The sequence below is a fragment of the Thiofilum sp. genome (genome assembly GCF_016711335.1).
GTDB lineage: Bacteria > Pseudomonadota > Gammaproteobacteria > Thiotrichales > Thiotrichaceae > Thiofilum.
In genome coordinates, this window is record NZ_JADJTF010000001.1 from 1,780,975 (window position 1) to 1,838,494 (window position 57,520).

General features: G+C 44.6%; 55 protein-coding genes, 2 tRNA genes, 3 rRNA genes and 1 pseudogene (2 of these 61 running past the window's edge). 34 read left to right on the forward strand and 27 right to left on the reverse strand.

Annotated features, from left to right (window positions below):
• The 3 genes from IPL34_RS08495 to rpoS all read left to right on the forward strand — a co-directional run.
• A protein-coding gene (locus IPL34_RS08495) for a hypothetical protein (protein WP_296840604.1) crosses the window boundary here: on the forward strand, window positions 1-391 show its 3' portion. The gene continues 14 nt to the left of window position 1, outside the view; only the last 391 of its 405 coding nucleotides appear in the window; the start codon falls outside the window, past its left edge; its stop codon occupies window positions 389-391.
• 176 nt (window positions 392-567) lie between these two features.
• Window positions 568-1,011, forward strand: a complete 444-nt coding sequence (locus IPL34_RS08500) for a DUF3106 domain-containing protein (protein WP_296840607.1) — start codon at window positions 568-570, stop codon at window positions 1,009-1,011.
• Between the two features lie 607 nt (window positions 1,012-1,618).
• Window positions 1,619-2,656, forward strand: a complete 1,038-nt coding sequence (gene rpoS / locus IPL34_RS08505) for an RNA polymerase sigma factor RpoS (protein WP_296840611.1) — start codon at window positions 1,619-1,621, stop codon at window positions 2,654-2,656.
• Between the two features lie 8 nt (window positions 2,657-2,664).
• Here the strand turns inward: rpoS and IPL34_RS08510 are convergent, their stop codons facing one another.
• On the reverse strand, window positions 2,665-3,036 hold the full coding sequence (locus tag IPL34_RS08510) for an MTH938/NDUFAF3 family protein (RefSeq protein ID WP_296840615.1): 372 nt from the start codon (window positions 3,034-3,036) through the stop codon (window positions 2,665-2,667).
• A gap of 155 nt (window positions 3,037-3,191) precedes the next feature.
• On the opposite strand from IPL34_RS08510, the gene alaC reads away from it, so the two are divergent.
• The 13 genes from alaC (at window position 3,192) to iscX (IPL34_RS08575) (ending at window position 13,921) form a co-directional block, all read left to right on the forward strand.
• Entirely contained in the window at window positions 3,192-4,400 is a 1,209-nt protein-coding gene (gene alaC / locus IPL34_RS08515; RefSeq protein WP_296840618.1) for an alanine transaminase, read from the forward strand.
• Between the two features lie 12 nt (window positions 4,401-4,412).
• On the forward strand, window positions 4,413-5,723 hold the full coding sequence (locus tag IPL34_RS08520; RefSeq protein ID WP_296840622.1) for a homoserine dehydrogenase: 1,311 nt from the start codon (window positions 4,413-4,415) through the stop codon (window positions 5,721-5,723).
• A gap of 4 nt (window positions 5,724-5,727) precedes the next feature.
• Entirely contained in the window at window positions 5,728-7,158 is a 1,431-nt protein-coding gene (thrC, locus tag IPL34_RS08525) for a threonine synthase (protein ID WP_296840625.1), read from the forward strand.
• Between the two features lie 162 nt (window positions 7,159-7,320).
• On the forward strand, window positions 7,321-8,091 hold the full coding sequence (gene cysE, locus IPL34_RS08530) for a serine O-acetyltransferase (protein WP_296840628.1): 771 nt from the start codon (window positions 7,321-7,323) through the stop codon (window positions 8,089-8,091).
• A 77-nt stretch (window positions 8,092-8,168) separates the two neighbouring features.
• Window positions 8,169-8,633: an Rrf2 family transcriptional regulator gene (locus IPL34_RS08535; protein WP_296840631.1), complete on the forward strand. Its 465-nt coding sequence runs from the start codon at window positions 8,169-8,171 to the stop codon at window positions 8,631-8,633.
• A 22-nt stretch (window positions 8,634-8,655) separates the two neighbouring features.
• Entirely contained in the window at window positions 8,656-9,879 is a 1,224-nt protein-coding gene (locus IPL34_RS08540; protein ID WP_296840632.1) for an IscS subfamily cysteine desulfurase, read from the forward strand.
• Window positions 9,880-9,921: 42 nt separating this feature from the next.
• Window positions 9,922-10,314 (forward strand): Fe-S cluster assembly scaffold IscU, encoded by a 393-nt coding sequence (gene iscU / locus IPL34_RS08545; RefSeq protein WP_296840634.1) that lies wholly within the window; start codon window positions 9,922-9,924, stop codon window positions 10,312-10,314.
• The gene (gene iscA / locus IPL34_RS08550; RefSeq protein WP_296840635.1) at window positions 10,314-10,634 is read left to right on the forward strand and encodes an iron-sulfur cluster assembly protein IscA; all 321 of its coding nucleotides are present in this window, start codon (window positions 10,314-10,316) and stop codon (window positions 10,632-10,634) included. The genes iscU and iscA overlap by 1 nt, the downstream gene beginning before the upstream one ends.
• Window positions 10,634-11,176: a Fe-S protein assembly co-chaperone HscB gene (gene hscB / locus IPL34_RS08555; protein ID WP_296840638.1), complete on the forward strand. Its 543-nt coding sequence runs from the start codon at window positions 10,634-10,636 to the stop codon at window positions 11,174-11,176. Before iscA ends, hscB begins: the two co-directional genes overlap by 1 nt.
• Before the next feature lie 27 nt (window positions 11,177-11,203).
• Window positions 11,204-13,066 carry a Fe-S protein assembly chaperone HscA gene (hscA, locus tag IPL34_RS08560; protein WP_296840641.1) on the forward strand — a complete coding sequence of 621 codons (1,863 nt, stop codon included), beginning with the start codon at window positions 11,204-11,206 and terminating at the stop codon, window positions 13,064-13,066.
• A gap of 3 nt (window positions 13,067-13,069) precedes the next feature.
• Window positions 13,070-13,408, forward strand: a complete 339-nt coding sequence (gene fdx / locus IPL34_RS08565; RefSeq protein WP_296840642.1) for an ISC system 2Fe-2S type ferredoxin — start codon at window positions 13,070-13,072, stop codon at window positions 13,406-13,408.
• 12 nt (window positions 13,409-13,420) lie between these two features.
• Window positions 13,421-13,627 carry a Fe-S cluster assembly protein IscX gene (gene iscX / locus IPL34_RS08570; protein WP_296840644.1) on the forward strand — a complete coding sequence of 69 codons (207 nt, stop codon included), beginning with the start codon at window positions 13,421-13,423 and terminating at the stop codon, window positions 13,625-13,627.
• 87 nt (window positions 13,628-13,714) lie between these two features.
• Complete coding sequence (gene iscX, locus IPL34_RS08575; protein ID WP_296840646.1) at window positions 13,715-13,921, forward strand: Fe-S cluster assembly protein IscX; 207 nt, start codon at window positions 13,715-13,717, stop codon at window positions 13,919-13,921.
• A 77-nt stretch (window positions 13,922-13,998) separates the two neighbouring features.
• On the opposite strand, the gene IPL34_RS08580 is transcribed toward iscX (IPL34_RS08575), so the two are convergent.
• On the reverse strand, window positions 13,999-15,120 hold the full coding sequence (locus IPL34_RS08580; RefSeq protein WP_296840648.1) for an anhydro-N-acetylmuramic acid kinase: 1,122 nt from the start codon (window positions 15,118-15,120) through the stop codon (window positions 13,999-14,001).
• Window positions 15,120-16,766, reverse strand: coding sequence for a M23 family metallopeptidase (locus IPL34_RS08585; protein ID WP_296840651.1), 1,647 nt, complete (start codon window positions 16,764-16,766; stop codon window positions 15,120-15,122). Before IPL34_RS08585 ends, IPL34_RS08580 begins: the two co-directional genes overlap by 1 nt.
• Window positions 16,767-17,051: 285 nt before the next feature.
• Here IPL34_RS08585 and tyrS point away from each other — a divergent pair, with 285 nt between their 5' ends.
• From tyrS to rrf, 6 genes are all read left to right on the forward strand, one after another.
• The gene (tyrS, locus tag IPL34_RS08590) at window positions 17,052-18,251 is read left to right on the forward strand and encodes a tyrosine--tRNA ligase (RefSeq protein ID WP_296840653.1); all 1,200 of its coding nucleotides are present in this window, start codon (window positions 17,052-17,054) and stop codon (window positions 18,249-18,251) included.
• Between the two features lie 450 nt (window positions 18,252-18,701).
• Window positions 18,702-19,931 (forward strand): 16S ribosomal RNA (locus IPL34_RS08595).
• Window positions 19,932-19,999: 68 nt separating this feature from the next.
• A tRNA-Ile gene (locus IPL34_RS08600) sits at window positions 20,000-20,076 on the forward strand.
• A gap of 11 nt (window positions 20,077-20,087) precedes the next feature.
• Window positions 20,088-20,163 (forward strand) — tRNA-Ala (locus tag IPL34_RS08605).
• Between the two features lie 434 nt (window positions 20,164-20,597).
• A 23S ribosomal RNA gene (locus IPL34_RS08610) occupies window positions 20,598-23,444 on the forward strand.
• 178 nt (window positions 23,445-23,622) lie between these two features.
• A 5S ribosomal RNA gene (gene rrf / locus IPL34_RS08615) occupies window positions 23,623-23,738 on the forward strand.
• The 16S, 23S and 5S rRNA genes sit together here with 2 tRNA genes alongside, the layout of an rRNA operon.
• 138 nt (window positions 23,739-23,876) lie before the next feature.
• Here the strand turns inward: rrf and IPL34_RS08620 are convergent.
• Both IPL34_RS08620 and IPL34_RS08625 read right to left on the reverse strand, forming a co-directional pair.
• Window positions 23,877-25,025 (reverse strand): DUF1501 domain-containing protein, encoded by a 1,149-nt coding sequence (locus IPL34_RS08620; RefSeq protein WP_296840655.1) that lies wholly within the window; start codon window positions 25,023-25,025, stop codon window positions 23,877-23,879.
• Between the two features lie 70 nt (window positions 25,026-25,095).
• Complete coding sequence (locus IPL34_RS08625; RefSeq protein WP_296840658.1) at window positions 25,096-26,388, reverse strand: DUF1800 domain-containing protein; 1,293 nt, start codon at window positions 26,386-26,388, stop codon at window positions 25,096-25,098.
• A gap of 375 nt (window positions 26,389-26,763) precedes the next feature.
• Here IPL34_RS08625 and IPL34_RS08630 point away from each other — a divergent pair, with 375 nt between their 5' ends.
• The gene (locus IPL34_RS08630; RefSeq protein WP_296840662.1) at window positions 26,764-27,252 is read left to right on the forward strand and encodes a DUF4405 domain-containing protein; all 489 of its coding nucleotides are present in this window, start codon (window positions 26,764-26,766) and stop codon (window positions 27,250-27,252) included.
• A 10-nt stretch (window positions 27,253-27,262) separates the two neighbouring features.
• Here the strand turns inward: IPL34_RS08630 and IPL34_RS08635 are convergent, their stop codons facing one another.
• The 9 genes from IPL34_RS08635 to IPL34_RS08675 all read right to left on the reverse strand — a co-directional run bounded on the left by IPL34_RS08635 (window position 27,263) and on the right by IPL34_RS08675 (window position 34,881).
• Entirely contained in the window at window positions 27,263-27,589 is a 327-nt protein-coding gene (locus tag IPL34_RS08635) for a hypothetical protein (RefSeq protein WP_296840665.1), read from the reverse strand.
• A gap of 71 nt (window positions 27,590-27,660) precedes the next feature.
• Window positions 27,661-28,086, reverse strand: a complete 426-nt coding sequence (locus tag IPL34_RS08640; protein WP_296840668.1) for a DNA polymerase III subunit chi — start codon at window positions 28,084-28,086, stop codon at window positions 27,661-27,663.
• Between the two features lie 18 nt (window positions 28,087-28,104).
• A complete protein-coding gene (locus IPL34_RS08645; protein WP_296840671.1) occupies window positions 28,105-29,589 on the reverse strand; it encodes a leucyl aminopeptidase in 1,485 nt (494 codons plus the stop codon).
• 118 nt (window positions 29,590-29,707) lie between these two features.
• A complete protein-coding gene (locus tag IPL34_RS08650; RefSeq protein WP_296840673.1) occupies window positions 29,708-30,154 on the reverse strand; it encodes an RDD family protein in 447 nt (148 codons plus the stop codon).
• Window positions 30,155-30,323: 169 nt separating this feature from the next.
• On the reverse strand, window positions 30,324-30,908 hold the full coding sequence (locus tag IPL34_RS08655) for an aminodeoxychorismate/anthranilate synthase component II (protein WP_296840676.1): 585 nt from the start codon (window positions 30,906-30,908) through the stop codon (window positions 30,324-30,326).
• Between the two features lie 11 nt (window positions 30,909-30,919).
• Window positions 30,920-32,398 carry an anthranilate synthase component I gene (gene trpE / locus IPL34_RS08660; RefSeq protein ID WP_296843054.1) on the reverse strand — a complete coding sequence of 493 codons (1,479 nt, stop codon included), beginning with the start codon at window positions 32,396-32,398 and terminating at the stop codon, window positions 30,920-30,922.
• A 265-nt stretch (window positions 32,399-32,663) separates the two neighbouring features.
• Entirely contained in the window at window positions 32,664-34,178 is a 1,515-nt protein-coding gene (locus tag IPL34_RS08665; protein WP_296840679.1) for a sodium:alanine symporter family protein, read from the reverse strand.
• Between the two features lie 26 nt (window positions 34,179-34,204).
• The gene (locus IPL34_RS08670; RefSeq protein WP_296840683.1) at window positions 34,205-34,639 is read right to left on the reverse strand and encodes a universal stress protein; all 435 of its coding nucleotides are present in this window, start codon (window positions 34,637-34,639) and stop codon (window positions 34,205-34,207) included.
• 77 nt (window positions 34,640-34,716) lie between these two features.
• Window positions 34,717-34,881, reverse strand: coding sequence for a hypothetical protein (locus IPL34_RS08675; RefSeq protein ID WP_296840686.1), 165 nt, complete (start codon window positions 34,879-34,881; stop codon window positions 34,717-34,719).
• Window positions 34,882-34,910: 29 nt separating this feature from the next.
• Between IPL34_RS08675 and IPL34_RS08680 the strand changes: the two are divergent.
• A pseudogene (locus tag IPL34_RS08680) lies at window positions 34,911-36,206 on the forward strand (D-amino acid dehydrogenase); the annotation flags it as partial.
• 71 nt (window positions 36,207-36,277) lie between these two features.
• Here IPL34_RS08680 and IPL34_RS08685 read toward each other — a convergent pair.
• The 5 genes from IPL34_RS08685 to rpe form a co-directional block, all read right to left on the reverse strand.
• The gene (locus tag IPL34_RS08685; RefSeq protein ID WP_296840690.1) at window positions 36,278-36,838 is read right to left on the reverse strand and encodes an NADAR family protein; all 561 of its coding nucleotides are present in this window, start codon (window positions 36,836-36,838) and stop codon (window positions 36,278-36,280) included.
• A gap of 3 nt (window positions 36,839-36,841) precedes the next feature.
• Complete coding sequence (locus IPL34_RS08690; protein WP_296840693.1) at window positions 36,842-37,651, reverse strand: transglycosylase SLT domain-containing protein; 810 nt, start codon at window positions 37,649-37,651, stop codon at window positions 36,842-36,844.
• A gap of 44 nt (window positions 37,652-37,695) precedes the next feature.
• Window positions 37,696-38,175: an Lrp/AsnC ligand binding domain-containing protein gene (locus IPL34_RS08695; protein ID WP_296840695.1), complete on the reverse strand. Its 480-nt coding sequence runs from the start codon at window positions 38,173-38,175 to the stop codon at window positions 37,696-37,698.
• Window positions 38,176-38,284: 109 nt separating this feature from the next.
• Entirely contained in the window at window positions 38,285-38,962 is a 678-nt protein-coding gene (locus tag IPL34_RS08700; RefSeq protein ID WP_296840699.1) for a phosphoglycolate phosphatase, read from the reverse strand.
• A complete protein-coding gene (gene rpe / locus IPL34_RS08705) occupies window positions 38,962-39,660 on the reverse strand; it encodes a ribulose-phosphate 3-epimerase (RefSeq protein WP_296840700.1) in 699 nt (232 codons plus the stop codon). Before rpe ends, IPL34_RS08700 begins: the two co-directional genes overlap by 1 nt.
• 195 nt (window positions 39,661-39,855) lie before the next feature.
• Here rpe and IPL34_RS08710 point away from each other — a divergent pair, with 195 nt between their 5' ends.
• The 3 genes from IPL34_RS08710 to IPL34_RS08720 all read left to right on the forward strand — a co-directional run bounded on the left by IPL34_RS08710 (window position 39,856) and on the right by IPL34_RS08720 (window position 44,385).
• On the forward strand, window positions 39,856-40,479 hold the full coding sequence (locus tag IPL34_RS08710; protein ID WP_296840702.1) for a DUF302 domain-containing protein: 624 nt from the start codon (window positions 39,856-39,858) through the stop codon (window positions 40,477-40,479).
• 122 nt (window positions 40,480-40,601) lie between these two features.
• On the forward strand, window positions 40,602-43,091 hold the full coding sequence (locus tag IPL34_RS08715) for a tetratricopeptide repeat protein (RefSeq protein ID WP_296840705.1): 2,490 nt from the start codon (window positions 40,602-40,604) through the stop codon (window positions 43,089-43,091).
• Complete coding sequence (locus tag IPL34_RS08720; protein ID WP_296840707.1) at window positions 43,081-44,385, forward strand: HipA domain-containing protein; 1,305 nt, start codon at window positions 43,081-43,083, stop codon at window positions 44,383-44,385. The genes IPL34_RS08715 and IPL34_RS08720 overlap by 11 nt, the downstream gene beginning before the upstream one ends.
• Window positions 44,386-44,419: 34 nt before the next feature.
• Here the strand turns inward: IPL34_RS08720 and lhgO are convergent, their stop codons facing one another.
• Window positions 44,420-45,631 carry an L-2-hydroxyglutarate oxidase gene (lhgO, locus tag IPL34_RS08725; RefSeq protein ID WP_296840710.1) on the reverse strand — a complete coding sequence of 404 codons (1,212 nt, stop codon included), beginning with the start codon at window positions 45,629-45,631 and terminating at the stop codon, window positions 44,420-44,422.
• A gap of 236 nt (window positions 45,632-45,867) precedes the next feature.
• Here lhgO and IPL34_RS08730 point away from each other — a divergent pair, with 236 nt between their 5' ends.
• From IPL34_RS08730 to IPL34_RS08740, 3 genes are all read left to right on the forward strand, one after another.
• Window positions 45,868-46,089: a DUF6364 family protein gene (locus IPL34_RS08730; protein ID WP_296840713.1), complete on the forward strand. Its 222-nt coding sequence runs from the start codon at window positions 45,868-45,870 to the stop codon at window positions 46,087-46,089.
• On the forward strand, window positions 46,076-46,492 hold the full coding sequence (locus IPL34_RS08735; protein ID WP_296840717.1) for a PIN domain-containing protein: 417 nt from the start codon (window positions 46,076-46,078) through the stop codon (window positions 46,490-46,492). Before IPL34_RS08730 ends, IPL34_RS08735 begins: the two co-directional genes overlap by 14 nt.
• A gap of 94 nt (window positions 46,493-46,586) precedes the next feature.
• Window positions 46,587-49,538, forward strand: a complete 2,952-nt coding sequence (locus tag IPL34_RS08740) for an SEFIR domain-containing protein (protein WP_296840720.1) — start codon at window positions 46,587-46,589, stop codon at window positions 49,536-49,538.
• 8 nt (window positions 49,539-49,546) lie between these two features.
• On the opposite strand, the gene IPL34_RS08745 is transcribed toward IPL34_RS08740, so the two are convergent.
• Window positions 49,547-49,999: a flavodoxin family protein gene (locus tag IPL34_RS08745; protein ID WP_296840723.1), complete on the reverse strand. Its 453-nt coding sequence runs from the start codon at window positions 49,997-49,999 to the stop codon at window positions 49,547-49,549.
• 83 nt (window positions 50,000-50,082) lie between these two features.
• Between IPL34_RS08745 and IPL34_RS08750 the strand changes: the two genes are divergently transcribed.
• A complete protein-coding gene (locus IPL34_RS08750) occupies window positions 50,083-50,751 on the forward strand; it encodes a glutathione S-transferase family protein (RefSeq protein WP_296840727.1) in 669 nt (222 codons plus the stop codon).
• Here the strand turns inward: IPL34_RS08750 and IPL34_RS08755 are convergent.
• Window positions 50,748-51,479, reverse strand: coding sequence for an LrgB family protein (locus IPL34_RS08755; RefSeq protein WP_296840730.1), 732 nt, complete (start codon window positions 51,477-51,479; stop codon window positions 50,748-50,750). The two genes, IPL34_RS08750 and IPL34_RS08755, sit on opposite strands and share 4 nt — an antisense overlap.
• Window positions 51,476-51,832, reverse strand: a complete 357-nt coding sequence (locus tag IPL34_RS08760) for a CidA/LrgA family protein (RefSeq protein WP_296840733.1) — start codon at window positions 51,830-51,832, stop codon at window positions 51,476-51,478. The genes IPL34_RS08755 and IPL34_RS08760 overlap by 4 nt, the downstream gene beginning before the upstream one ends.
• 157 nt (window positions 51,833-51,989) lie before the next feature.
• Here IPL34_RS08760 and IPL34_RS08765 point away from each other — a divergent pair, with 157 nt between their 5' ends.
• Window positions 51,990-52,526: a hypothetical protein gene (locus IPL34_RS08765; RefSeq protein ID WP_296840746.1), complete on the forward strand. Its 537-nt coding sequence runs from the start codon at window positions 51,990-51,992 to the stop codon at window positions 52,524-52,526.
• 53 nt (window positions 52,527-52,579) lie between these two features.
• Here the strand turns inward: IPL34_RS08765 and IPL34_RS08770 are convergent, their stop codons facing one another.
• A complete protein-coding gene (locus IPL34_RS08770; protein ID WP_296840748.1) occupies window positions 52,580-54,661 on the reverse strand; it encodes a molybdopterin-dependent oxidoreductase in 2,082 nt (693 codons plus the stop codon).
• Window positions 54,662-54,969: 308 nt separating this feature from the next.
• Between IPL34_RS08770 and IPL34_RS08775 the strand changes: the two genes are divergently transcribed.
• Window positions 54,970-55,590, forward strand: coding sequence for an SCO family protein (locus tag IPL34_RS08775; protein WP_296840750.1), 621 nt, complete (start codon window positions 54,970-54,972; stop codon window positions 55,588-55,590).
• Between the two features lie 59 nt (window positions 55,591-55,649).
• Here the strand turns inward: IPL34_RS08775 and IPL34_RS08780 are convergent, their stop codons facing one another.
• From IPL34_RS08780 to IPL34_RS08790, 3 genes are all read right to left on the reverse strand, one after another.
• Window positions 55,650-55,853, reverse strand: a complete 204-nt coding sequence (locus tag IPL34_RS08780) for a DUF2892 domain-containing protein (protein WP_296840752.1) — start codon at window positions 55,851-55,853, stop codon at window positions 55,650-55,652.
• A 71-nt stretch (window positions 55,854-55,924) separates the two neighbouring features.
• Entirely contained in the window at window positions 55,925-56,812 is an 888-nt protein-coding gene (locus IPL34_RS08785; protein ID WP_296840754.1) for a hypothetical protein, read from the reverse strand.
• 50 nt (window positions 56,813-56,862) lie between these two features.
• A complete protein-coding gene (locus IPL34_RS08790) occupies window positions 56,863-57,009 on the reverse strand; it encodes a hypothetical protein (RefSeq protein ID WP_296840756.1) in 147 nt (48 codons plus the stop codon).
• Window positions 57,010-57,114: 105 nt separating this feature from the next.
• Between IPL34_RS08790 and IPL34_RS08795 the strand changes: the two genes are divergently transcribed.
• Window positions 57,115-57,520: the start of a LysR substrate-binding domain-containing protein gene (locus tag IPL34_RS08795; RefSeq protein WP_296840759.1), read on the forward strand. The gene runs 500 nt beyond the window's last position; the window shows 406 of its 906 coding nt (coding positions 1-406); its start codon is at window positions 57,115-57,117; its stop codon lies off the right edge, out of view.

Here is a 57,520-nt window from a genome sequence, read left to right on the forward strand (position 1 = left end):
ACATAAAACGACCCGATCCAGTGAGCTGTATGCTCATAACCTAAAATTAGAGCTAGATCGAGCGGCCGAAGCTTTGGATATGACCACTCAGTCGCGTCTGAATCAAATTCGTCAGCAGGTATTAGTCAGTTGCGCTCAGCGTGCTCAGGCATGGCGTGCGTGGTGGTTTTCAGGTGCAGTGGTTGCAGGCCTTGCATTTTGGGTTATCACGCAGGCTATACCATTATCACCGGTCATAGTGCCGCCCGCTTCTCATACAGTTGTTAGTGTGACTAGCCCTTTACCCGAAGTCGATTTACCTACTTTGGAATTACTCATGTCAAGCGAAGAGGAGCTAGAAATTCTAGCCGAATGGGATTTTTATACGTGGTTAGTTGCGGAACATAGTTAGTGTTAGTTTTCAGTATCTACCCCTCACACACCAATTAGAGTGCTATTTTTTTAACCTATAGCTCATCTAGTACATTTATAGTAGTATTCGGTCATAGAGTATTTTACCGCTCTTAAAGAGTAGTATCCTGCTCTATCACACTGATTAGCATAGCTTATTTAAAGGATGGCTCCACTATGAAATATAGTATTCTCATAGCCTTATTGGGGAGCAGTTTGTTGAGTAATCTTAGTTGGGCGAATGAAGCTTGGGATGCACTCAACACTCATGAGCAACAGGTTTTAAGTAGCTTTAAAGATCAGTGGGAAAAGCTTTCCGAAGCACAGCAAACACTTTTAAAGCGTTGGGCGCATTTATCCCCCGAACAACGTACCCAGTTCCAAGAGCGTTATCAACGTTGGCAACAATTGACACCAGAACAACGTGAGCACTTGTTAACTCAGCTTAAGCGTTTTAAGGCCTTACCCCCACATAAGCAGCAGCGGATTAAAGCGTGGCGACAATGGCTTAAACGCTTGCCTGCGACCGAACAGCGCCAACTTCAACGGGATTGGCCTCAGTTAAACCCCTCACAACGTCAGCACTATATTCAAGGCTTGCAACAGCGTTTTAATAATTGACGCTTATACTGAATTAGAGCTATGGATTGAATTTAATCGGTAACTATTGAGGTTAAATAACACTTAGTAGTGAAATTACTACCCTCCATCGATTAAACATCCTTTCTTAGTGCTAAAAACGGTACTTGTTACGACACAAGGATAGCTTAATGGGAATGGGCTACCACACAACAATACTAGCCATGCTGCGGATCGTCGGAGTGCTGTTATAAAACGGTCGTTCCTTAATATTTTGCATTAAATTTTATTGCGCTGAGTTGGTGCATAGGTGTTATTAAATACAGCTAATCTACTCATCCATTAAATTTTTATTGAGGTAGTTCACATGAGAACTGACTGAAAAATTTGATTTTTTGACGAATGGTAGCTTCTATTCATTTTTAGTTCAGATTCAATAAAACGGGTAAAGTAAGGGCTAGCATATAATTTATTCATTTTTTGTGAAAAATATCACGGTTAAGTTGGCGTTCAGCTATTTTATGAGGGAAAGATTTGTGTTAGCTTTACAGCACATTAAAACTAAAACGTATTGATTGGGGGAGTAAGCGAATGAAACAGTCCCAGCTGTCTCATTCATATGCGCCTAGGACAACAAAGGAGTTGTACGATGCCTCATGCCATGATGTTCAAAGAAGAAGGTACTCAACCTAGTTATGAGCCGACTCTAGTAGCAGCGGATCTTCCTGAAGAGATAGAACCACTGTTAGAAGAGGATGCTGCATTAGAAACGGATTTATTAGCAGATGATGATCTACTGTTAACGGATGAAGATGAGTTGGCAGTTGAAACAGCACTACAACGCTCTATCACGGATCCTGATGCTACCCAGCTATATTTACGAGAAATTGAAACCTCGCCGCTGTTAAGCCCAGAGGAAGAGGTGTTTTATGGTCGACTAGCCCGTCAAGGTGATGAGCTGGGACGCCAAAAAATGATTGTGTCTAATTTACGCTTAGTGGTTAAGATTGCGCGTCGCTATATGGGGCGTGGCCTAGTACTTTCAGATTTGATTGAAGAAGGTAATCTAGGGCTGATTCATGCCGTAGAGAAATTTGATCCAGAACGAGGCTTTCGTTTTTCGACCTATGCTACGTGGTGGATTCGGCAAAATATTGAGCGTGCCCTCATGAATCAAACCCGCACCATTCGGCTACCGATTCATGTGAATAAAGAGCTCAATGGTTATATGCGTAAATTGCGTGAAATGACCCAGCAATTAGGGCGTGAGCCTAGCATGGTGGAGATGGCAGAAGCTTTAGGACGCTCAGTGGATAGTTTGCGCAAGTTACTCGATTTTAATGAGCGCGTAACTTCACTTGATACCCCAGTGGGTAAAGATGGTGATAGTCCATTGGTAGATTTTATTGCGCCAGAAGAAAGCAACTGTCCAACGGCATCGATGGAGGAAAATGATATTACTCAGTCGGTAGAGAGTTGGTTAGTGCAATTGGATCAAAAGCAACGCGAGGTCATTGTACGCCGTTTTGGTCTGCATGGTTATGAACGTGCCACTCTAGAACAAGTAGGCGCTGCATTGGGCCTTACTCGTGAGCGAGTGCGTCAAATACAAATGGAAGCGCTTAAGCGTCTACGTAGAATATTAGAAAACAAAGGCTTATCGAGTGAGAGTTTATTAGGACTCTAGGGGTATTGCTAATTAATAAATAGAGCAGCAGCTACTGACCGTGCTTCCATTAATAATAAGTTAAATGTTCGACAGGCTGCTGCGGTGTCCATTACTTCAAATCCCTGTTTATGTTCCACAAGGAGCTGATATAGCTCTGGTGCTAGCGGTTGATAGCGGTATCCGCTACCTATCAGTAGGATTTCTACCTTGAGTTGTAGCAAGGGTGTTATATCCGAGACACCCCAATCACGAAACGTTTTAGTTGACCAAGGCTGTTCTAGTGATTGAGCAGTTAATAAAATAGACTGCTCAAATACTTGTCCATTGACCTTGAGCGTTTGTGCATCATACCCTGTGATACGATAAGTACTGTCTAATAATGCCTCACTAAACTTCATTTGCTCCTGACCTCCTAGAAGATAGCTACGTTGAGTGCTTTAAGTCTCAGAGTAGTGACTCGTAATTGACAGTCTAGCAGGTCGATTGTAATGTGACCTATTCCTTTATCAGGCCCCCATTCTGGGGTTAACAGACACACAGATGGAAGATTAACGTGCAAGATGAGTTTTTACGCATAAATCGTTTACCCACTTATGTATTTAAAATAACCGATACCCTAAAACGCGATGCGCGAGCGCGGGGTGAGGATATTATTGATTTTGGTATGGGCAATCCTGATCAGCCTACGCCTGCACATATTGTGGCGAAACTCGTCGAAAGCGCTCAAAACGGTGACACGCATCGTTATTCTATGTCTCGTGGTATTCCAAAGTTACGTAAAGCAATTAGTTCGTGGTACAAGCGCCGTTTTAATGTGGATCTTGATCCCGAAACGGAAGCGATTGCTACTATTGGTTCCAAAGAGGGGCTAGCACATTTAATGCTCGCGACTTTAAGTCGGGGTGATACCGTATTAGTCCCTAATCCTGCTTATCCCATTCATCCCTATGGCAGTATTATTGCGGATGCAGATATTCGCCATGTGCCTTTAGTTGAGGGTAAAGACTTTTTTGCTGAGTTAGAGTCTGCGATTCGTAATTCCTACCCTAAACCTAAAATGCTGATTCTGAATTTCCCCGGCAATCCTACGGGGCAATGTGTCGATTTAGACTTTTTTGAGCGGGTAGTGGCGATTGCTAAAGAGCATCAAGTGTGGGTTGTGCACGATATAGCTTATGGTGAGTTGGGCTTTGAAGGCTATCTGCCCCCCTCTATTTTACAAGTGGAAGGTGCTAAGGAGATTGCTGTTGAAACCTATTCCTTATCCAAAACCTATAATATGCCCGGCTGGAGGGTGGGTTTTGTGTGCGGTAATCCTACTTTAGTGAAAGCCCTAGAACGCATTAAATCTTACCTAGACTATGGCACTTTCACCCCGATTCAAGTGGCTGCAATTGCGGCACTCGATGGTCCACAAGACTGTGTGGCTGAGATTCGTGCTATGTATCAAAATCGCCGCGATGTGTTATGTGATGGCCTAAATGCGGCGGGCTGGATGGTTGATAAGCCTAGAGCGGGTATGTTTGTCTGGGCAAAAATTCCAGCGGAGTATCAACATTTGGGTTCATTAGAGTTTGCTAAGAAGCTCTTAAATGATGCCAAAGTAGCAGTAGCCCCCGGAATTGGATTTGGTGAATACGGCGATGATCATGTACGCTTCGCCCTGATTGAAAATGAGCATCGTACCCGTCAAGCGATACGCGGTATTAAGCAAATGTTTCGCGCTGATAAATTGATAGCAGATAAATTGATAAAAGAGTGAGAGGAAGTATTCATGGAGCCTGTTAAGGTTGGTCTACTCGGTTTGGGCACTGTAGGTGGCGGTACTGCTACTGTTTTAACTCGTAATGCACAAGAAATCGCACGCCGTGCAGGACGCGGTATTGTGATTGATTATGCGGCGGCTCTCGATACCAGTCGGGCGGCTGAATTAGGGTTAACCAATGTGCGCTTAACAAATAATGTGATGGATGTTGTACAAGATCCTAGTATTGACATTATTGTTGAGTTAATCGGTGGCTATACTGTGGCTCGTGATATGGTCATGCGTGCGATTGCCAATGGTAAGCACGTTGTGACCGCTAATAAAGCATTGATTGCATTACACGGCAATGAAATCTTTGCGGCGGCCCAAGAAAAAGGCGTGATGATTGCATTTGAGGCGGCAGTAGCGGGTGGTATTCCGGTTATTAAGGCTTTACGTGAAGGTTTGGCGGCGAATCGTATTGAATGGTTATCTGGCATTATTAATGGTACCAGTAACTTTATTCTGACCGAAATGCGCGACCATGCGCGGAGCTTTGATGATGTATTAGCTGAAGCGCAGCGACGTGGCTATGCTGAAGCCGATCCTACCTTTGATGTGGGCGGGATTGATGCGGCTCACAAACTCACTATTTTATCCTCAATTGCCTTTGGTATTCCGCTGCAATTTAATAAGACTTATATTGAAGGGATTACACGTATCACCGCTGAAGACGTGGCTTATGCGGCAAAGCTGGGCTATCGCATTAAGCATTTAGGGGTGGCACGTCGTACTGATAAAGGTATTGAGCAACGTGTACATCCAACCCTCATTCCAGAGCGGCGTTTAATTGCGAATGTCGATGGCGTCATGAATGCTGTGCTAGTCAAAGGCGATGCGGTAGGGCCTACCTTATTCTATGGTGCGGGTGCTGGGTCTGAGCCAACGGCATCAGCGGTAGTGGCGGATATTATCGATGTAGTGCGTACTATGACGACTGATCCGACTTATCGTGTACCGCATTTAGCCTTCCAAGCCGGACAATTAGTCGATACTCCGATTATGTCTATTGATGAGGTCGAAACCTCATTCTACTTACGCATGCGTGCGGAGGATCGCCCCGGCGTTTTGGCGGAAGTGACTAAGATTTTAGGGGATCGTGAGATTAGTATCGAGGCATTCTTACAGCAAGAACCTAAAGCTAATGAGAGCCAAGTGACTATTATTATGCTCACGCATCGAGTGCGCGAGGGTAATATGAATGAAGCCATTCAAGCGATTGAAAAGCTTGATAGCATTCGTGGTGAAGTCACGCGTATTCGGATGGAAGCCTTAGGTTAAGATCATGCATTATATTTCAACTCGTGGTCAGTCGCCTGCCCAAACCTTTAGCCAGATTTTATTAGGTGGCTTAGCGCCGGATGGTGGTTTGTATTTGCCGGAAAGTTATCCGCAACTCACCGATACTGATTTAACGGCGATGCGCGGTATGAATTATCGTGATCTTGCCTTTGCTGTCTTATCACGTTTTGCGACTGATATTCCAGCGCGGGACTTACGCGATATTATTCATCGTACCTACCGTGCTGAGGTGTATTGCAATACGCGTCCAGATGAAAATGCGGAAGATATTACTCCCCTACGTACTTTAGAACCGAATCTACATATTCTCGGTTTATCCAATGGTCCTACACTCGCCTTTAAAGATATGGCGATGCAGCTTTTGGGTAATCTGTTTGAGTATGTGCTGGCTAAAGCAGGGCAGGGTATTAATATTCTGGGGGCGACTTCAGGTGATACGGGGTCATCTGCTGAATACGCCATGCGTGGCAAACAAGGGGTGAAAGTATTTATGCTTTCCCCGCATCAGAAAATGAGCGCTTTTCAAACGGCACAAATGTTTTCCTTGCAGGATGAAAATATTTTTAATATTGCAGTGCGAGGAGTATTTGACGATTGCCAAGATATGGTGAAGGCGGTATCGAATGACCACGCATTTAAAGCAGCTCATCAAATTGGTGCAGTAAACTCCATCAATTGGGCGCGGGTAGCGGCTCAAGTGGTGTATTACTTCAAAGGCTATTTCGCAGCCACGCAAAGTAATACTGAGCAGGTTAGTTTCTGTGTGCCTTCGGGGAATTTCGGTAATGTATGCGCGGGACATATCGCACGCATGATGGGTTTGCCTATTAAGCACTTAGTGGTCGCCACTAATGAAAATGATGTGCTCGATGAGTTTTTCCGTACAGGTGTTTATCGTCCGCGTGGTTCAGCCAATACCTATCACACCAGCAGCCCTTCCATGGACATTTCTAAAGCCTCGAATTTTGAGCGTTTTATTTATGACCTAATGGGGCGCGATGCCGAGCAAATTCGCCTACTGTGGGGTGAAATCGATAAGGGTGGCGCTTTTGATTTAAGTGCAACGGCGTTATTTACTCAAGTAGCTGAACAGTTTGGCTTCCAATCTGGAGTGAGTACACATCAAAATCGTTTAAACACCATACGCTCTGTTTGGCAAACTTATGGTCTAATGATTGATACCCATACCGCAGATGCGGTCAAAGTGGCATTAGAAGCGCGTGAGGCTGATGTGCCGATGATTGTGTTAGAAACGGCTTTGCCTGCCAAGTTTGCCGAATCGATTCGTGAAGCTTTAGATCAAGACCCGCCGCGTCCTAAAGGTATGGAAAACCTAGAAACTCTGCCTCAACGTTTTGAGGTGATGGATGCTAGTGTGGATGCCATTAAACACTACATTACTCTACATACTTAAACTCAAGTAGTTAAGCAGCACTGACTAATATCAGTGCTGCTATCCCGCAAAGGTAATATCATTTTAATACGACTGTCTTTAACCTTAAAATCTAGTCAGGAATTTGGGTGTTGCGTTTGACTAAGGTAGAAAGCAGTTCCGGCATTGAGTAAGGAAATATTCATGTTTAAACGTCTACGCGAAGATGTGTATTGCATCTTTGATCGTGATCCTGCCGCACGCAATGTATTTGAGATATTAACCACTTATCCGGGGCTGCATGCCTTGATGTTTCATCGGATGAGTCATGCATTGTGGACACACAACTTAAAATGGTTTGCTCGCGTGTTATCGAATGTGGGACGTTTGTTAACAGGTATTGAAATTCATCCGGGGGCGAAGATTGGACAGCGCTTTTTCATCGATCATGGTATGGGGGTAGTGATCGGTGAAACTGTTGAGATTGGTGATGATTGCACGCTTTATCAAGGCGTAACCCTAGGGGGGACAAGTTGGCAACCCGGTAAGCGCCACCCCACTTTAGGTAATAATGTGGTTATAGGTGCAGGTGCGAAAGTTTTAGGCCCTTTTAAGGTACATGATGGCGCAAGGATTGGTTCTAATGCGGTAGTAGTAAAAGAAGTACCAGAGGGTGCAACCATCGTCGGTATTCCGGGGCGGCAAGTGAATAATCGCTCTGAAGATCAAAAACGCCGTGAAGCGATTGCCGAGAAAATGGGATTTGATGCTTATGGCGCAACTCAAGATATGCCCGACCCTATTGCTAATAGCATTAACCGTATGTTGGATCATATTGATTTAATGGATCAACGTATTGAGGGACTGTGTGCTGAATTAAAGCGTTTAGGGGGTAGTTTAGAAGTTGCTCCTTTACCTAAATTAGATGCTGAGCGCATTGATTGTAAGGATCGAGTTCAGAGTCCAAATCAATAACCTTGGAAAACTAATAATACTTGACTGTTTTCGTAGGGTATTGGTACTATGCCCTCAGCTTGAATGGAGAGCCAAACATGAAGCTTACAACAAAAGGGCGCTATGCCGTGACAGCTATGCTGGATTTAGCCTTGCATCACAAAGGTGAACCCGTATCACTAGCTGAGATTTCCGAGCGCCAAGATATTTCACTGTCTTACTTGGAACAATTATTTGCCAAATTACGTAAGGCGGGTCTAGTCGTCAGTATGCGTGGCCCGGGTGGTGGTTATCAGCTTTGCAATGACCCTAAAGAGATTGCTATAGCTGATATTATCGCTGCGGTGGATGAGCACGTTGATGCGACCCGTTGCGGCGGTTTGGGTGATTGCCAAGACAATCGTCGTTGTCTGACCCACGATCTGTGGACTGATTTAAGCAATCAAATTCGAGTGTTTTTATCGGGCATTACCCTAGCCGATATGACTGAACGTGCCGATGTGCGTCAAACCGCAGCACGCCAAGTAAAACGCTTAGAAATAGTGGCAGATTCTGCCCGTTAATTTATTGCAGTTAGGTATGAATATGAGCCAACGAAGCACCCCCATTTATTTGGATTACTCTGCTACAACACCTGTTGATCCCCGCGTCGCCGAAAAAATGATGCAGTATCTGACACCACAAGGCATTTTTGGTAATCCCGCTTCGCGCAGCCATGCATTTGGTTGGCAAGCTGAAGAGGCGGTAGAAGAAGCTCGTACTCATGTAGCTGCCTTAATTAATGCGGATGCTAAAGAAATTGTGTGGACCAGTGGTGCTACGGAATCCAATAACTTAGCTATCAAAGGTGCGGCCCATTTCAATATTCGGCGTGGTAAACACATTATTACGCTTAAGACCGAACATAAGGCCGTATTAGATACTTGCCGCCAATTAGAGCGCGAAGGATTTGAAGTCACCTATTTAGACCCTTTGCCTAATGGCCTACTAGATTTCGACGCGTTTAAAGCTGCTTTACGCCCAGATACGACCGTAGTGTCTATTATGCACGTCAATAATGAAATCGGCGTGATTCAGGATATTGCTGCTATTGGGCAACTCTGCCGTGCTAATAAAACCGTATTTCATGTCGATGCTGCCCAAAGTGCGGGTAAAGTACCTATCGATATGGAAACGCTCGCTGTGGATTTAATGAGTTTTTCAGCACACAAAATTTATGGACCCAAAGGTATTGGTGCGCTTTATGTGCGTCGCAAACCACGGGTACGAATCGAGGCACAAATGCACGGCGGTGGTCATGAGCGGGGTATGCGCTCTGGAACGTTGCCTACTCATCAAATTGTTGGGATGGGGGAAGCGTTTAGAATTGCCAAAGCAGAAATGGCTTTTGATAATGAGCGTATTTTGAATCTGCGTAATCGCCTTTATAACGGTTTAAAGCATATTGATGAAGTTTATGTAAATGGTGATTTAGAGCAGCGGGTAGCGGGTAATCTCAATATTAGTTTTAACTATGTTGAAGGTGAGAGCCTCATGATGTCCTTGAAAAACCTAGCGGTTTCATCAGGTTCAGCTTGTACCAGTGCTAGTCTTGAGCCAAGTTATGTACTACGTGCTTTAGGGCGTAGTGATGAGTTATCACATAGCTCATTGAGAATCTCGATAGGACGTTTTACGACCGCACACGATATTGATGAGGCGATAGTCAGTATTGAAAAAGCAGTGGATAAACTCCGTGAGTTGTCACCCTTGTGGGAAATGCATCAAGAAGGTATTGATTTAAGTAAGGTTGAATGGGTAGCTCATTAAGTCCTAGCGAGGATATGAGTGTCCGATTGAGGAGAAATTAAAATGGCTTACAGCGAAAAAGTAATTGATCACTATGAAAACCCCCGTAATGTGGGCAGTTTTGCCAAGGGTGATAGAAGTGTGGGCACAGGAATGGTAGGTGCTCCTGCTTGCGGCGATGTGATGAAATTACAGATTAAGGTCAATGAACAAGGCGTTATTGAAGATGCTAAGTTTAAAACCTATGGTTGTGGTTCGGCTATTGCCTCTAGTAGTCTCCTAACTGAGTGGGTCAAAGGTAAAACTTTAGATCAAGCACGCGCGATTAAAAATACGGATATTGCTGCGGAATTGGATTTACCTCCTGTAAAAATCCACTGTTCTGTGTTAGCAGAGGATGCTATTCGGGCCGCGATTGAAGATTATCAACACAAACAACAAGAGCAGGATCACTAATGATTACCTTAACTGAGGCAGCCGCAGAGCGTGTGCAACGGTTTCTAGCTAATCGTGGTAAGGGCATGGGTTTACGCCTTGGAGTAAAGACCACTGGGTGTTCAGGTATGGCCTATACCTTGGAGTTCGTAGATCAAGTAGAAGCGACGGATACTGTTTTTGAAGATCGTGGGGTTAAAGTCGTTTTGGACCCTAAAAGCTTAGTCTATTTAGACGGTACTGAGCTGGATTATACCCGTGAGGGTTTAAACGAAGGGTTTAAATTTTCTAACCCCAATGAAAAAGCGCGTTGTGGTTGTGGTGAGAGTTTTAGTGTGTAATGCTAATGATCTCCCCCTCACTCGCTACCCATTGGTTTGAATTATTTGGTCTACCTGTGCAGTTCGAGGTAGACCAAGCGTTGCTCACTCAACGTTTTAGAGCATTACAAACCCAATTTCATCCTGATCGTTTTGCTAACCAGTCGGATGTCGAAAGACGTTTGGCAGTGCAAACTACTTCGTTGATCAATGAAGCCTATACAGGGTTAAAAAATCCTCGTTTACGAGCGCGTTATTTACTAGAGCAAGCGGGTAGTGTCTTAAACGATGAGTTAGATACTATTCAGGATAAGGGCTTTCTCATGCAGCAAATGCAATGGCGTGAAGCTATTGATGAGGCTTTGGAGAGTGTCGAGCCTTTAGAGGCTTTGGATGAGGTAGCCAGCGAGATTCAGAATGCTAATTCGGTACTCTATCATGAGTTTGCTCAAGCATGGGATGCGCAACAGTTAGAAGTCGCTAAGCAAGTCGTATTGAAATTACGTTTTTATGAGCGTTTACAAGAAGAAATTCGCCGCCAACAAGAGCGCTTAGACGTTTAAAATCTACTCATTGCAAAAGGAACAAATATGGCACTGCTGCAAATATCAGAGCCGGGTATGGCTACTGCTCCACACCAACGTCGATTAGCGGCAGGTATTGATTTAGGTACAACCAATTCACTCATTGCCACGGTGCGTAGTGGCGAGGCTGTAACCCTAGCAGATGAACAGGGTAGCCATTTATTGCCTTCTATTGTTTACTATTCAGCCAATGCTTCCCCCTTAGTAGGCGATGCGGCTAAAGCCTATCAACTCACAGATCCACTTAATACTATAGCCTCCGTCAAGCGCTTAATGGGGCGTGGGCAACAAGATATATTGACGCTTGCAGGTCAACTACCTTTTAAATTGGTGACTAATGACAGTTCAGTACCACGCATTCAAACCAGTGCTGGTGCTGTGACAGCGGTAGAAGTGTCAGCTCAAATATTAAAAGCACTTAAAGCGCGAGCCGAGGCTGCATTAGGGGACGAGTTAAGTGGGGTAGTAATAACAGTTCCTGCTTATTTTGATGATGCCCAGCGCCAAGCCACCCGTGATGCAGCCACTTTGGCTGGTTTAAACGTTTATCGTCTCCTGAATGAGCCGACCGCAGCGGCGGTTGCTTACGGCTTAGACCATCAAGCGGAGGGAGTCATTGCAGTTTATGATCTGGGGGGCGGAACTTTTGATATTTCCATTTTACGTTTAGAAAAGGGAGTATTTGAGGTATTAGCTACAGGAGGCGATTCAGCTTTAGGTGGAGATGATTTGGATCATGCACTTGCCGAATACCTACTACAACAAGCGCATTTAAGTGCATCTGATAATCCCAAAATCCTCCGAGAAGCGTTAGTCACGGCGCGTACTGTAAAAGAGCAATTAAGTGCTGAATTAGCAGTATCAGTTCAACTAGGGACGTGGCAAGGGCATATAACCCGTAGTCAGTTGGAGGAGCTAATTAAGCCCTTAGTACAAAAAACTATTCAAGCTTGTCGGCGGGTAGTCCGTGACGCGGGATTGAGTAAAGATGATATTCAATATGTAGTCTTGGTCGGAGGATCGACTCGCGTACCGTTAGTGCGTGCACAAGTCGCTGAATTTTTCCAAACCGAGCCTTTATGCTCACTAGACCCTGATCGCGTGGTGGCATTGGGTGCGGCGTTGCAAGCTGATGTCTTAGCGGGTAATAAGCCTGATGCCGAAATGTTGCTGTTGGACGTGATTCCGCTGTCTCTAGGATTAGAGACTATGGGGGGCTTAGTAGAGCGAGTTATTAATCGCAATACCACTATCCCTGTTACGCGTGCCCAAGAGTTTACTACCTTCAAAGACGGACAAAGCTCAATGTCGATTCATGTGCTACAAGGTGAACGCGATACTGTTGAACATTGTCGCTCGTTAGCACGTTTTGTATTACGTGGTATTCCGCCTATGGTGGCAGGGGCTGCACGCATTCGTGTGACTTTCCAAGTCGATGCTGATGGCTTATTAAATGTGAGTGCTCAAGAGCTAACCAGTGGGGTCAAAGCAAGTATCGAGGTGAAGCCTTCTTACGGTTTAAGTGATGATGAAATAGCTAGCATGTTGCAAGATTCCATGGCAAATGCACATGAGGATTTAGTGGCTAGACGCTTACGCGAGCAACAAGTAGAAGCAGAGCGCGTGCTAGAGGCTATTGATTCTGCATTAAAGCAGGATGGTTCTGAATTACTCAGTAGTGACGAGCAAGCACTCATTGGAGCAGCACGCGAACAACTAGCCTTAGTGCGGCAAAGCCATGAGCCGCAGCTAATTGAAACAGCTATTAAGCAGTTAGAACAAACAGCGGCTTTTTATGTTGAGCGCCGTATGAATCATAGTATTCGTGCCGCTATGGCGGGACATACAGTGGATGAATTTAGAGGTTAACACATGCCAAAACTTATCTTTTTACCCCATGAGGTCATTTGTCCCGAAGGTGCGATGATTGAGGTCGAGGCAGGCATTAGCATTTGCGATGCAGCGCTCCAACATCATATTGAAATTGAACATGCTTGTGAGAAGTCATGTGCTTGCACTACCTGTCATGTCTATGTACGTGAGGGCGGGGACTCATTGGAGCCAGCGAGTGATCTAGAAGAGGATTATTTAGATAAAGCTTGGGGAGTAGATCCCGACTCACGTTTGAGTTGTCAAGCACTGGTCGCCGATGAGGATTTGGTGATTGAGCTACCTAAGTACACGATTAATATGGTTTCTGAACAGCACTAGGAGAGATTGATTATGAGTTTAAAATGGACTGATACCATCGATATTGCTCAGGAATTATATGATACCCATTCCGATGTCGACCCGCGCTATATTCGGTTTACTGATTTACATCGCTGGGTCACTGAACTAGATGGTTTCGATGATTTACCGGATCGCTCTAATGAAAAAATTTTAGAAGCTATTCAAATGGCATGGATTGATGAGGCGGGTCTAGACTAAAATTTCTCATTGGTTCAGCGGCAACTCAGTAAAAATTATACAAGATTATCGCTAGCTTAAATATTTTTATGACGAGGGAGAACAGCGATGGGTCTGAAATGTCGGGATAAACAAGATATTGCGATTGAATTAGACGAAGCACATCCTGATTTAAATCCAGCCAATATTAAAAATGCGCAATTACGGGCATTGATTCTAGAGCTAGATGAGTTTGAGGATGAGCCTGAAAAACTAAGCGATAAAACCTTAGATGCTATTCGTAAGGTTTGGTTAGATGAACGCGGTCTACTGTAAAGTTAAGTCAATAGACTTCAAGATTTAAAAGCCCGAACAGCACTATACTGACGGGCTTTTTTTATAAGCGCATATTACTAGGCTGGATAAATTGCACCTAAAATACGCTCACCTCTAGCTCCGGTAACTGAGGGCATATTACTAGGTTTGCCTTCGAGTGTTTGCTTGGCAAACCACGCAAAAGCCAGAGCCTCTACCCAATCGGGATCAGCCCCTAAATCTGCTGTACTGAGTAATTTAATAGGGTCGCAATGATATTGAATCCGTTCCCATAAATAGCGGTTGTGTACCCCACCCCCACAAATAACCAGTTCTTGCGTTTGAGGTGCCTGTGCTTGTATAGCTTGGCTAATGGTGATAGCAGTAAGCTCGGTTAGCGTGGTTTGTACATCAGCGGGGGCTAGTTCACGGTGACTGCATTTTTGTGCTACCCAACCCAAATTAAAATGCTCGCGTCCGGTACTTTTAGGCGGGGCTAATTTGAAATAGGGGTCTTTGAGCATAGCTTCTAGGACTTCGGGGTGGATATTACCGCTACGTGCCCAGTCGCCATTTTTATCATAGTGTTGCCCTGTATATTTGAAGCACCACTGGTCAATTAAGGTATTACCCGGGCCGGTATCAAATCCATACACCGGCGCATCACGATCCGTGTTAAGAACGGTGAGATTAGCGAGTCCGCCAATATTTAGTACGGTGCGATGAGTCTCAGAGCTAAAGAATACGGCTCGATGAAACGCCGGTACTAGCGGAGCGCCTTGACCTCCGGCTGCCATATCACGCCGCCTAAAGTCAGCTATGGTAGTAATACCGGTACGCTCACTAATTTGATTAGGATCACCTGCTTGCAAAGTAAAAGGTAGACTAGCATTCGGTGCATGACACAAAGTTTGACCATGACTGCCAATAGCTTTTATTTGCTTAGGCTCTAGTTGAGCCTGTTCTAGTAGTGCATTGACTGCTTGCGCAAACTGAATACCTAATAATTGGTCAAGATGACCATAGTCAACTAGGCTACCGTGCCATTCGGGGGATAGCATCTGATTAATGTGTTGACGTAAATCACTGTCTAGTGGATAGCAGAGTGCGTGTTGTAGTTGCACACTTTGGTGTTCAAAACTAGCTAAAACGGTATCAATACCATCTAAGCTAGTGCCAGACATTAGCCCGATATAATAAGAAGGTGTTGACTCACCCATTAATTTGCCTGCTGTGTTAACTTTATGTTATTGATGGCAGGATCATTAGCGAGTTGAAGTTGTGCTAAGCGTTTAACAAAACGTGTTGCCGAGCGATTAAAGGCCAAGCGTTCTTCAGGTGTTAATAACCCTGCTTTTGGTAATGCAACCGTCATAGGATTTAAAGCTTCGTTATTTTGACGGAATTCATAGTGTACATGATTACCCGTTGAACGTCCTGTAGAACCGACATAACCAATCACCTGACCACGCTGTACCGTACTACCTGCTTCAAGCCCTTGTTTGAAAGCAGACATATGACCGTATAAAGTGGTGATATTACCCTCGTGCGCTAGCTCAATAACCTTACCGTAGCCTTTTTGGCGTCCAATAAATTTAACAGTACCATCACCGGTGGCATAAATCGGTGTGCCGCTCGGTGCTGCAAAATCAGTGCCTTTATGTAGCCGCCACTGACCTAGCACCGGATGGGAGCGAAAGCCAAACCCTGAACTCATTCGTCCCCCTTGAATAGGGCGTCGATTAAAAGCAGTACGTTGTAAGACTTCAACGCCACTATTAGGGTCTAGGTAATGAGCTTTACCCTCCGCTAAGCTAAAACGCACACGACGCAGAGTTTTATTATCATGCTGAATTTCAGCCGCTAGCAGGTCTTCGCTATAAATACTTTTGTCCTTATAACGAAAGTCTTCAAAAATGACAGCAATGCGGTCGCCTTGTTTAAAATTGCGAAAATTGATCTCATTTTTAAAGGCTTGAATCAGTTGTTTCGTGATGGTGCTAGGAATGCCTACGTCATGGGCAGACTTAGACAAAGACGTATCAATCTGAAAACCGAGTTCAGTTTGCCGAGCCGTGTAATAGGTAGTGTCCCATTCTCCTTGGTATTGCGAACCAAAGCGCGTTATGACAAAGGCTTTATTCTCATCTTGTGCATAGATGAGTTGGTTTAGCTCCTCACCTTTAGTACGTAAGAATACTCTACGTCCGGCTTTTAGCTCTTTTAAATTAGCACTAATAGTTGGGTTTTCAGCGACTTTAGTAACTATCTGATCCAGCTTTTGTGCCTTAAGAAAGGCTGCTAAGGTTTGATTGTCTGTTAAAACCTTATGCTCCCAACGCCCATACTCCGCTGCTCTAGGTTGCGGTATAGGAGGAATATTGAGGGTTTCAGTAGTGTTCGCCAGAGGGGTAGTGGTTGGTTCAGTAGGACTGTCTTTAGGAGAAGGCATAACAACCTCTCCATTAGAGTTAAAAGGATTATACTGATAGCTTTCTAATTCCAACTCTAGCAAACGTTCGGTTTCTGCCTCGGCATTACTATCTATCAGGTCCAAATTAGCCAACTCTTGCTCTATTTGTAAAGCCGAGTTGATATGCTCATCTAAAGTGCCAGAACTATCGACAGAGAGCCTAGAATAAACAGGGACATTGCCTAAAGCTGCTAAGACTAATGCAGCCATTAGAGTACGTGTAATAAAGTAGCGGAAAGGATGATAGACGTGGGAGGCATTTAAAGTTTGCGCAATTTTATGAGTCGTTAGCGCTTTATCAATGGGAGCAAGATAGGGTGTGCGGGTCGTAATTTTGTGATCATGAGTAATAATAACTTCAATACCCCCGCTAGGGAGATTATAACGCTCCATAGCTTGGCTCCATTTTTTATTCTTATTAGAGGAGGGTCGCCTTTGTCCTGAATTCAGCAAAGTGGATACTCCATGTAATACATCAGTTTGATGGCTAAAGTTAAGATTAACAGCAAGTACTTTAGTTAAGGGTAAGTCCTTAAACCCAATTGCGATGGGGTTAATCACTGATCAATTATAAAATCCTATCCTAGCAAAAAAGTAACACGGATGACGTTTCATGCTAAGCTAAGCCCTGCCTTTTTAGGCTAAAAGTATTTTGTTGTCAAATCATGAGATAGGTATATGGAGCATATTGTCGATCAACTGCAAGAATTAGAGCGTGGCACTGAGGAAGTTCTAGTCAAAACAGAACTTATCGAGAAACTTAAAAAGAACCAGCCATTGCGTGTGAAAGCAGGATTTGATCCTACTGCACCTGATTTGCATTTTGGACATACGGTACTGATTAATAAACTGCGTCAGTTTCAAGAGTTTGGTCATCAGGTGGTTTTCTTGATTGGTGACTTTACAGGCATGATTGGTGATCCCACTGGGAAATCAGCCACTCGTCCGCCGCTCACGCGTGAACAAGTCCTACAAAATGCCGAAACCTATAAAGAGCAAGTGTTTAAAATCCTCGATCCAGAACGTACTGAGATTGCTTTTAACTCGACTTGGATGACTGAACTAGGTTCGGCTGGATTAATTCAATTAGCGGCTAAACATACCGTTGCTCGTATGCTAGAGCGTGATGATTTCAATAAGCGTTATAAATCTAACCAGCCGATTGCTATTCATGAGTTCTTATACCCTTTAGCGCAAGGTTACGATTCAGTGGCTTTGAGAGCGGATGTAGAGTTAGGGGGCACTGATCAGAAGTTCAACTTGTTAGTAGGGCGTGAATTACAAAAGCAATACGGACAAGAATCACAAGTTGTGATGACTGTACCTTTACTAGAAGGCTTAGATGGTGTGAATAAGATGTCTAAGTCTCTAGGTAACTATATCGGTATTACGGATAAACCGGACGATATGTTTGGTAAGATCATGTCTATCTCGGATGAGTTGATGTGGCGTTACTTTGACTTGCTCAGTTTTCGTAAATTGGCTGAGATTAAACAGCTCAAAGACGAGGTTGCAGCAGGTAAAAATCCGCGCGATGTGAAGTTCTTGTTAGCAGAAGAATTAATTGCTCGATTCCATAATCAAGCAGCGGCGGTGGCTGCCCGCGAGAGTTTTATTGCACGTTTCCAAAAGGGTGCTTTACCCGATGATTTGCAGGCAATTGAACTCAGTATAGACGGTGAAGGTATTAAAATTGCGTCTTTACTAAAGCAAGCAGGTCTATGTAGTAGTACGTCAGATGCGTTACGTATGATTGAGCAGGATGCAGTGAAAATTGATAGTGAGCGTGTAGAGGATAAAAACCTATTGATTACTAAAGGTTTTGCGGGTGTGTTCCAAGTAGGCAAGCGTAAGTTTGCTCGTATCACCGTAAAATAATTTAAAAATTCATAAAAAAAGTAGTTGACGGAGAGGAGGAGATGTATATAATGCGCATCTCCGAACGACGCGGCGGACTGAAAAACGAAAGCGAAATCAAGTAGTTAGTAGTGACCAGTAGCTGAGTTTGTTTAGGAAATAAAAGATTCCGGTGCGAATCAGGTAAGTGAAAAACAAGTAGTAGGTTATAGCAAAAAGCGCTTGACAGACTACGAAGCACGAACTAGAATGCGCACCTCTCGTTAAGCAAGACCTTAACGCGTTATTTAAAAAGCAATCAAATAAACTTGTGTGGGTGCTTGAATCATCTGTAGTAACAGAATGTATCAAGTATTCACTTTCGTCAAGAAAGTAATTCACTATTATATATTCTGAGCAAAGAAACACGCTGGTTAGCGGTTATTGAAGGCGTTTAACGTTGTCAGTGACTGGATGAATCAGCACAAGATTAAACTGAAGAGTTTGATCCTGGCTCAGATTGAACGCTGGCGGTATGCTTAAGACATGCAAGTCGAACGGTAAGCCCTTCGTAATTTAGAGTGGCGCACGGGTGAGTAACACGTGGGAATCTACCCAGTAGCGGGGGATAGCCTGGAGAAATCCAGATTAATACCGCATACGCTCTACGGAGGAAAGGCTTTACCACTATTGGATGAGCCTGCGTTGGATTAGCTAGTTGGTGAGGTAAAGGCTCACCAAGGCGACGATCCATAGCTGGTCTGAGAGGATGATCAGCCACATCGGAACTGAGACACGGTCCGGACTCCTACGGGAGGCAGCAGTCGGGAATATTGGACAATGGGCGCAAGCCTGATCCAGCAATACCGCGTGTGTGAAGAAAGCCTTGCGGGTTGTAAAGCACTTTCGCTAGGGACGAAGATGACGGTACCTAGAGAAGAAGCACCGGCTAACTCCGTGCCAGCAGCCGCGGTAATACGGAGGGTGCAAGCGTTAATCGGAATTACTGGGCGTAAAGCGCACGTAGGTGGTTTATTAAGTCAGATGTGAAATCCCTGAGACCAACCTAGGCAGGTCATCTGATACTGGTAGACTAGAATGTGGGAGAGGCCCGCACAAGCGGTGGAGCATGTGGTTTAATTCGATGCAACGCGAAGAACCTTACCAGCCCTTGACATGGCAGGAATCCCTGAGAGATTGGGGAGTGCCGCAAGGAACCTGTACACAGGTGCTGCATGGCTGTCGTCAGCTCGTGTCGTGAGATGTTGGGTTAAGTCCCGCAACGAGCGCAACCCCTGTCCCTAGTTGCCAGCACGTCATGGTGGGAACTCTAGGGAGACTGCCGGTGACAAACCGGAGGAAGGTGGGGATGACGTCAAGTCATCATGGCCCTTACGGGCTGGGCTACACACGTGCTACAATGGCCGGTACAGAGGGACGCGAGACCGCGAGGTGGAGCAAATCCCAGAAAGCCGGTCGTAGTCCGGATTGGAGTCTGCAACTCGACTCCATGAAGTCGGAATCGCTAGTAATCGCGAATCAGAACGTCGCGGTGAATACGTTCCAGACTTTGTACACACCGCCCGTCACACCATGGGAGTTTGTTGCACCAGAAGCAGGTAGCTTAACCGAAAGGAGGGCGCTTGCCACGGTGTAGTGATGACTGGGGTGAAGTCGTAACAAGGTAGCCGTAGGGGAACCTGCGGCTGGATCACCTCCTTTAAGAGCAAGGATGATTCGAGCACCCCCACAAGTTTATTTGAAAGTACCCGAGCCTAACTGGGACGCGAGGGTCTGTAGCTCAGTTGGTTAGAGCACACGCTTGATAAGCGTGGGGTCACAAGTTCAAGTCTTGTCAGACCCACCACTCGGTTAAAAGGGGCTATAGCTCAGCTGGGAGAGCGCCTGCTTTGCACGCAGGAGGTCGTCGGTTCGATCCCGTCTAGCTCCACCATCTTAGCGTTGACGACGGTCAGGTCTAGGTACTTAAGCGACTAATGCGATATAAGAGCATTCGACACCTTCAGTGAGACTGAACAGGGGTTGAGTGTTATTATATGGCATTAGCCAAATCAGCTATAAAAAGATTATAGCTGAGTTCTTTAACAAAATAGGAAAGCATCAAGCGAGAGTAAACTAAGCTTAAGTGGTAACGCACTTAAGAACAAAACAATCTCAAGCAAAATCGTTCAAGTTATAGTTGTACTATAACCTGGCTATTGTGCGGCATGAAGCCTACTGACAGTATCCATCATGAAGATAGGGCAACCTTACGACATGAAGGAAGTGATTAAAAAGCCTTAGCAATAATCCTTTTTAACCCGACTCTAGACACTGATACAGTATCATGCAACAGCAAAAGGAACAATAGACCGTTAAGGGTTATAGAATCAAGCGACTAAGCGTACACGGTGGATGCCTAGGCGGTCAGAGGCGACGAAGGACGTTGTAGCATGCGAAAAGCCATGGGGAGCTTGCAAACGAGCATTGATCCATGGATGTCCGAATGGGGAAACCCACTCTACATGTAGAGTATCCTGAACAGGAAGCGAACGCAGGGAACTGAAACATCTAAGTACCTGTAGGAACAGAAATCAACCGAGATTCCCTCAGTAGTGGCGAGCGAACGGGGAACAGCCGAATCTTTATGGGGTAGTGGAACATTCTGGAAAGGATGGCCATAGCGGGTGATAGCCCCGTACACGAAACGTCATAGAGGACATATTAAGTAGGGCGGGACACGAGAAATCCTGTCTGAAGATGGGGGGACCATCCTCCAAGGCTAAATACTACTGACCGACCGATAGTGAACCAGTACCGTGAGGGAAAGGCGAAAAGAACCGCGGAGAGCGGAGTGAAATAGACCCTGAAACCGTGTACGTACAAGCAGTGGGAGCCCTACGGGGTGACTGCGTACCTTTTGTATAATGGGTCAGCGACTTACATTCAGTGGCAAGCTTAACCGATAGGGGAGGCGTAGCGAAAGCGAGTCTGAACAGGGCGTTCAGTCGCTGGGTGTAGACCCGAAACCGGGCGATCTATCCATGACCAGGATGAAGGTGCCGTAACAGGTACTGGAGGTCCGAACCCACTGTCGTTGAAAAGCCAGGGGATGAGTTGTGGATCGGAGTGAAAGGCTAATCAAGCTCGGAGATAGCTGGTTCTCCTCGAAATCTATTTAGGTAGAGCCTCATGTATCACTCTCCGGGGTAGAGCACTGTTATGGCTAGGGGGCCCTGACCGGCTTACCAACCCATTGCAAACTCCGAATACCGAGAAGTGCGAGCATGGGAGACACACGACGGGTGCTAACGTCCGCCGTGAAAAGGGAAACAACCCAGACCCTCAGCTAAGGTCCCAAAATTATGGCTCAGTGGGAAACGATGTGGGAAAGGCCCAGACAACCAGGAGGTTGGCTTAGAAGCAGCCATCCTTTAAAGAAAGCGTAATAGCTCACTGGTCGAGTTACCTGCGCGGAAGATTCAACGGGGCTTAAGCCATATACCGAAGCTAGGGATTTGCCGTAAGGCAAGTGGTAGAGGAGCGTTCTGTAGGCCTGTGAAGGTGAACTGGAAGGTTTGCTGGAGGTATCAGAAGTGCGAATGCTGACATAAGTAACGATAAGACGGGTGAAAAACCCGTCCGCCGAAAGCTCAAGGTTTCCTGCGCAACGTTAATCGGCGCAGGGTTAGTCGGCTCCTAAGGCGAGGCAGACATGCGTAGTCGATGGGAAACGGGTTAATATTCCCGTACTTAGTTATACTGCGATGGGGGGACGGAGAAGGCTAGGCTAGAACACTATTGGATGTGTATCTAAGCGTTTAGGTAGAGATCTTAGGCAAATCCGGGATCTTAATACTGAGGCGTGATGGCGAGTGTCCTACGGGACATGAGTAGTCGATGCCCCGCTTCCAAGAAAAGCCTCTAAGCTTCAGGTATAACTGAACCGTACTGCAAACGGACACACGTGAGCTGGATGAGAATTCCAAGGCGCTTGAGAGAACTCGGGTGAAGGAACTAGGCAAAATGGTACCGTAACTTCGGGAGAAGGTACGCCTCTGGTGGTGAATAGCTACTGGAGGCCGCAGAGACCAGACAGCTGCGACTGTTTATCAAAAACACAGCACTCTGCAAACACGAAAGTGGACGTATAGGGTGTGACGCCTGCCCGGTGCCGGAAGGTTAATTGATGGGGTTAGCTGCAAGGCGAAGCTCTTGATCGAAGCCCCGGTAAACGGCGGCCGTAACTATAACGGTCCTAAGGTAGCGAAATTCCTTGTCGGGTAAGTTCCGACCTGCACGAATGGCGTAACGATGGCTGTACTGTCTCCACCCGAGACTCAGTGAAATTGAAATCGCTGTGAAGATGCAGTGTACCCGCGGCTAGACGGAAAGACCCCGTGAACCTTCACTACAGCTTTGCACTGAACGCTGAACCTGCCTGTGTAGGATAGGTGGGAGGCTTAGAAGCTCGGACGCTAGTTCGAGTGGAGCCACCGTTGAAATACCACCCTGGTATGTTCGGCGTTCTAACTAAGATATAACCGTATCTAGGACAGTGCATGGTGGGTAGTTTGACTGGGGCGGTCTCCTCCCAAAGAGTAACGGAGGAGCGCGAAGGTGTGCTAATCTCGGTCGGAAATCGAGAGGATAGTGTAAAGGCATAAGCACGCTTGACTGCGAGACTCACACGTCGAGCAGGTACGAAAGTAGGTCTTAGTGATCCGGTGGCTCTGCATGGAAGGGCCATCGCTCAACGGATAAAAGGTACTCCGGGGATAACAGGCTGATACCGCCCAAGAGTCCATATCGACGGCGGTGTTTGGCACCTCGATGTCGGCTCATCACATCCTGGGGCTGAAGCAGGTCCCAAGGGTATGGCTGTTCGCCATTTAAAGTGGTACGCGAGCTGGGTTCAGAACGTCGTGAGACAGTTCGGTCCCTATCTGCCGTGGGCGTTAGAGTTTTGAGGGAAGCTGCTCCTAGTACGAGAGGACCGGAGTGGACGCACCTCTGGTGTACCAGTTGTCACGCCAGTGGCATTGCTGGGTAGCTATGTGCGGACGGGATAACCGCTGAAAGCATCTAAGCGGGAAGCCCCTCCCAAGATGAGAACTCTCTGAGAGCTAGACTCTCCTAAAGGGCCGTTGGAGACGACGACGTTGATAGGTGGGATGTGGAAGTGCAGTAATGTATGAAGCTAACCCATACTAATTGCCCGTGAGGCTTGATTCTATAACCCGTAGCGGTTTGCGCGGTTGAGATTGAGGGTACTGGGGTGCGGGTAGCATCTACGGTACTCAGTAGATAAGTACACACGTTTGATGACTTTCCTAGATTGGGTGATGAAGCCCTGTTGGTGAAATAGACCAACCTAAATAAGCACATGCTTCATCGATACCCTTAAAGTTTGCTTGGTACCTATAGAGCTGTGGAACCACCTGATCCCATCCCGAACTCAGAAGTGAAACGCAGTATCGCCGATGGTAGTGTGGGGTTTCCCCATGTGAGAGTAGGTCAGTGCCAAGCTATATTTCTAGCCCTGACTATCTATTGATACTCAGGGCTTTTTTATTTTACGATAACCTAGATTCAATCTAAAAGGTGTGAGTAAAAAAGTGCATTAGATCTAATACACTTTTTCATGCTTCTGATGGTTTCTGGTGATTAACTTATAATAGGTAGAACGCCTAGACCTGCCCAAGGATTATTCTGCCGCCACCAGTTTTGGGTAATAGTGCCGTATAGTTTGCGAAAGTCCATATGGCTAGGTAAATTCATATTATGATCTAATTCAGTTAGTCGTGGATTATCCCCATACAAACCACCTCTTACACGCCCTCCCATAACTATATGAGTTGAGCCTGATCCATGATCAGTACCACGTCCATGATTTTCTTGTACTCTGCGTCCAAATTCTGAGTAAGTAACTACGATAACATTATCCCATTTACCGGCTCTTTTCATAGCATTGGCAAACGAGGCTAAACCTACGGCTAAATGCTGTAGCAAATTACTTTGCACATCCACTTGATTCACATGAGTATCGAAACCGTCTAACTCAACTTTATAAGCAGCGGCATCAATACCATTAACAATCATTTTGGCTACTGATTCTAAACGTCTACCAAATACGCTAGTAGAAAAAGGTACATTTAACCCTTGTGGACGAGACATTTTAGTACGTAATTGATTACCTGCTGCATATAATTGATGTTGTACTTGGGTAATATGTTTAAGCGCAGGATTATAGGTATTAGGTCTTATATCATCTACTAAACTGACCTGACTTAAGAATACCTCAGGGCTTTGCATAGCAATTGCATTACAATCTTTACCACAAAATGGACCTGCTTCTTCATCCAAAACAATACCATGCAAGCCCGGCTTAAAACGAGGCAATACATCATTAAGCCAACCCTCTGTTTTATACTCATTAACTGAGCTGGCTGTTTCCCAAATGTCTAAAGAACGGAAATGAGATAGATCAGTATTCTGATAGCCTATACCCTGTAGCCAAGCAATTTCACCCGCTTTCCATAAAGGCATTAGCGCCTTCATATACGGATTGAGTGCCATGTTTTGTTCTAAAGGTAAGGCTAAATGTCTGGGTACTGCAACGGTAGGACGTAGTTTGTAATATTGAGGATCTTGATAGGGTACTACCATATTCAATCCATCATTACCACCTGCTAATTTAACAAATACTACAATCCTATCTGGGCTAGTATTAGTTCGTGCGGCTTCGCTGGTAATAGGTAGGATACTAAAAGTAGGTAAAGTTGCTGCTACTTTTAAAAAATCACGCCGTTTCATAAGGCTTCGTTACTCGCGCTACACACTGTCGAATTAGGTAAAGTAATTCGATAATGATTCATTAATATTACTAGACTAATTGAAAAGCGGGGTCTAATAATAACCCACGCACTAAACGTCTATCCCCCGGTATCTCCGGTAATGGATTTACCGCCGGTATGGCAAGCATCCACTCTTGTATTTGTTCATTACTGGTTTTGGGTAGATTTAATCCGGTATTAACTCGTCTATTTAAATTACCCCGCGATAATTTAGTTAAGTAAGAAGTGCGTACTAATAAGGTTTGACTGTTAATCCAATGCTGATTCCCTGCCCAACCTTTTACATTAGGAGGATCAAATAATTCTTGCCCTAATAGTCTGCATAAATTAACCATTTCAGTAATAGTTTCGGGCGGATAGGGAATCATTCGTATAGTGCCCACTAAAATCTCAATAGGTGATTTAATAATAGTGCCACGATTATGCTTAGCCCAAAAAGCTTCATGATTCAGTAAAGCTCGCATAAGGGTTTTAATATCATAATTGCTTTGTCTAAATACCTGAGCCAATTGACGAATACTGCCAGTATCTAAACGATCTGGATTAATGAATTCACGCCATAACTGTATAACAATAGATTCAGCAGTACGCGGCTGTTGCAGCAAAATATCTAAAATATCTTCGCCATCAAATTGCCCACTGCGACCTAGAAAAGTAATACGATTAGTATTGTGTTGATCACGACGTTTAGTAAAGGAACCACTGTGTGGGTCGAGTGTCCAACCAGTAAATGCTTTAGTAGCGGCTTTAACGTCTGCTTCACGATAATGCCCACGACCTAAAGTAAATAGCTCTAATAATTCCCGTGCAAAGTTTTCATTAGGACTCGACTGCATATTTTGATGTCCATCAAGATAGACTAACATCGCAGGGTCTTTGGCAATTGAATGAAGTAATTGCCTGAAATTGCCTAGTGCATGAGTACGTAATAATAGATTTTGTTTATGCAGAAAACTGGGTTGTAAAGTTTTTTGAATAGATGAGGTAAATAACCCATGCCAAAACAAAGTCATCCGTTCAATGAAAGGCGATCTGGTATAGATTAGATGATTAATCCACCAGCTCTGTAATAACTTACCCTCGCGCTGGGCAATCATCCAAGCTTGTTTGCGACCTTGCGCGTTGACTTGTCTTAAAGGCTCTAACTTGTTCCAAGGTGACAAAGCTGGAGGAGCTTTTGGCAAGCTAACAGGCTGATTTAATATTAAATCGACTGCTACTGACCTTTGTTTACCCACCAGTTTTTGTATTGTCTCCCACTCAGCACCTAGCCCAGTGCGAGCTACAAGATGACGAGCCTCACTAAATGTGAGTACTTGCATAATTCAACAGCTTTATTTAGTTAATATTAGCATAATTTATGGTGATTATTTTTGAGTTGTAAGACCATATTATTACACTGATTAGTCGGAACACTGCCTGAACTGTAGCCCTAAACGGGTTAAACAAGCAAGTATTAAGTACCTCATTTTATCACCCTTTTAGTGCGCTACGAGCCGCCATAACCTAGCACAACCTATCACTTTGAAACGAGAGTCTAATTCTAATAGGGGCAAGCTTTATTCATGGTTATTTAGTGTACTTGAGTCATGTATTCAAGCACCTTAGTAATCTTAATATTTGCATATTTTTGACGCACAATTTACCTGATTAGTGGTTAGTATTCAGCTCATGTTCTATTCAATGAGTCTTAGTCAATGAGTTATTTACGTTCGTGGGCTACACCGCTCACTATTGGTTCTTTTGTTATTTCTACTGTAACAGGCATAGTATTATTTTTTCACTGGAATCTAGGTTTAGCTAAACCGGCTCATGAGTGGTTGAGTTGGTTTATGGTGTTGGGAGTAGCGTTGCATTTAAGCGTCAATTGGCGGGCTTTTAAAAATTATTTTACTCAAGTAGTACCTCTAGGAGTGATAGGCTTATTCAGTGTATTAACAGTAGCCTCTTTACTGCCCCTAGGTTTAGATACTGGTGGCAAGCCACCCCAAGTGAAGGCATTAGATGCGCTACAGCGAGCGCCTATCAGTGCTATAGCAGCGGTACAGCAACAACCTCTAGAAGCTGTTACACAACGTTTACAAGCAGCAGGGATTGCAGTCACCGACCCTAACCAAACGATACAACAAGTGGCAGAAGCAGCCCATAAATCTGAGCGTGAGATATTAGGTATTATTTTTAAATAAAGTCTGTGATTTATTCGTGTGCCACTTTATTGGGTGGCGCATAGTCAGCGAAATCATCCGCGTTCGCTTTAGTATCAGCGTCTACATTAGGATGGGCTAGACGTTTATTACTTTCGGAGCGGATAGCGTGTGCGCGACCCAATTTTCCATATTCATCTTGACCGGTGGCTGATTGAATGTCCGCCATACGGATTTTTAAAGTATGCTCATAAGCCGCTCCCAGTGCACGGGGGTTGCGCTCACGCGCTTTACGTATAGTCTCTGCATCCCCCGGAGCTACCAAGTCAGTGACCACCGGAATGCGAATGGTAGTATCAAAACGATCATGTTTAGGCATTATGTTTCTTATCGCTTTATAAATAGGTTAAGCAATGTTGCCAGACACTGGGTTAGTATTGGGGTGTGGTACTAACCGAGCGTATGATAGTCTAGAGTATAGCCACGATCGCGATAAAATTGGTAACGTTTGCGACCAGCGTGCAAAATAGTTTCGTCCTGATCTAAAATTTCAGCAAAGCGCTCAAATCGAGCAAAAAAAGCGGGCATATCACCAGACAGATTAATTAAATAGTCGCAATTTTCAACTGGTTCATAATCATGCCCAATGAGAACGGGGCTATCTTTTTTAGGGCTAGGCGCTAGTTCGTGTGGAATAAAGCTGAAATCATTATAAGTCCATAGCAGCTCATCCAATTGCATACTCATAGCCGCATGTTGAGTATGCACATAGGTTTTTAATTGTTGGCTATAGGCCTTTTCAATCAATTTACAAGCAAGCAATAGTCTTGCTTGTAATTGATTGGACTTAAGCACGTAAAAGCGAATGCTAGTCATATAAATATTAGGTAACTATTAAGCAGCTGCAACACGGTTTAAGAGCCATTGAGTCAGTAAGGGCACAGGGCGTCCAGTTGAGCCTTTAGCTGCCCCGCTTTTCCATGCCACCCCTGCAATATCTAGATGTGCCCAAGGATAGCTTTCAGTGAAGCGTGATAAGAAACAAGCCGCCGTGATGGTTCCTCCGGCAGGGCCGCCAATATTTGCCATATCGGCAAAATTACTTTTGAGTTGCTCTTGATACTTATCGTTCATCGGTAAGCGCCAGACTTCATCATCAGCTTGTTGACCCGCACTCCATAACTCAGCGGCCAGGGCATCATTATTACTCAATAAGCCACTGGTATGATGACCCAGAGCGGTAATACAAGCGCCAGTTAAAGTCGCCACATCTACCACAGCAGCGGGCTTAAAACGCTCAGCATAGGTCAAGGCATCACACAACACCAAACGTCCTTCTGCATCGGTATTGAGAATTTCAATAGTTTTGCCAGACATGCTGGTCACAATATCACCGGGTTTACTAGCACGACCACTAGGCATATTTTCAGCCGCTGCAATAATCATCACTACATTTAAAGGCAACTGCATTTCCACACAAGCCTGAAAACTACCCAGCACACTGGCAGCACCACTCATATCGTATTTCATTTCATCCATAGCAAGTGCTGGCTTTATGGAAATACCGCCCGTATCAAAGGTAATACCTTTACCGACTAAGACCACAGGCGCAGCTTCAGCGCTAGCCCCTTGATAGTGCAAAACAATCATTTTGCCGGGTTGGTCACTACCTTTAGAGACTGACATAAATGAACCCATACCAAGGTCTTCCATATCACTTTCTTCAAGGACGGTTAGTTGCACAGTGGAGTGACTATTCGCTAATTCTTGTGCTTTTTGCGCGAGATAAGTGGGTGTACATACATTGCCGGGGGCGTTGCCTAAATCGCGTGCTAAGTAATTACCGCGTTGAATGGCTAACCCTTGTTGTAAAGCTAACTCGCCCTCCCAAGTTTCAGTCTGAGCTAAGTTCCATTGATTAAGATTAGGTGCAGTTTCCGGCTTACTTTTATAGGCATTGAAGGTATAAAACACATCGCCTAGTGTAAGCAAACTGTGGCGTACCGCTAAAGCGTAGTGCTCACTAGCTAATTCTTGGATGAGGAAAGAACTTACTTGAGTCAGATTAGCTTTTTTCAAGACATTAGCAGCGGTACGGGTAGCATTGTTTAAACTATCTACCGTAAATTTGGCTTTATCACCTAATCCTACTAGCAATACTCTAGGGCTGGTGACGTTCTTAACGGCGTAAAGCATGCTGTTAGTGTTTTTCTCACCTGTGAAGTCACCTATGGCTAGGTGATTTTGCAATGCACCAGCACTCGCTTCATCAACTAATTGGGCAGCTTGCGATAAAGTCTTATCGGCATAAACGCCTAGTACAATACAATCAGTAGTTAAGGTTGCAGGATGAACGCCCGATTGAAATGAGTATTGCATTGCAGAGAATCCTTTAGTGGCATAGTGTGAAATGGTCGCACTATACCATAGCTCAGTGGCTTCAGGCAGTGCGACTCCATTTAATAGGTTTTAGAGTTACTAACGAATCTGATTATTCTTAGCGGGGTGCGGAGATCAGTTTGGTGCGTGAATAGCGGTCGTGCCAAGTCAGTTTTTCAGGGTCAAATAGTGCAATCATAAAACCCGCACCTAGAGCGGCTAGACTGGCTAAGCTTACAATAAAACGCATAGTGGCTTGCTGCCAATTGAGTGGGTTATTTTCAAAGGTGACTACTTTAATTTTCCAAGCTCGCATCCCTAAAGTTTGACCACCATGTGTCCAAAACCAAGCTAATAAACCATAAATCATGCCTACTTCGAGCAAAAACAGCAGATTAGCCAAAGTAGAGCGCGGGGGAATTTCGGGCAAGCCCAGTAGTTGACTAACAATGGTATTAATAATGCCACCCATAATAAAAACGGTCGCTCCAATCAGCATAGTGTCATATAACATCGCCCCTAGGCGGCGCAATAAACTGACTGGTTTAACTACTATAGTATTCACAACATAGTCCTTTGTTAGTCAAAAAGACACTTATTCAGCGTAAAGTGGTTAGGTGTCTTTCTGGAGCAGTCTTGTCGGCATGGATGCCGACTTGTAGCGTACAAGGATGTATTCACAGCGACTGCGGAAGAAAGATACCTAACCACTTCCTTCTATACCTGTGTATTAATTAACGACCGTTTAAAAAGTTCTGCAACATAGCATGACCATGCTCAGTCAAAATAGATTCAGGATGAAATTGCACGCCTTCTACGGCTAGCGTTTTATGGCGTACTCCCATAATTTCATCCATCGAACCATCCTCGTGTTGGGTCCAAGCGGTCACTTCTAAACACTCCGGCAGTGTGCTTTGTTCAATCACTAAGGAGTGATAGCGCGTAGCTTGATAGGGGCTAGGTAAATCACTAAATACCCCGACACCTGTATGATAAATCTGCGAGGTCTTACCGTGCATAATAGATTTAGCCCGAATAATACGCCCACCAAAGGCTTGCCCTATGGATTGATGACCTAGACACACACCAAAAATAGGAATTTTGCCTTTATAGCGCTCAATGGTAGCGAGAGAAATACCTGCTTCATTGGGGGTACAAGGTCCCGGAGAGAGCATAATTTTATCGGGTGCAATAGCATCAATCGCCTCAACAGGAATCTCATCATTACGCTTTACAATCACCTCAGCCCCCAGTTCGCCTAAGTACTGGACGAGGTTGAAAGTGAAGGAGTCATAGTTATCAATCATTAGAATTTTCATAGCCTTGCTCCTTAACGATGTTTACCATTGAGACCAGCGAGTGCTGCACTCGCCGCTTTAAACACAGCACGCCCTTTATTCATGGTTTCATCCCATTCGGCTTGCGGCACAGAATCATAAACCACCCCCGCACCTGCTTGGATATAGAGCTGTTCGTCTTTAATCACGGCGGTGCGAATGGCTATTGCAGTATCCATATTGCCATTCCAAGCAATATAGCCCACCGCTCCTGAGTAAATGCCACGCTTTACGGGTTCTAGTTCGTCAATAATTTCCATGGCACGAATTTTGGGTGCACCACTCACTGTGCCCGCAGGGAAGGTGGCACGTAGCACATCCATCGCGGTTTGATTAGGGAGTAATTGCCCTGTGACATTCGAGACGATATGCATCACATGCGAGTAACGTTCCACCACCATTTTATCGGTCAATTGTACCGAACCAATTTGGCTGACTCGCCCCGTATCATTGCGCCCTAAATCAATCAACATTAAATGCTCAGCGAGTTCTTTAGGGTCGTTTAATAGTTCTTGCTCTAATGCCTTGTCTTGTTCTTCGGTTAAGCCGCGTCGTCTTGTACCGGCAATTGGGCGCACCGTGACGGTATTATCTTCTAAGCGTACCAGTATCTCTGGTGAAGAACCCACAATATGAAAATCTTCTAAATTCAAGAAATACATATAGGGCGAGGGATTGAGGCGGCGTAAGGCACGATATAAATCCAGCGGGGGCGCATTAAAAGGCAGAGTCATGCGCTGTGAGAGCACCACCTGCATAATATCGCCTGCTTTAATATATTCGCGTGCTTGGGCGACAGCTCCTTTAAAGCCTTGCTCAGTAAAACCAGAGATAAAATCATGCTCATCAATAGCATGTGTGCTGGTACTCGCTTGATAGAGGCGGCGAGCTTCTTGTAGTTGCGTTTCTAAAGCATCGAGTCGACGGGTAGCCAGATCAAAGCTCTGCGCATCACTGAGCACAATCAGATACATCTCACCGCGCAAGTTATCAAACACAATCACTTCATCAGACACCATTAAGAGAATATCCGGTGTGCCAATAGGATCGGGTTTAGTGGTTTTGGCGAGTTTAGGTTCAATATAGCGAATAGTGTCATAACCAAAATAACCCACTAAGCCACCATTGAAACGCGGTAATTCTGGTAGGTCAGGGACTTTAAATTGGGTTTGATAGTGTTCAATCCATTGGAGTGGATCTTGTACTTCAAACTGCTCAATAGCTTGATGCGCTTGGTGTAGCTCAATACGGTGTTCATAAACGCGGATTACTGTTTTAGCGGCTAAGCCAATAATCGAATAGCGTCCCCATTTTTCCCCACCTTGTACCGATTCAAACAGATAGGTATAGGGAGCATCGGCGAGTTTTAAATAAGCACTGAGGGGAGTGTCGAGGTCAGCCAAGATACGGCGTGAGACTGGAATACGATTAAAGCCAGCCGCGATATAGCGGTCAAATTCATCCCGATTCATCATTGATCATCCAATAAAACTATTACGAATAAAAAAAGCCAGTTGCTAGTGCACTTAACTGGAGAGACGCCATCGCCTTGTTTTATTGAATATAAGCATATTGAACTAGCTATCATGACTAAGAATGGTGCTGAGTCTAGCATAGGCTCAGAAATAATAAATAGTTGAGCTGAGTATCGAAGGTAGTAAAAGTAAGATTGATGATGAAAGCCGTTTGTGCGACCCCTAAAGACGGTAATCCTTTAGGAGTCGTACCGCTGAGCTATTAATAGGCAGGCTTAATTGCGCCGCTTTTGATTTTAGCTAGGTATTGAGTGACTTCACGCTTGACCACTGGCATGAGCATATACAGACCAATAATATTGGCAATACTCATAGCAAAAATCATCGCATCTGAGAAGTCGATCACAGGACCTAAACTCATACTAGAACCAATCACAGTAAATACTAGGAAGAATAGCTTGAATACTAGCTCTTTACTTTTACCTTCACCGACTAGATAAGTCCAAGCTTTTAAACCGTAATAAGACCAACTAATCATAGTGGAGAATGCAAACATTAACACCGCTACGGATAATAGATAGGGGAACCAAGACACGGCAGAACCAAATGCATGAGAAGTGAGTTCGACACCCTTGTAACCACTACCCAGAGAGCCAGTAATAATAATAACTAAGGCCGTCATGGTGCAGATAACCACAGTATCAATGAAAGGTTCTAAGGTAGATACAATCCCTTCAGTAGCAGGCTCTTTAGTACGAACGGCGGAGTGTGCAATCGAGGCAGAACCAATACCTGCTTCATTAGAAAAGGCTGCACGCTTAAAGCCTTGAATCAGTGCACCAATTACGCCACCTGCAACACCTTCTCCGGTAAAGGCGCCATCAATAATTTGCCCAAAAGCCCAACCAATTTTATCGTAATTCATGAGAATAATGATTAAGCCAGTAACCAAATACCACACTGCCATAAAAGGGATAAGCTTCTCAGTGACACGCGCAATGGATTTGATCCCACCAATAATCACTGCACCTGTTAAACCCGCAATGATGAGTCCGAATAACCAACCCTTATCAGCTAAAAAGCTATTCGCGCCACCGGTCACTACTACCACTTGCTGGAAGGCTTGATTAGCTTGGAACATATTGCCGCCACCAATCGAACCGCCAATACAGCAAATAGCAAAGAAAATCGCTAGAATTTTACCTAAGGTAGCCTTATTTTGTTCCGCTAAACCTTTGGATAAATAGTACATCGGTCCACCTGATACAGTGCCATCAGGGTATTCATTACGATATTTTACACCTAAGGTACATTCGGTAAACTTAGATGCCATACCCAGTAAACCCGCGAGTATCATCCAAAAAGTCGCGCCTGCTCCCCCAATACTGACAGCAACGGCGACCCCTGCAATATTACCCAAACCTACCGTGCCTGATACCGCAGTGGCTAAAGCCTGAAAATGACTGACTTCACCCGCATCTTTAGGGTCATCATATTTACCCCGAATGAGGTTAATCGCATGACCAAATACACGAAATTGAATAAAACCAAAGTAAAGGGTGAATATAATAGCGGCAATAATAAGCCACAGTACAATTAACGGCACGGTTGCACCGTTAAACTCGAAAGAGTAAAAAATGACATTAGAAACAGCATTGGCAATCGGGGCCACAGCATCACTAATCGCCTTATCTATACCTGTTTGTTCCTCAGCAAAAGCTTGTAGAGGCGTTAACCAGATTGCCATTAATAGGCTAAAAAATTTCATAAAGTTCATTAGCTGATCCTTTAGGGGTTAAGGATTTAAGGTACAACTGCAACGGGTACAGCCGCGATTTGAATAAGTGTGCTGGGTACACTTCCTAAAATCATATTGGTTAATTTGGATTCATTAGATTTGGCAAGATAAATAATTTTAGCTTGCTGCTCATCCGCCACTTCTTTAATGGTTTTAGCGACATTGCCATAGCGTACTTCCGTGGTGACCGTATGTCCGGCTTGGGTCAATTCAGCCGCTAGTGGGGCCAGAATATGCTGTTGGGCACGTTCCACCTCAGCAATACGGCGGCTATGACGCTCGGCTAATTCATCAGGGGTGAGGAAGCTATAAGGCGACCATTCAAGTACATAAACAAGGTGTAAATGAGCTTTTGCTAATTGAGCCCGTTCGGCTGCAAATAGAGCAGCACGTTTAGAGGCTTCGCGCCCATCATAGGCGACGAGATAAATATCTGGCATGTTGGCTTCTCCTAGCTGTGGATAAGAAATCAGTTTAATCAAAGCGCTTTAAATGATTAAAGTAACTCAACATTAGTCTAACAAAGCTCAGCCCAAAAAATTCCCTTAATTTTTGGAGTATTTTGCTGATATGCAGTAATTTTTACTGCTAATAATGAATTTTCCAGAATAATTTCTGGAAGAATAGCGATAAAAATAAAAAATGCTGCCTCAAATTGGATAATATACTGAGCATCATTCACCACTCACTACAACACTAGCTCAACTACCACACCGGAGTATGAAAAGTATGCACGTTATTATTATTGGCAGCGGCGTCATTGGCACAACTACCGCTTATTACCTTGCCAAACAAGGACATAAAGTGACTGTATTAGAGCGCCAGCCTCAATCCGGTATGGAAACCAGTTTTGCTAATGCAGGGCAAGTATCTCCGGGCTATTCCGCACCATGGGCAGGCCCTGGTATTCCGCTCAAAGCGATTAAATGGCTGTTAAGTGAACATTCACCCTTAGCCATTCGGGTGAGTAAAATGGATTGGGAAATGCTGCGTTTTATGGTCATGATGCTGCGCAATTGCACGGTGTCACGTTATGACGTGAATAAAAGCCGCATGTTACGCATTGCCGATTACAGTCGTCTGATGCTAGAGGAGCTGCGCCAAGAGACTAATATTCAATACGATCAACGCACACAAGGTACGTTGCAAGTGTTTCGTACCGATAAGCAACTCCAAGGTTCTAAGCAAGACACTGATATTCTAGATGCATGCAATGTGCCCTATGAACGCTTAGATGTAGAAGGGTGTATTGCTGCCGAACCTGCATTGCATCATGTGCGCGATAAAATCAAGGGTGGTTTGCGTCTGCCTTTAGATGAAACGGGTGACTGCTTTATGTTTACGCAAAACTTAGCCCAGATGGCGCAAGGGCTAGGAGTAGAGTTTAAATACGGTGTAGCCGTCCAAGCTATTCAAACCGCGAATAGCCAAATTACCGGTATTCAAACTAATCAAGGACTAATGACAGCCGACAGTTATGTGATGGCTTTGGGGAGTTTTTCACCGCAATTATTGCGCCCTATTGGGATTGATATTCCGGTTTATCCTGTAAAAGGGTATTCCATTACTGTGCCCATTATTAATCCAGAAGCAGCTCCGGTATCTACCGTGATGGATGAAACTTATAAGGTAGCGATTACGCGTTTAGGCGATAGAGTGCGGGTTGCAGGTACAGCAGAGTTAACTGGTTTTGATTTACGCTTGCGCAATGAGAGGCGTGAAACGGTGCGTTTTGTGGTATCGGATATGTTCCCCAAAGCGTCCGATATGAGCCAAGATCATTTTTGGACTGGCTTACGCCCGATGACACCGGATGGCACACCTATTATGGGTGCAACCCCTTATACTAATTTCTTTATTAATACCGGACATGGCACTTTAGGGTGGACTATGGCGTGTGGTTCTGGCAAGTTAGTGGCGGATTTAGTAGCAGGTCAAACCCCCGCTATTGATATGAATCATTTAGGTATGGATCGTTATAGCTTTGCTAATAAGGTGCGGACTTAAGCAAAGTTATACGGGAGGAGAGAGTTAGGAATGAGCTGTTAAAGATCTAATCCATCTTTGGCAGCCTAACTTTAATGTGTTAGATCTATGCGTAAAGATTCGCGTACTTGCATCAAAGCAAATCCTAATAAATTTAGACCATTCCAAGCTTGCGGATTGTTAGCCTTAGCGTGATCAGCAGCCATACCAATTCCCCAAATCTTATCGTAAGGGCTTGCTTCTACGAGTATTTTGTTGCCTGTGCTTAGTAAAAAATCTTTGAGGTTTTCATGTTGAGAGAATTTAGCGTAATTCCCTCTTACTACTAAATCCATCCGCTGCTGTTTCCAAGTTTTTTCGTCAAAGCTGCGCACTTTACGTCCTAACCTTTTTGCTTCATGAGGTGAGCTACTCTGCAAAATTTCTGCAAGTACCTCAGTATCTTCAAAAAGACGCGCTTTACTTGCCATCATAAAATGCTCAGCCGTAGGATAGTAAATACCTTCTACCGCAAAGGTGGCTGGAAACCATTGACTTAAGCAGCTTTTGTCCACTTGGTGCGGATCTTTAGTTATATGTCCCCAAAAATGAAAGTATTCAAGCTGCTGTTCCTGTGCAACGGCTTTGCTTAAGGCATAAATATCTCTAAACATTATCTAATTCACTTCTTTTAATAATTGGGCTAAATGCCACAGTTTGGGTACATATTCTACCGCTGCACGTAATGATCTATCTTCAGGTGTTTTTTTATGAAGTTCGTAGAGATAATAGTAAAAATTAGAGTAATTAGCTTTTAAACCATCTTTTACCACTTGCTCCATTAAGCGTTTCACATTACCCGCACCCCAATTAAATGCAGTAAAGGTTAATAGCCAAGCATCCGTTTCAGCATATTGGGCCACCTTAGCAAAATAAAAATGATAACGATGTAAATGCGCTTGAGCAGCTTGCGTACTGAGTAGCTTATGTTCACGAATTTTATTGATAGAGCTGTTTTGAACTTTTTGGGGAAGATAAGGTAGCGCTTTTAACTCGTTCAGTACTTCAGGTGTCATTTGCCAATAGCCATAGTCGGCTTTTTTATTGCCTTTTTTACCTTGCCATTGTGACTCTAAATAAGCTATTAAAAAAATACTATCGGGCATTCCTTGTAAGTCATGCTTTAATGCAAAGGGATAGGAGTTTTTAAAGGCTTCATTATAATGATTAGTATTAGCTGCATTGAGCCAGCGGATATGAGAGGCTACTTTAATACGAGTCTTATTAAAAGCTTGTTTGCCTTTGCCCCTTAGTGAATTTATAACGAAATAGTCTAATAATACAGCATGACGCTTGGCTAATTGTTTCAAAGTTAAATGATTGGTTTTATTAGGTTCTAGCATTTCCCAGCCAGCTTTGTCTTTTGCAAGACTAGGGTTAATGATGAGCACTATGCAAACCAATAGAGTTAGCATCATACGCTGCATGAGTAGCAATCCTTGTTTAAATTTGAGCGTGACTGTAAAAAGGGTTATTCAATCATCAGCGCCGTGGTTTCACTGACAGTTTCCATCGCCACTAAAGTACGTGAATCACGCACTCCGGGTAAAGTATGTAAAATATCACCTAATAAAGTTCGATAGGATGCCATGTTTTTAATACGAATTTTAAGCAAATAATCAAAATCCCCAGCGACTAAATGACATTCTAATATTTGCGGCCAGCTTTTAACCGCTTCACGAAATTGCTCGAATATATCACCGGAGGTATAGTTTAAACTGATCTCGACAAAGACTAATAAACTCGCATCGAGTTCTTTAGGATTGAGTAATGCGGTATAGCCTAAAATTAAACCAGCCCGCTCTAACCGTCTAACGCGCTCTAAACAAGGTGAGGTACTCAAGCCGACTTTTTCAGCAAGATCAACAAATGAAATGCGTCCATCGATTTGCAATTCGCGCAAAATTTTTTTATCAATACGGTCGAGTTTCGGTGCAGAGGGGGTAGACATAGTTAAGCATCCAAAGTAGAGCAGTGGACGCTAGTATAGCGGCTAGCTAGGAGAAAGAAATAAGAGGAAAATACTCGCCCTATGCTAATGACAGGGCAAGTTTAAAGGTTTAGCCGCAGCGAATCAGTTGCTTCAATTCAGCAAAGGAATCAATGACATAATCAGGGTGATAATGGCGAATATCCTCGCCGTGATTATAGCCATAGCTAGTACAAATGATTTGAAAGCCTGCGGCACGAGCGGCTTTTACATCGGATTTAGAGTCACCAATCATTAAGCATTGTGCGGAATCTACCCCAAAATGCGCCGCTGCATGTAGCAAAGGCAGAGGATGCGGTTTTTTCTCAGGCAACGTGTCACCGCTAATGGTGATAGCAAAGTAATGAGCTATCCCCAAATCACTCAACAGCACTTCGGTAAACTGGGCAGCTTTATTAGTGACACAACCTAAATGCACAGTAGAGCATTGCTTTAAATACTCTAATCCTTCCACCACCCCGTCATATACCCGACTACACCCTGAGGTATTAGCTTGGTAGTAGTCCATAAAAATCGGCATAGCTTGAGCAAATAGCTCTGGGTCGGGATGACCATTGAGGTCATTGGTCAAGGCTCGCTCGACCAAGCGTTGCACTCCATTCCCCACCCAACAGCGCACAGCCGTTTCACCACGTTGCGGTAAACCCACCGCTTGCATGGTTTGGTCTACGCTATAAGCTAAATCCGGCACACTATCCACCAGTGTGCCATCTAAATCACATAATACTAAACGCGGTTGAAACTGCATTACACCTGAGCCTCAGCCAATTGTGCACGGAATTGCTGCAAAATAGTGTTATAGCGTTGTGGGTCATTGGCATTCGCTGCACCAAAAATCGCGGAACCTGCCACAAAGGTATCGGCCCCCGCTGCTTTAATTTCACGAATATTAGAGGCTTTAACGCCACCATCGATTTCAAGACGAATCTCACGACCTGAGGCATCAATAATCTGACGTGCTTGGCGCAATTTAGTTAAAGCCGAGGGAATAAAGCTTTGCCCACCGAAGCCCGGATTAACGGACATGAGTAGAATCATATCCACCTTATCAATCACATATTCGAGAATGCTTAAAGGAGTTGCAGGATTAAACACTAAGCCCGCCTTACAACCCTCGTTTTTAATCAGTTGTAAGGTACGGTCGACATGCTCGGAAGCTTCAGGATGGAAGGTAATATAGCTAGCGCCCGCTTGAGCGAAATCGGGAATAATGCGATCTACGGGCTTGACCATTAAATGCACATCAATGGGGGCGGTGACACCGTGTTTACGCAGCGCTTCACATACCAAGGGACCAATAGTCAGATTAGGCACGTAGTGATTATCCATCACATCAAAATGCACAATGTCCGCACCTGAGGCGAGTACATTGTCCACTTCCTCGCCGAGTCTGGCAAAGTTAGCAGAAAGAATCGAAGGTGCAATAAAGTCGGTTTGGCGCGTCATAATGGTGTCCCGTACAAAAAGCCGATAATAAACCACTCTAGCCTAAGCCTGAATAAGATTCATCTTAGCCCTGAGGGGTAGATGCAGCGTATTAACGGCTATTAGTGATATTCAAAGCGGGTAGTTGAGTTGCTAGACTGCCTAGACACTAATTGAATTAGAATCACTGATTTATTTAATGCTTAGGAGGAACTCATGACTATTATTCGCAATATTTTAGCCATTATTGGTCTGCTCGCCATTATCGGAGCAGGTTTTGCTTATACCAAATTTAATTCAATGATGGCGCAAATGGGCGGCATGGACATTGCGGCTGAAAAAACCGCGCTGGATCAACTCGACCCTAAAGCCAAAGACGTTTACATGACTATGTGGAAAAAGCTCAAAGAGTCGGGCAATTCAGCCGATGCAACCGTAGTGAAATATCCACTGGCTGAGGGGGTGTCTCCTGAAGATGCCGAAGAGGCGATGAAATTTGTTGCTAATGAGCACAATATTAAAGCGGTCGGTGAATTGCCTCTGTCTCAACAAGTGCAATTAGAAACCGGAAAAGAGCAACGTTTCCTCAAGATTTATCAATTTTGTAATCCACAAACAGCGATGAAAATGGTGGATTTCAGTGATGCGTTTTCAGCTTATTTACCCTGCCGTATTGCTATGGTGCAGGACAAAGCAGGTAAATATAATCTTTATTCGCTCGATATGGATATGATGATTTATGGCGGTAAAACCTTACCACCTGAGCTACACGCCGAAGCGGTAAAAGTACAGGAAATTATTACTGATATTATGAAGCGCGGTGCTGCGGGGGATTTTTAAGGATTATTGAGTGTGGCTAGGGATGAGTGATTTTAAATAATAATTAAGCGTTTATTGGCTTCAGAGGCTAAAAATTATAGATAAGTCGGTATAATACCTATGTCCCTGTTTGGTAGGTGCTTATGTCTGATTCAAATTCATCCCCAGCCACCAGCTCAGAGCGTAAAGCGCGTTTACTGAGCCAATTAGAACAGCTCTGGAAACAACATGACTTTGAAACTCGTGTTGAAGAAAAATTACGCCTTAAAAACCTCATCGATGACAAACAGATCGAGCTAAATCAAATTCTTGGGACTATCTCTGATTCGCCTAGTTATCAGCAGCGTATCCACTCCGACCGTCTACCTACCGTAAAAGGTGCATTCTTTGGACGTGAAAAGGAATTGGCACTATTAAACGCTGCTTGGGCGGGTAATGGTATACGTATTATTCAATTTATTGCAGCAGGTGGGACGGGTAAGACTAAGTTGATTCGGCACTGGTTAGATACTGCTGCTCCTGAAAACCTCATCGCTTGGTCGTTTTATTCGCAAGGGTCGAGTGAGGATAAGCAAACTTCTGCAACGCCCTTTTTTAGCCATGTGTTTGAAGTATTAAAGGCTGAAAAGCGGCTGGAGACAGATTTTTCTAGCCCTGAGGCTAAGGGCGAATACTTAGCGCAATTGCTCAATCAACAACGTTGTGTATTGGTGCTAGATGGCTTAGAGCCGATGCAGTATGCCGATAAAGCGAATCGGGGTGAGCTAAAAGATCGGGCTTTGCGTGCCTTATTGAAAAATCTAGCGGGTTCTGGGATAGGGTTGTGCATTATCACCACGCGAATTGCGGTACATGAGTTGTGTGATCGAGCGCAGGTGATTAGCCACAATTTGCATAATTTAGCTTTGCCTGATGGTGTGCAACTACTGGAGTCATTAGGGGTAAAAGGTCGCAAGAAGGAGCTAGAGCGGGCTGTTGAAGAGTATGGTTGTCATGCACTAGCGTTGAGTTTATTGGGTAATTTATTGCGTATTCGTTATCAGGGTGATGTGCATAAACGATTGACTTTAAAAAGCTTAGTGACCACTAGCAAAACCAAAGAAAACCAACACGCTTTTAAGGTAATGCAAGCTTATGCAGAGTATTTTGTAGGGCAAACAGAATTAGCACTGTTGTCTTTATTAGGGTTGTTTGATCATCCGATTGAGATTGAGGTGTTGCGGGTATTGTGGGAAGCGCAAATTCCAGCGTTGACAGCAGGCATTGATGAGGGTGAATGGTGGGAGGCGATTGAGGCGTTGCGCCAAGAGTATCAGTTGTTGGCGGAGCGAGTAGGGGGCGAGGAGCTGGATTGTCATCCTTTGATTCGGGAGTATTTTGGTAAGCGTTTGGAGGAAGGGCAGCCGGAGGTGTGGCGGGCAGCGCATGCACGGTTATATGAGTATTATAAGAATCTGCCAGAAAAGGAATTTCCTGATACGTTGGAGGAAATGCAGCCCTTGTTTCATGCAGTGGCGCATGGGTGTAGAGCGGGGTTACATCAAAAGGTTTTTAATGAAGTTTACTGGAATCGTATACAAAGAAAATCTTATTTCCTTCATAGAAAACTAGGTGCGTTTAGTGAAGATTTAAACTTAATATCAAATTTTTTTATTTCGTATTGGGATGATCCGGTAAGTTTTTTAGCAGAAGACTACCAGACTTTATCTTTAAATGTTTCTGCATTTTTCTTAAACGCTTCTGGTCGATTACAAGAGGCACTTAAACCAGCTCATAGAAGTCTTGAGCTGCGTACAAAACAGAAAAAATGGTTGCGTGCTGCTCATGTCGCTAATACTTTAAGTATATCCTATCTATATCTTGGGGATATTAGTGCTGCTGTAGAGTATTCAAGGCAGTCATTAAGCTATGCTGATGAAACTAATGATATATTTCAAAAGTGCTCAAAGCGGGCTTCTTTAGCTTACATTTTACATTGCGCAGGTAATAGTTTAGCTATTGAAGAGTCCTTAGAGTTATTTAAATTTGCTGAGTCGATGCAAAGTAGTATGCCTGCAAAATATAAGTATTTATTTTCATTATCAGGATACTACTATTGTGATTTACTTATTTATAAGAAAGACTTTTCAAGCTTATTAGATAGAGCAAGTTATTTAATGGATATGGCAAGAAAAACGAATAACTTATTGGATTTTGCTATAAGTCATTTAATTTATGCAAAAATATATTTGCAAAAAGAATTTTTAATTAATAGTGAGCAAGATATTTTGGTAGAAAATTTTTATTTGAATGAGGCTTTAAAGGCATTCAAAGAATATGATGATAAAACTCTGTTACCTCTAGGTTTATGCATCCGTGCCCACTACTACCGCTATGCCAAACAATACACAAAGGCTCACACTGACCTCCAAGAAGTCTACGACATCGCTGAACATAGTGGCATGCGCCTACACCTAACCGACTACCATTTAGAAATGGCTCGTCTACTCATCGCTGAAGGCAAAGAACCCATTAATAAAATCCAAGATCATGTCGATAAAGCCGAAAAGCTCATCAACGCCACAGGTTATCACCGTCGTGATAAAGAATTAGCAGAATTAAAAGAACAGCTTAGGAATTGGGATGATGAGTAATCATACTTTAATAATAGAATTTGAAGGTCAAACCGTAGGTGAGCTAGTACTTGACCCTAATACTGATCAGCTTCATCTGAATTATGATACTCAATGGAAAAGCAATAATTTCGCATTATCTCCACATCTTCCGCTAGATCAAGAACTAAGATCTATTAATGTTCAGCGTTTTATTAGAAACCTATTTCCAGAGGGTAATAGTTTCGAGGTTTTACTAGAATCCTATCGAGTTAGTAAAAATAATACCTTTGGCTTAATTCGTATTTTAGGTCATGATACGGCGAGTGGTTTAGTATTTAAAAGCTCTAATAATACTATAGCAACCTCTTTTAGACCTTTACCTTCTGATGAGTTAATTGAGCGCTTAAGTCAACGTGAGCAGCATGGTTTAGTGGTCTGGGATGAAAAACCGCGTTTATCAGTGGCAGGAGTACAAGATAAAATTAACGTGGTAGTTAAACCTAATGGTGAATTAGGTTTTGGTGAGGGCGAATTGCGTTCTACGCATATTTTAAAATTTGAGCAAAAGCGTCATGCTCATATTGTGCTGAATGAGTATATGATGATGCACTTAGCCACACTTATAGGCTTACCTGTTGCTGAAGTAAGCTTAAAACGTTTTGATAGTTCCCCCGCTTTATTAGTCAAGCGTTTTGACCGCCACTGGATTAGTGACCATAAAACACAATGCCGCTATGTGATTGATGGATGCCAAGCATTAAACTTACCACCAGAATATAAATACGAGCGTAATTTTGGTAGTGGGCGTGATGTGAAACATATTCGAGAGGGAGCTAGTTTGCCTAAGCTTTTTGCTCTCACTGATTATTCACCACAACCTGCTTTAGATAAGCAAAAGCTATTAGATCAAGTGCTCTTTAATTTATGTATTAATAATTTTGACGCGCATGGTAAAAATTTTAGTTTTTTTGTGGCTAGCAAAGGTTTAACTCTGACACCTGCTTATGATTTAGTGAGTATTGCTATTTACCCGCAATTTGATCAAGAGTTAGCAATGGCATTAGGCGATGAATTTAAGGCTCAGGCTATACATGCTTATCAATTGGCAGATTTTGCAGATAGTTGCCATTTACCCCGCACTTTAGTCGCTAAGCGCTTACAGGCTATTGCTAGTAAGCTCCTAAATTCATTAACAATAGCTACGCAAGCCTTTTATGATTTAGCGCTTAATCAAAGTGAGCAGGATTTTATAGCAGCCTTGCTAGAACTTATTAGTAAGCAGTGTAAATATTTTATTGCTGAATCTGATGCCATCGTATCCATTAAGCTATAACCAATAGGCGCTCTTTAAAATAGCTTTGGCTTGATTAATCCCCCGTCTTCGCCAATACCTTATCCACAATATATTGCCCGATTGGAAGCGCTGATGTCGCAGCGGGTGAGGGGGCATTGCATACATGTAAACTATGTGCACTGTCAGCAAATAAAAAATCATGTACTAATGTGCCATCTTTTAAAACAGCTTGTGCACGAATACCCGCAGGGTAGGGTAATAAATCATTGAGCTGAATCATCGGGCAATACTTTTGTACTTGTTTTAAGTAGCCTACCTTAAACCATGAGTTATAAGTTTCGTGCAGTCCAGTCTTCCAATGCTGTTTGAGTACTTGCCAAAAACCACTAAATTGCAGCATCTCTATCATATCTCTAGCACTAATATTAATAGCGCCATAACCCTCTCTTTTCCAACCTTGTACCGCATTAGGACCAACCGTGACTGAGCCATCAATCATACGGGTTAAATGCACACCTAAAAAAGGTAAAGCGGGATCAGGTATAGGGTAAATTAAATGTTTAACAATCTGATTGTATTTAGCAGGTAGACGATAATACTCGCCGCGAAATGGAATAATCTGAAAATTAGTTGCTAAACCCATTAAACGTGTAATACGATCTGCCATTAAACCCGCACAACTAATCATAAAATGAGTATGCAGGGTTTCTATTTGAGAATCATGATTTAAGGTAATAGTCACTGAATCAGTCTGTTCGCTAATTTGCATCACTTGACTATGTAAGCGAATCTCACCACCTAGTTTTTGAAACTCTTGAGCAATATGTTGCGCAACTTGACGATAATTCACTATACCCGTACTAGGCACTAATAAAGCTCCAATACCAGCAATATTAGGCTCCTTGGTTTTTAATTCGCGCTCATTGAGCCATTCCACTGCTAAGCCATTAGTGTGCGCACGCTCATATAAAGCTTGCATGCGCTGATATTCTATTTCATTAGTAGCGACTAGCAATTTACCGCATTGCTCAAAGGCAATGTGATGGGTTTGGCAAAAGGCTTTGGTAGCGGCGGCTCCTTCACGGCAGAATTTAGCTTTTAAACTATCCGGAGCGTAGTAAATGCCAGCGTGAATCACCCCGCTATTATGTCCGGTTTGGTGTTTAGCAAAGTCGGCTTCTTTCTCAATTAGCACAATGCGTTTATGCGGTAGGCGTTGTTTTAATTGCCACGCGGTCGACAGACCCACAATACCCGCGCCAATAATTAGATAGTCGTAGTTCATGGTTGGCACTATAGGGTTATTGTGGCAGTGCCGTCTAAAGTGGCATCAGATACGTGTTGAATAAGGCTGGGATTCATAGCTAGGTTCCTAATCAATAGGGGAGTGAGTTTGCTCATCCTAGGCGATTGCTTAGTGTGGGTAAAGAGGGATGATAATGGTGTGCTTTTGGGGCTGAATTGTACCTTGGACTTTAGTGAACTATAGTGCACTTATTATGTGTAAAAGAGAGGTGTGGTATGAATATTACGCTTTCTATTGATGATAAAGTGGTTAATGAGGCTCGCAAAATTGCCACAGATATGGGCAAGAGCTTAAATCAAATCATTCGTGAATATCTAGAGCAACTGACTCGCCAGCAGCAGGCACAAGCTAGTTTTGCGGAGTTTGTGGCGCTTTCGGGACAAGGGGATTCTAACGGTTGGAAATTTAATCGGGATGAACTGCATGAAAGAACGTAGTTTTTTCGATAGCAATATTTTGCTGTATACCGATGATAAGCGTGACCCTGTGAAACAAGCTAAAGCATTGGCATTGCTACAAAGTGGCTGGGCAAGCAGTAATCTAGTGCTGTCTACGCAAGTACTACAAGAGTATTTTGCCGCTTCAACACGCAAATTAGGCGTTTCCGCTCAAGCAGCACAACGCAAAATCGAATTGCTGAGTCAGCAGCTCAGTGTTTTTAGCATTGCGCCTGAGGACATTATTCAAGCTATTGATATTCATCGACTTCATAGCTTTTCTTTTTGGGATGCGCTTATTGTCAGGATGGCTCAGAAAACTGCTTGCACAGTATTGTTTTCAGAAGATATGCAGCATGGTCAAGTGCTGGGCAATGTAAAAATTGTTAATCCCTTTCTCTAAAGTACTTTAATTTTCTATAGGGATAGAGCGGACATAAACCCTGATAAGCGGTATTATTAATGAGTCATATGCATCATTGCCCCGTGAGATCAGTATGTCCTCAGTGCCTAAAACCCCGAAAGTGTTTATTAGCTATAGCCATGACTCGTTCAATCATAAGGCGTTTGTGCGGGCATTAGCGGATCAATTGCGTAATGAGGGGGTGGATTGTGTGCTGGATCAGTACATTAATGGCTTTCCACCGGAGGGATGGATTAAGTGGATGGAGCGCCAAATTGATCAGGCTGACTATGTGCTATTGGTGTGTACCGAGCAATATTTAGAGCGCTATTGGGGTTTTGCTACTGAGGGCGGGCGTGGGGTGACGTTTGAAGGCGTGGTGATTTCGCAAACTTTGTACGATGCGTTTCAACGTAACGCTAAATTTATTCCCATTATTCCTTCTCACGGGCGCGTGGAGCATGTGCCGATTCCTTTGAAGCAATATAGCACTTATCGCCTACCAGAGGATTATGAAACGCTGTATCGCTTACTAACTCAACAAGCCGCCTTTATTCCGCCCAGCTTAGGGGCAATTCGTCCGGCACGACCTGTTAGTTTTTGGAAGCGCTTATTTACTAAATCTACCTCACTGCCTACTCATCTCAATGCACTTGCGGGTTTAGAAATCTACGATCTGCGTTTTCCGGTTACGGATAATAATGCCATTATCGGGCGTGATGACATGCTGGCGCGGCTGAATCAGTATTGGGAACAGCCTTCGGTGCGTATCGTGGTGCTGCATGCCTTTGGTGGGGTGGGTAAGACGGCATTAGTCAATCTGTGGCGTGAGCAATTGCGCCTAGGGCAAGGGGCGCTGCATCCTCCGGCACGTATCTATGCATGGTCTTTTCAAAATCAAGGCAGCCATCGACAACACACCAGTTCACAAGCGTTTTTTGATCATGCGTTAAAATGGTTTGGTGCGGAGCAAACCCGTTTTGGCTCAGAGCAGGCTAAGGGCGAATACTTAGCACAATTGATCCAGCGCGAGCGTAATTTACTGATTTTGGATGGTTTGGAAGTGTTCCAAACGTGGCAACATGTCGACGAATTAAAAAACCGTATCGCTGATCAGGCGCTCTATGCCCTACTCAAAACCTTAGCGCAAACCCATATCGGGCTATGTGTGATTACTAGCCGTCAATGCTTAGACCCGCGCTTAGAGCATAGCGGTATTGTGCATCAGGCGTTGGATAATCTGAGCACGGAAGCAGCAATTCAACTATTGCAACAGCAGGGTGTGAAAGGTAAAGCGGAGCCATTAAAGCCTATTGCACAGCAGTATCACTGTCATGCGTATAGTTTGGCGCTGGTGGCGAGTTATTTAAAAACGCATGCCAAAGGGGATTATCGGCGCTTAGATACATTGCCGCCGTTGTTGCAAGACGATGTGGAGGTCAATTGGCAGGGGCGGCGCATTATGGTGGCGTATGCCAAAGAGCTGAGCGGTACGCCAGAGTTGGGGTTGTTGTATTTGCTGTCGGTGTTTGATCAGGGAGTGGAGGCGGAGTTAATTCGGGAGTTGCTGCGGGTATTGATGCAGGGGTATCAGTCGGCGGTGCGTCAATTGGGGGTGGAGCGTTTATATGAGGCGGCTAGTTGGGCTAAGTGTGTGGGGCGGTTGCGAGAACAGGGGTTAGTGTTGGGGAGTGGTGAGTATTTGGATTTGCATCCGTTGGTGCGGGAGTTTTTCCGTGCGCAGTTTCAGGAGAAATTAGGCGGGATTAAAACGCGGGTGCATAAGGAACTGTATGCTTATTTTAAGGCGCTACCGGAGAAGGAGTTGCCCGATACGTTGGAGGAGATGCAGCCTTTATTTCAGGCGGTGGCGCATGGGTGTGCGGCGGGGTTACATCAGCAGGCTTTGGGTGAGGTGTATTGGACGCGGATTCTGCGTGAAGGTGAGAACTATACCTGTAATAGACTGGGGGCTTTCAGTGATGATCTAGCGGGGGTAGCGCATTTTTTTACGCTTCCTTGGTCAGAGCCTGCGGCGGGTTTACGTGAGCATGCTAAAGCTTCAGTACTCAATTGGGCAGGTTTTAGTTTGCGTGCCTTGGGGCGTTTGCGTGAGGCAGTGGAGCCGATGCAAGCGAATATTGATATGTTTGTGCATCAAGAAAACTGGATAGAAGCTGCTAAGGGTGCTGGCAACCTCAGCGAGCTACAACTGACCCTAGGTGATATTCATGCCGCGATAGAGAGTGCTAGGGCGAGTGTGGACTATGCCGAGCAGTCGGGGGATTTAGCTTGGCGTACGGGGTTTCGTACCACCCTCGCGGATGCGCTGCATCAAGCGGGAGAAGCTACTTCCGTGCAAGAGGCTTTAGCCCTGTTTCAAGCGGCGGAACAATTACAACAGGAAATGCAGCCTGAGTATCCACGTCTGTATTCACTGCAAGGTTTTCGCTATTGCGATCTGCTGTTGGCACAAGGGCAAGTAGCGGAGGGGGTAGAACGGGCGGAGCATGCTTTAGCAATTGCCAAAGCTAATAGATGGCTCTTAGACGTTGCACTTGCTCAACTCACTCTAGGCAAAACCCTCTCACAGGAGAGCTACCTAAACCAAGCGGTAGACGGTCTACGTGCAGCAGGCACACAACATCATTTACCTCGTGGACTACTCGCCCGCGCCCACTACTACCGTCACACCCAAGACTACCCCAAAGCCCACACCGACCTACAAGAAGTCTACGACATCGCCGAACCCAGCGGTATGCGCTTACACCTCACCGACTATCATTTGGAAATGGCGCGGCTATTGTGGGCGGAACTAGATGCACGAGGGGTTGAGCTACCCCCATCCCAGCCTTCCCCCGAAGTGGGGGAAGGAGTAGAAAAAGCTCCCTGCCCCCCTTGCGGGGGAAGGGTTGGGGAAGGGGGTCTTAATCGCATCATTAAACACATCACCGCCGCCGAAGCCCTCATCAACGCCACAGGCTACCACCGTCGTGATCCAGAGTTAGCAGATTTAAAAGCACAGCTAAAACCACTCAGCCCCTAAGCCACCATTCAAAACACCCCCATTTCCACCCCCAGCGCCACCGCCTCGCCCAATTCCTCCGCATTACTTAAAAACCTATCCTGCCAAGCCCCTTTAAACACCAAAGGCTCTTGTACTAATTTCCAACGTAAGCCCGTCAAAATCCGCGTCACACTTTGCACAGTCCCCGTACCATCACTTCCCGCTCGCACATACAGTGTCACAGGCAAACCTTGCGTCTGCTCCAAACACGGATAATAAATACGCTCAAAAAAATCTTTGATTGCCCCACTCATATAGCCAAAGTTTTCCGTAGTCCCCAAAATCACCGCCGCACTACGCATAATATGCACACTACAAGCCTCTAATGGACTCAATACTTCAATCGGCACAGCACTACGCCGCGCCCCGCGTGCCACCGCTTCACGTAGCGCATAAGTATTCGCAGTGGGTGTATTGGCAATAATCACCACAGGTCGCATCGCACACTCCTAACCTTATGGGTTGCAGGTTTAATCCTGCTCACCCTATGATGCAGTTTTACCACCTTAGCTAGGTTGATACTATGTCCCATCATTTACGTCTGGTCAGCTTTAAACTCTGCCCTTTTGTGCAGCGCAGTGTAATTGTGCTTAATTACTGCCAAATTCCCTATGAGATTGATTATATTGACCTCATGAACCCACCCGATTGGTTCAAAGCCTTATCACCCTTGGGTAAAGTGCCGATTGTGCAGGTAGATCATGAGCGCGTGATTTTTGAATCAGCGGTGATTATGGAGCTAGTGTCCGAACTCAATCCGCCCCTATTACATCCGCATGATTTGCTGGATAAGGCGCATAATCGTGCATGGATTGAATACGGCAGTGCCATGCTCGGCACGCAATACGAGTTAGTGATCGCGCAAGATGAGCCAAGCTTTAGCAAAGCGCTTAACACACTCAAAGAACAACTAGGACGGGTAGAGCAACAAATGCACGCCACACCATTTTTCAATGGTGAGCAGCTCAATCTGATCGATGCCGCCTATGCACCCTTATTTATGCGCCTGGCTGCATTAGATAAGCATCATGCTTTACACGCCCTAGCGAATACCCCAAAGGTCAAAGCATGGGCAGAGCATTTATTAGCCTTAGATGCAGTAAAAACTTCAGTGGTAGACGATTTCGAGCCGCTGTTTTATCAAATGCTGCATAAGCGCAAATCCTACCTAGCGCAATTTGTCCCCGCTTAAAAACCTAAAGCGTGCAGTAGCGGTGGCAATAATACCGAGGCAACAAACGCCGACAATGCCATCGCTAAGCCTGCAAATGCACCCATTTCCGCTGAGACTTGAAAGGCGCGAGCAGTACCAATTCCGTGCGCGGTTAAGCCCATTGCTACCCCTTTGACACTATCGTCTTGAATCCCTAGTAATTGCATTAAGCGCGTCCCCACTAATGCTCCAATAATTCCGGTCACAATCACTAATACCGCAGTGAGTGGCGCAATACCGCCCAATAATTTGGCAATACTCATAGCAATCGGGGTAGTGACTGATTTAGGAGCCAGCGACATTAACACAGGTTTAGAAGCACCCAAGGCTTTAGCAATATAGAGCGCACTTAAAGCACCTACCACCCCGCCCACTACTAAAGTAATGACGAGCGGAAGTAGTACTTGTCTGATTTTATTCAGTTGCCGATACAAAGGAACAGCGAGCGCGACCGTAGCAGGACCTAATAAAAAGTGCACAAATTGCGCCCCTGCAAAATAGTCTTTATAGGGAATATGGGTGAGCAGTAATACCCCAATAATCAGCGCCACTGCAATGGCTACCGGATTACATAAAGGCGAAGATCGAGCCGCTAAATACACTCGATAGGCAATGCCATACGCTACCAAAGTCAGGGTTAGTCCGAATAAAGGCGAGGCTGCTAAATAGACCCACAGCTGGGAAATCGTCGGTTCAGGGCTAGTCATGAGGAACGCTTCAATAGACGTTGTAAGGTTTGCATTAGTAGCGCACTAAAGCCGAGGGTGAATACTGTACTGACTAGCACCGCGATGGTAATAGGCAACCACTCCCGCGCGATATAATCAAAATACACCATCAAACCCACCCCCGCAGGTACAAACAGCAGCGAGAGGTGCATCAATAAACCATTCGCCGCCACGTCTAAAGCTGCGGGAACGCCACGATAGAGCAATAAACCGAGCAATAAATACCCCATTCCAATAACCGGTCCCGGAATCGGTAATTGAAACCAGACGCTAGTGATTTCCCCCGCTAATTGAAACATCAATAATAGGGTAATGCCATTTAAAAACTGCACGTTACACCTGTACTTATTAAAAATATGAATGACCGTTTAGCTAAAAGTTACTGTCGTCTTAGAAACTTAGCCCCTTACCCTAGCACCTTTGGACTATATACAGAGGATAGGTAATGGTTATAGCCACATACTCGATGCTCAGGTTAAGGAGAGTAGCATGGTTTGGAGTTTAATTAACCCGTGGTGGTTAGCGCTGGTGTTTGGAGTGTTATTACTCATCACCTTGCGTTTGAGTTATGCCCATGTGGCAAGAAAAGGAGTTTTGCTCATAGGTTCCATTGCGGTGTTAATCTTTTCAGCCTATTTGGTGTGGTTGAGTTTTGGTTATACTCCCGCGTATGTATTAGCGTGGATGATGGGCATTGCTTTAGCCCTATTAATCAATGATTTTGTGTTTCGCATACCACGCGGCGTGTTTTATGTAGCGAATAAAAAGCGCTTTATTTTTCCGGGGAGTTTAGCGCCTTTTATAGGTGCTCTAGGTTTGGCTCTGTTGTATTACCTAATCAAAACGGGACAGCTATGGCCGATGCCTTGGTCTAATTGGTCGTATTTAAACTATGTAGGCGCTTTGCTCTACGGTTTTTTGGGTGGCTTTTTTATCTCAATCTTTATGGAAATACTCCGCGCTCAAAAAGAACGCCCCATCGGTCAAACTCAACTCTCTAAAGTATATTGGACAGTGGCTAAATAATAGTGGAGTACTGCTATATTAAAACAGTACCCCAACGTGTCAGAGCCAGAGCATTACAGCTTAGTTACTTGGCACAGTAAGGATTTAAAGGGTGGGAAGCCACTAATAGGGTCTAAGTGTTTATCATCCGTTAGTTCATTAATATTGGCATTATTCCAACCGTGAAAACAATGCACTACTCCTTGCTTCATGATAGCGGTCACATCGGCATAAAACGTTATTTTACCGCGAGGTGATTTAACTTCCACTGCATCGCCCGTGTGTATACCGCGCTCCTTTGCATCGCTAGGATGAATTTGAATACGTGGGCACGGGTCATGTTGTAGCATGGCGGCCACATTATGTTGTTGCGAATGGGTAAAATACTTTTGCCGCCCACCCGAAGTGAGTACTAAAGGATAGTCTTTGAATAATTCGGGGGTAGAGAGTGGGCTTTCAGCAGGTTCTTTATACACCGGTAAGCCGTCATAGCCTTGAGCTTTCAATTCCTCAGAATCAAACTCCACTTTGCCTGATAGTGTTTTAAAGCCATGCAAACGCCATTGTCGATCTGCATCTAAAAATCCATGCTCGACTAATTCCTCAATCACCGGACTATATACAATCACACCGTCTGGATTGTTATAGGCTTCCTCTCGCACTTCATCGGGTAAGCCCGACGCCATTTCAGCCCAAGATGCCTCTAAACTGCCATTCCAGAATAATTCTGGCATACCGAGTTTTACCCCTAGCTCTAAGAAAATCTGCCCGTCAGGTTTAGCTTCACCTCTAGGTTCAAGCGCTTGATGACGATATTTTACTTCACCCTGATAGGCGCAGCCCGGATAAGCAATTAAAGCAGGGCGTTCTAAATTAGTAGCGGCGGGTAAGACAATATCCGCTTGTAGAGTGGCGGGATTATGAAAAAAGTCGGATACCGCAAAGAAATCTAATGCGCCTAGAGCCTGTTCCATGCGCTTAGAGTTTGCCCACATCGCAGTATTAATGCCCATAGCGAGTAGAGCACGCAAAGGTTGCGGTTTACCTTCTAAAATACAATCGGGCATGAGCATACTTTGTGCCGCAGGCCAGTACTTCGTCCAAATCGGGAATACTTCATCACCAATACGCGGCGGTAGTTCATTGCGGCATTTATCAAATAATTCAATCGGTTTAGGCAATACCTTGTCATTAAAAAAGCGATTGCCACCCTCTCGATCAATATTACCCGTCACTGCCGAGAGTAAAATCATGGCGCGGTGATTTTGGAAACCATTGCTATGTTGAACGGTCGAGGTGGGCGACATAGCAATTTGCGCGGGTTTGGTGGTAGCAAAGAGTTCTACCGCTGCGTGTAAAGCACTTTCCTCAATCCCACAAATAGCAGCGACCTTCTCTGGGGTGAAGGCTTGAATGTAATCTACAAAGGCAGGTAAGCCATTAGCCCATTCATCGAGAAAAGCCTGATCTTGCCAGCCATTTTTGAAGATCAAATGATGAAAGCCTAAAGCTAATGCGCCATCTGTGCCCGGACGAATTTGCAGGTGAATGTCCGCCAGCATCGCGGTTTCAGTCCGACGCGGATCGACCACTATCATTTTGCGCCCTGTTTTGCGCCGATTGAGGTGATGCGTGTCAAACGGGGGGATAGAGCCTACTGCATTGGTTGACCACACCAGTACGCATTTAGTTTTCGGCGACTCAATAGTCGAGGTCGTCTTAATCTTATGCCCATAAGTGAGCTTTTCCGCCACCATCGTTGCAGAGAAACAGCAACCTGATTCAGTTAAATAGTTGGGGCTGCCAAACGCATGCGCGAGACGTTGTAATTGCGGGCGAGCTTCTTTGGTATAGCCTGCGAAAAATCCCACAGCGGGTGCGCCATAGGACGCTTTTGCTTTAGTTAATTCACGCGCAATCGTGTCTAATGCCTCGTCCCAACTAATACGCTCAAATTGCCCCGAACCCTTAGCGCCAATACGTTTGAGGGGATAGAGCAAGCGCTCAGGGTGATATTGGCGCTCTAATTGCATTTGACCGCGTGGACACTCAGGGCCTTTAACCGCAATAGCGGTTCCTTGGTCATTAATAGTGACATCAAATAAACAATTGGCGTCACATTCATAGCAGGTGGTGCGTTTAATAGTAGTAGTCACGATATAGTTTGGGTGAGTAATAGAATGGTTGCCAAGTGTAGCGTATTCCTAGTAAGGCTCGTATTAGGGTAAGTTTGCTGAGGGATTTGAGCGTTGGCAAAGTACTTAAGATTAGCTTTGCTAGACTGCGTATCAGTATTTGAACCAAAGTAGGGTATCAGTATTTGAACCACAGTAATCGGGTATTGCTTCCGCAGCCGCTGTAAATACATCCGTGTACGCTACAAGGCGGCATCCTTGCCGCCAAGACTGCTCCAGCAATACCCGACTACTGTAGGTAGAGATTTAGTTTAAAAAAGGATGGGATCATGCAAGTCAGTAAACAAATGATAGTAGGAGCACTCATTGCAATGGTGGCGGGTGTTGCTATTGCATGGGGGGCTGCCCAGTGGTGGAAAACTAACAATAATGATGCAGTTGCAGCGGTGCAATATAGTGAGTCATTACTGCCAGAGGGCGGTGATTTTGCCGTTAATTCGGAGCAAGGAGAGGTAAAGCTCAGCGACTTTAAGGGTAAAGTAGTGATGCTTTATTTTGGTTATACGGCTTGTCCTGATATTTGCCCTACCTCAATGGGTACGATGAAGGGTGCTCTCAATCTATTAACGCCGGAAGAATTAACACAAGTACAAGGCTTATTGGTTTCGGTCGACCCTGAGCGCGATACTTTGCAGCAAGTCAATCGTTATGCCCAATACTTCCATCCTAATATTCGTGGCGTCTCTAGCAAAGCAGAGAGTCTTGAAAAGGTGGCACGTCAATACAATGCGTTTTTCCGTAAAGTACCGATGCCTAATTCAGCCTTAGGCTATATGATGGATCACACTTCAACGATTTATGTGATTGATAAAGCAGGGAAAGTGCAAAAGCTGGTAGAGCACGCAGTGCCACCTGCTGAGTTAGCTCAAGCGCTTAAAGCGTTCTTGTAATGTAAAAGGGTAGACACCTAGGTCTACCCCTACAAGATTAAGAAAGTTAGTCCCTAATCTTATTTAAACGCTTCGCCGGAAGGTTTGCCCATTTTTTTCAAAATGATAGCTAATGGGCAAAAACCCGTGAAAGCTGATTGTAATAAATTCACGCCTACGAATACGGTTAACCAAATCCATAATGGATTGACATAAGCCGCCAGTGCAATAGAGATGAGGATCATTGCGCCTGCAAAGGCTAACACCATGCGATCAATATTCATTGAAAATACTCCACAAAGTTACTAAGTCAGACCATTATTAGCTTTTCCTTATGGAGTGTAAAGTATTGCTGTTAGGCTACTTGTTGCAATGCCACAAAGGCTGGTTGCTCCTGTACTGCGCGTTGACGAGAGTGCTTGGGTATTAGTAATTCTAAATCGAGTTCATCACGATAGCGTTGCAGCCATTTTTTTACCGGAGCGGGAGTATCAGCACTGAGCACTAAAGCGGTGACGCCGCTATTACGGCTAATAATGGCATGGAGTAAAGCTTCTTGTTGCGCAGTTAAATGTTCAATAGCAGGTAATAGTGCTAGTTTGACTTCTTTAGCTGCACTGCAACGAATTTGCTCACGTACCGCATGGACTTGTGCAGCAAATTGTTCAGCGCTTTCATCGGCGATTTGTTGGATTAACAAGCCGCCGCGTCGATTGGCAAAGAGCCACTCACAAGCATGCTGTGCTTCGGCGGTATTTAAAGTGGGCTTAGCTTGTACCGCGACAATATGTTTCCAGCGCTGTTGTCGAAAATAGGTTTTTAAAGAACCAACGCTAGAGCGGGCTGATTTAAAACGGGCATGTAATACGGGTTTGACTGCTTGAATAGAACCTGCTGCAAACCAATAGTCGCTAGTGATAGTGGGTTCAAAAAACTTAATCGCTTCTAAGGCTTCTTCTGGTAAACGATATAACTCGGTTACTTGTACCTCAGCAATTAAACGCTCTTCGGGGTCAGTTAGAGCAATACGACCACTTAACTGAGCAGTTTGTTTTTCGGTCGGTGTTAAAGGCAGCGCAAGAGGGAGAGCCGCTAGTTGACCTGTTTGTAAACGTGAGCGACTTGCCACACTTAAAAAATCAGCTCGTCCTAAAAAACCCATTTGGGGGGCTAATGCTCCGGTGAGTAATAGGTTTACAATTTCCACTTGCTGGGAGGTTAGCGTTTTAGTGCTGAGTAACATAATGATTTAATCCTCTTAGCGGCTTGAATAGGGTTGTATTTGCTACCGTCTTAGCCGCAAATGCCATTATCAAATACCCAATATTCGACGGGTTCACTGGGTTGGACGGGTGTTAGGTCAGTGGTACTAGCTTCCTCACGATCGGTAGAGCTATAAGGTTCAAAGCTAGTCTCATATTGATAAGTTTGAGTATCCATGGTGGTAAGACTCCGCCCTTAGGCATTTAATATGTGATCTAGACTAGCTCTATTCTTAAATCTTGAAAAACGATATATTTAGATAACTATATCAGGTTAGGTCATATGAAACTGTTCCAACTCCAACTCCTCAAAACCCTGTATTACAATGGTTTAAGTGTGTCACGAGCAGCGGATCAGCATTTTGTGGTGCAATCAGCAGTCAGTCGGCAACTCGCTTTATTGGAAGAAGAATTAGGTATGCCGCTGTTTGAGCGTAAGGGTAAACGCCTAGTCGAAGCAACCCCCCTATGTAAAGAGATAGTGCGCCAAGTCGATACCATTGATCAAACGATGGAAAATATTCGCGCCTTAGCCGATGATTTTCGTATGACGACCAGCGGCGAGATTCGGATAGCGACGACTCATACTCAAGCCAAATATTTCCTGCCTGAAGTGTTATTAGAGTTTCGTCAGCGTTACCCTAAGGTCAATATTCATCTCTTACAAGGTAATCCCGCGCAATTAGTAC

Bases quoted from the DNA above. Each gene is read 5' to 3' on its own strand.
- iscX (WP_296840644.1), top strand. From the start codon at position 13,421: ATGAGTTTAAAATGGACTGATACCATCGATATTGCTCAGGAATTATAT.
- IPL34_RS08670 (WP_296840683.1), bottom strand. From the start codon at position 34,639: ATGCCAGATATTTATCTCGTCGCCTATGATGGGCGCGAAGCCTCTAAA.
- IPL34_RS08715 (WP_296840705.1), top strand. From the start codon at position 40,602: ATGTCTGATTCAAATTCATCCCCAGCCACCAGCTCAGAGCGTAAAGCG.
- hscB (WP_296840638.1), top strand. From the start codon at position 10,634: ATGCTAATGATCTCCCCCTCACTCGCTACCCATTGGTTTGAATTATTT.
- rpoS (WP_296840611.1), top strand. From the start codon at position 1,619: ATGCCTCATGCCATGATGTTCAAAGAAGAAGGTACTCAACCTAGTTAT.
- IPL34_RS08750 (WP_296840727.1), top strand. From the start codon at position 50,083: ATGTCCCATCATTTACGTCTGGTCAGCTTTAAACTCTGCCCTTTTGTG.
- IPL34_RS08710 (WP_296840702.1), top strand. From the start codon at position 39,856: ATGACTATTATTCGCAATATTTTAGCCATTATTGGTCTGCTCGCCATT.
- IPL34_RS08790 (WP_296840756.1), bottom strand. From the start codon at position 57,009: ATGGATACTCAAACTTATCAATATGAGACTAGCTTTGAACCTTATAGC.
- IPL34_RS08775 (WP_296840750.1), top strand. From the start codon at position 54,970: ATGCAAGTCAGTAAACAAATGATAGTAGGAGCACTCATTGCAATGGTG.
- lhgO (WP_296840710.1), bottom strand. From the start codon at position 45,631: ATGAACTACGACTATCTAATTATTGGCGCGGGTATTGTGGGTCTGTCG.
- IPL34_RS08780 (WP_296840752.1), bottom strand. From the start codon at position 55,853: ATGAATATTGATCGCATGGTGTTAGCCTTTGCAGGCGCAATGATCCTC.
- IPL34_RS08640 (WP_296840668.1), bottom strand. From the start codon at position 28,086: ATGACTAGCATTCGCTTTTACGTGCTTAAGTCCAATCAATTACAAGCA.
- IPL34_RS08720 (WP_296840707.1), top strand. From the start codon at position 43,081: ATGATGAGTAATCATACTTTAATAATAGAATTTGAAGGTCAAACCGTA.
- IPL34_RS08735 (WP_296840717.1), top strand. From the start codon at position 46,076: ATGAAAGAACGTAGTTTTTTCGATAGCAATATTTTGCTGTATACCGAT.
- IPL34_RS08785 (WP_296840754.1), bottom strand. From the start codon at position 56,812: ATGTTACTCAGCACTAAAACGCTAACCTCCCAGCAAGTGGAAATTGTA.
- IPL34_RS08630 (WP_296840662.1), top strand. From the start codon at position 26,764: ATGAGTTATTTACGTTCGTGGGCTACACCGCTCACTATTGGTTCTTTT.
- fdx (WP_296840642.1), top strand. From the start codon at position 13,070: ATGCCAAAACTTATCTTTTTACCCCATGAGGTCATTTGTCCCGAAGGT.
- iscU (WP_296840634.1), top strand. From the start codon at position 9,922: ATGGCTTACAGCGAAAAAGTAATTGATCACTATGAAAACCCCCGTAAT.
- trpE (WP_296843054.1), bottom strand. From the start codon at position 32,398: ATGAATCGGGATGAATTTGACCGCTATATCGCGGCTGGCTTTAATCGT.
- tyrS (WP_296840653.1), top strand. From the start codon at position 17,052: ATGGAGCATATTGTCGATCAACTGCAAGAATTAGAGCGTGGCACTGAG.
- IPL34_RS08620 (WP_296840655.1), bottom strand. From the start codon at position 25,025: ATGAAACGGCGTGATTTTTTAAAAGTAGCAGCAACTTTACCTACTTTT.
- IPL34_RS08655 (WP_296840676.1), bottom strand. From the start codon at position 30,908: ATGAAAATTCTAATGATTGATAACTATGACTCCTTCACTTTCAACCTC.
- IPL34_RS08635 (WP_296840665.1), bottom strand. From the start codon at position 27,589: ATGCCTAAACATGATCGTTTTGATACTACCATTCGCATTCCGGTGGTC.
- IPL34_RS08665 (WP_296840679.1), bottom strand. From the start codon at position 34,178: ATGAACTTTATGAAATTTTTTAGCCTATTAATGGCAATCTGGTTAACG.
- iscA (WP_296840635.1), top strand. From the start codon at position 10,314: ATGATTACCTTAACTGAGGCAGCCGCAGAGCGTGTGCAACGGTTTCTA.
- hscA (WP_296840641.1), top strand. From the start codon at position 11,204: ATGGCACTGCTGCAAATATCAGAGCCGGGTATGGCTACTGCTCCACAC.
- IPL34_RS08585 (WP_296840651.1), bottom strand. From the start codon at position 16,766: ATGGAGCGTTATAATCTCCCTAGCGGGGGTATTGAAGTTATTATTACT.
- IPL34_RS08625 (WP_296840658.1), bottom strand. From the start codon at position 26,388: ATGCAAGTACTCACATTTAGTGAGGCTCGTCATCTTGTAGCTCGCACT.
- IPL34_RS08520 (WP_296840622.1), top strand. From the start codon at position 4,413: ATGGAGCCTGTTAAGGTTGGTCTACTCGGTTTGGGCACTGTAGGTGGC.
- rpe (WP_296840700.1), bottom strand. From the start codon at position 39,660: ATGACGCGCCAAACCGACTTTATTGCACCTTCGATTCTTTCTGCTAAC.
- IPL34_RS08740 (WP_296840720.1), top strand. From the start codon at position 46,587: ATGTCCTCAGTGCCTAAAACCCCGAAAGTGTTTATTAGCTATAGCCAT.
- IPL34_RS08510 (WP_296840615.1), bottom strand. From the start codon at position 3,036: ATGAAGTTTAGTGAGGCATTATTAGACAGTACTTATCGTATCACAGGG.
- IPL34_RS08765 (WP_296840746.1), top strand. From the start codon at position 51,990: ATGGTTTGGAGTTTAATTAACCCGTGGTGGTTAGCGCTGGTGTTTGGA.
- IPL34_RS08535 (WP_296840631.1), top strand. From the start codon at position 8,169: ATGAAGCTTACAACAAAAGGGCGCTATGCCGTGACAGCTATGCTGGAT.
- iscX (WP_296840646.1), top strand. From the start codon at position 13,715: ATGGGTCTGAAATGTCGGGATAAACAAGATATTGCGATTGAATTAGAC.
- IPL34_RS08730 (WP_296840713.1), top strand. From the start codon at position 45,868: ATGAATATTACGCTTTCTATTGATGATAAAGTGGTTAATGAGGCTCGC.
- IPL34_RS08500 (WP_296840607.1), top strand. From the start codon at position 568: ATGAAATATAGTATTCTCATAGCCTTATTGGGGAGCAGTTTGTTGAGT.
- IPL34_RS08755 (WP_296840730.1), bottom strand. From the start codon at position 51,479: ATGACTAGCCCTGAACCGACGATTTCCCAGCTGTGGGTCTATTTAGCA.
- IPL34_RS08540 (WP_296840632.1), top strand. From the start codon at position 8,656: ATGAGCCAACGAAGCACCCCCATTTATTTGGATTACTCTGCTACAACA.
- IPL34_RS08685 (WP_296840690.1), bottom strand. From the start codon at position 36,838: ATGTTTAGAGATATTTATGCCTTAAGCAAAGCCGTTGCACAGGAACAG.
- IPL34_RS08690 (WP_296840693.1), bottom strand. From the start codon at position 37,651: ATGCAGCGTATGATGCTAACTCTATTGGTTTGCATAGTGCTCATCATT.
- IPL34_RS08645 (WP_296840671.1), bottom strand. From the start codon at position 29,589: ATGCAATACTCATTTCAATCGGGCGTTCATCCTGCAACCTTAACTACT.
- IPL34_RS08695 (WP_296840695.1), bottom strand. From the start codon at position 38,175: ATGTCTACCCCCTCTGCACCGAAACTCGACCGTATTGATAAAAAAATT.
- thrC (WP_296840625.1), top strand. From the start codon at position 5,728: ATGCATTATATTTCAACTCGTGGTCAGTCGCCTGCCCAAACCTTTAGC.
- IPL34_RS08580 (WP_296840648.1), bottom strand. From the start codon at position 15,120: ATGGGTGAGTCAACACCTTCTTATTATATCGGGCTAATGTCTGGCACT.
- IPL34_RS08745 (WP_296840723.1), bottom strand. From the start codon at position 49,999: ATGCGACCTGTGGTGATTATTGCCAATACACCCACTGCGAATACTTAT.
- IPL34_RS08700 (WP_296840699.1), bottom strand. From the start codon at position 38,962: ATGCAGTTTCAACCGCGTTTAGTATTATGTGATTTAGATGGCACACTG.
- cysE (WP_296840628.1), top strand. From the start codon at position 7,321: ATGTTTAAACGTCTACGCGAAGATGTGTATTGCATCTTTGATCGTGAT.